Source organism: Globicatella sp. PHS-GS-PNBC-21-1553 (assembly GCF_033564055.1).
In the GTDB taxonomy this organism is placed as follows: Bacteria; Bacillota; Bacilli; order Lactobacillales; family Aerococcaceae; genus Globicatella; species Globicatella sulfidifaciens.
The window spans coordinates 1,787,813-1,845,483 of the sequence record NZ_CP085470.1 but is presented as its reverse complement, the minus strand read 5'-3'; the positions used below and the strand labels follow the sequence as shown (position 1 = coordinate 1,845,483).

The window sequence follows — 57,671 nt, the reverse complement described above, 5'->3', positions numbered from 1 at the left end:
AATCGTCGCAATCCATCCTCCTTGGGTTTGAGAGATACCTAGGGTTGAGACAATACTGGACATTGAAAAGGCTAAAAACATCACGTTTAAATCATCTAATCCTGAACCGACAATCGATGTAACTAAGGCTCTTTTATCATTTTTACTCATTTTTTCCATTTTTTAGCTCCTTAATGAATGATCTCGTCATTCTTTATTAATTTTGTTGTGCTTCGCTCCATGCTACTGGATCTTGATACCAATCTTCTAATGATGTTTTATATTCAGCTAACCCTCCTTCTGTTGTCGCGATTTCTAATAGTGTGGTGTAATCCGTTAAGGATTGAAATGCCAAACCTGCTTCTTTAAATGCTTGTTGGCCACTATTGAGTTGATAATTAAAAATGCTAACCACGCCTAATACTTCAGCGCCTTCAGCTTGGATTTGTTTTGCAGCGTTTAAAACACTACGTCCAGTCGAAATTAAATCTTCAATTAAAACCACTTTAGCTTGTTTATCCAACGCACCTTCAATCGCACGACCCTTGCCATGGTCTTTAGCAGATGAACGCACATAAATCATCGGTAAGTCTAATTCTGCTGCAACAAAAGCAGCATGGGGAATACCAGCCGTAGCGGTTCCGGCAATAACCGTGACCTCTGGATAATGCTCTTTTATCGTTTTAGCTAATAAATACTCAATTACTTTTCGTTCACGAGGATAAGACATGATCAAACGATTATCCGTGTAAATCGGTGCTTTTAAGCCACTAGCCCATGTAAACGGGGCTTGTGGGCTTAGACAAACGGCTTCGATGTCTAATAATATTTGGGCGGCTTGTTTTGCTGATGTCGTCATATAATATTCCTCCTAAAATGATGCTTTTTCAGCCAAACCTTTTTGCCACTCGGCTTTAATGGCTTGGTAGGCTGCCACAGGGTCTTCGGCTTGAGTAATTGGACGTCCCACCACAATATAATCACAGCCATTTAATGCGGCCTCATTAGGTGTCGCCGTCCGTTTTTGGTCATCTTGACCTTTCGTTAGTCGAATACCCGGTGTGACCGTTAAAAAGTCCTCGCCAAATTTTTCTTTGATAGCTTTTGCTTCTAGTGGTGAACAAACGACGCCATCTAATTGCGCTTGTTGGGTAAGCTTGGCCAAGTGGTTAACACTTTCTGCCATCGTTGCTTCAACTAATTGTTCATTTTTAAGTTGTTCTGGGCTAGTGGACGTTAATTGGGTCACCGCTAGTAAAACCGGACGTTTCGCCCCTTCACCAGTCCCTTTTTCAATTCCTTGACGGGCCGCTTCCATCATGGCTTGTCCGCCCATTGCGTGAACATTTAACATTGCTACGCCTTGCTTAGCTAAGGTTTTCATCGCCCATTTTACAGTGTTAGGAATATCATGTAATTTTAAATCTAAGAAAATATCATGACCACGCTGTTGTAATACTTCAACCATCTGCGTACCAGTCGTATAATATAATTCCATCCCTATTTTTACATTTAAAGGCTCGGAAAATTGATTTAAAAACTCATTTAATTGGTCTATTTCTTGAAAATCGAGTGCAATAATTGGTTTACTCTCGTCCATTTTCATCATCCTTTCACTCTTTCGTGATAAAAAGAAAAACCTACACACGTGTGTAGGCTCATAAAAGTACATAAAGATAGTGCTATTAGACGGATTTAGCGCAATCCTCCAATGGCAAATATGGTTATGGTAACTTTCATGTTTCTCGAACACGTTTAAAGATCCCTAAATTTCTTTCTAAAGTATACTTATCATTAGACTAATTGTCAAATGAAAATGAAAATAATGGTTAGCTCTTTCGCATCATTCGGTTTGTTCCCCATAAAAAACGCTAGGCATATGCTTTTAACTGATACCGCAATGGGTTTTAGGCCAGATTGGGTGAGGCTAACAGCTATTTTAACTCAACCAAGAGCAGTTTTAGGCCAGATTAGATGAGATCGATAGCGATTTAACTCAATAAAAGTACAGCTATTTTAACTCAATGAGGTGAACAGCGTTTTAAAACATTGAGACAAGTAGCGATTTTAACACATTGAGTTGAACTACAATTTAAAACATTGAGAGCAAGCAACTCAATTCGCCATAATATTTAAATGGTTACTGATAAACCCTCCTTGTCAAGATGACTCAATTATTCATCTTCACCGAACAATCCCGCTAACCCTAATCCGGCGAATGGATTATTGGTTACCACTTCTTGTTGATCTAAATAACTTTCATTGGCTTTCAATTCTAGTAAACCTTGATAAACTTCTGCCGTCATCTTGGCATCTTCTAAACTGTTATGTGCTTGCCCTTTTAAGCCAATATATTCTGCTACGGCTTTTAGACTCAATCCCTTTGAACCTGATAAATAGGTCGGTTTCATTGCTTGTGCTATTTCATAGACATCAATTTGATATTGCGCTTCTAAATCTAAGCCATGACTTTGTAGCACTGGAATATCACTTTTTCTGCCATTATACCCCATCAATGGAAAGTCACCGACAAAGGCTTTAAAATCCCTTAATACTTCCACTAAAGGAGGCGCATTTTTAATTTTATCTTGAGTAATACCCGTTAATCCTGTAATAAAACTTCTAATATGAACAGTCGTATGAACATAAGTGTCAAAGCGTTCAATTTCTTGATGATTGACGTACTTTATCGCCGATACTTGTAATAAATGTTGAATGCCCTCTACCTCGTTAAATTCTAAGTCGAAAGACACATAATCTTTAAATTCTTCCACATCTTCCCTCCTTGAAATTCCCTATAATGATATTGTAAACGATAAAAGCGAAATTGTCTCGGTTAGGATGATGGTTGCCGGGTTAAGGTTTAGCTTCTATTACGAAATACCAATCGTATCGGGACCGGCAATCAAAATTTTATTTCATTAACTCCACACTTCATCAGCAATTTCTTTAATCAATTGTAGCTTTTTCCATTGATCTTCTTGCGTTAATTTATTCCCTTCTTCGGTAGATGCAAAGCCACATTGAGGGGACAAGCTTAAGCGTTCTAATGGAATGTATTGCGCGGCTTCATGGATACGGGCGATAATTCTGTCTTTATCTTCTAATTCTGGTCGTTTAGAGGTTATCAATCCTAGTACTACATTCTTATCACCGGTAACTTTACGCAGTGGTTCAAAACCACCTGATCGTTCATCATCAAATTCTAGGAAATAACCATCTACCTCTTCTTTGGCAAAAAGAAACTCCGCAATTTCTTCATAAGAACCGCTAACCGCATAAGTCGATTTAAAATTACCACGACAAACATGAGTCGTCACTACTAAATCTTCTGGACGTTGACTAATCGCTCGATTATTAGTCTCTAAAAATAATTGCTTGATTGCTTCAAGCCCTGCTTGGTCAGTACCAAAAAAGTCTTCAGCACGCTTATCCACTAATAACCCCCATGAACAATCATCTAACTGAAGATGACGCAAACCTAACTGGTATGCCTTCTGGATAAATTGTTGGTAAATCGAAACTAAATCCTCTACCAACTCCTCTTGACTATCATAGAACTTAAGCGTATTGTCAATGGCAAAAGGCATAATTAATTGTTCAAGAAACTGCGCAGGTGCTGGAATGGTCAATTTTGCTTGATGCCCTTTTTCTTCAAACTGTTTTACAAATTTAAAATGTTCAAAGAAAGGATGATCCTCATTAAATCCTAAACGTCCTACTAGATAAGTGTCATCGATTAGTGCCACTTCATCTGCAAAAGGTAGTCCTGTTTCTGTTGGACGATGTTCAATGCCGTCAAATCCCCACATAAAATCTAAATGCCACGTAGAGCGTCTAAACTCTCCATCGGTAATAAATTCATAGCCTAATTCTTTTTGCTTATTAATTAATTCCTCAATCACTTGATCTTCTACAATTTTTAACGCTTGTGCATCAATTTTACCTTCCTTAAACGCTTGTCGAGCAGTGACTAATCTTTCAGGTCTTAAAAAACTCCCCACAAAATCATGTTTACTACAATTATGACACATATTATTTCCCCCTTAGAAATTATTAGTCGATTTCATTAACAAAAAAAGATCCCATCCTCAAAAAGGACGAGATCACTCGTGTTACCACCTTAATTTATATTAACCTCACGATTAATACCTCTATGAGTACTATCATACTCGCTCGCTTTAACGGGCGAACCCGGACTCACCTAAATATCGAAGAGCCAACTCGAAGACCATTTTCAATGAATTGCCATTTAACTGCTTGCACCAACGACAGTCTCTCTGTAAAACTTTCATCCATCTACTTTTCTTGTCAATGTTTTTATGACTATATTCACACTATAAATTAATCTGTTCCTAATGTCAAGCTAATAATTAAAACTTTAAATCAGTTTAGTCTTTTTCACGATGAGTTGTTTGAGAATTCACTGTGGAATAACGGACACTTTCATCACGACGGAGATTTTCACCACAAACCGCATAGGTTCAATGAGTTGGCATAATATCCCGCAAACCTTCATCGATATTTAATAAAAGGTGCTTTAAACACAATCATTAATTCATTATATTTTGTGGTTTCCCTTCGATAAAACTAATCACATTTTGAAAGGCGATTTCTGCTCGTTTTACCATTGCTTCATCACTAAGAAACGCAATATGTGGCGTTAAAATGGTATTTTTAGCTCCCAATAATGGATAGTCGCTCTCTAATGGTGGCTCTGTATCAAACACATCTATACCTGCTCCTGCAATGCGCCCTTCATTTAAGGCTTCGGCTAGTGCCTCATTGTCGACCACCGGGCCTCTAGCGGTATTGATTAATATCGCCTCTTGCTTCATCAAGGCCAATTTTTCTTTTGATATTAGTCCTTTAGTGTGATCATTTAATGGTAAATGTAAGGAAACTATATCACTATTTTTTAGTACGTCCTCTAATGATTGATAGGTCAAACCTAGTTCTTTTGCCTGCTCATTTTCACTGCGACTATAGCCGATTAACTCAGCGCCAAATGCTTTGAACAATTTTGCTGTTTCAATCCCAATATTACCTGTCCCAATGACGCCCACTGTCTTTCCTTTAATTTCCATCCCTTGAAATGGCCCTGGAAAATCAGCCGCTAGTCGTGTATCTGCATCACTTTTCGGTATTTGACGATAGAGAGCTAATACCAATCCTAAAACTAATTCACTAACAGAAGTCGTCGCATAGCCAGAAGCATTCGCAATTTGAATTCCTAATTCATTAGCAGCCTCTTGAGCGACATGATCGATTCCAGTAAAAGCGACATCAATTAACTTCAATTGTGGGTTAGCTTTTATCACTTTAGCCGGATAAGGATTGTTGGCAATCATCACAATATCCGCTCCTTTTGAACGTTCAATCAGTTCCTGAACATCGGTCGTTTTAGTGTCAAAATAGGTGAACTCATGGCCCGCCTTAACTAAAGGCTCAGCTAGTTCAGTAATTTTTTCTTTTGTTACTCGTAAGGGTTCTAATAAATGTATCTTCATCTTCACTCATCCTTTTAGTCTATTCTAACTATCATTATAACACGGCAATGATGATAGCTATAAAATAATCGATTACTGATGTATGTCGTTGCCTGGTACTTATTAGAGTATTTTATAAAAACATGGTATAATAATGTTGTACATAAGGAGGAGAATTTATGAAAAATTTATTAATTACCACCGTCGTAACCATCGTGATGAGTTATATTCTTCCTGGAGTGACTGTTAACAGTTTTATGGGAGCTTTAATTTTTGCTATTATTCTTGGTATTACCAACGGAATTATTGGAAAAATTCTTAAGACAGTCGGATGTTTATTGACAATTATTAGTTTAGGGCTATTTAACTTAGTTGTAAACGGTGCTATGGTTTTATTAGCGGATAATTTCGTTAGCGATGTTCATATTGAAGGACTATTCACTGCCATTATTTTATCAATTGTAATCAGTATTTTTACTACCACTGAAAACAAAATGGAACTCGATCAACGATAATAGGACTTAAAGAAACCAGACTCAACAAAATTGAGTCTGGTTTTTGGTTTGAGGTTCGATGGTTGATTTGATAATAAAGTACTACTCAATGTTTTTTGCTAATTAAAAAATTATAAAATAATAAAACTCCCAATTTTGACACGAAGCCGAAAGCCAATCCTTGCTATCTTGTTTTGTCCATTAATTATTGGTTTCGCTCGGCCATAAATAACTCATCTTTTTATCAAATTTTCCGTTTGAAAAATCCACAATCTCAATTGCTCCCATTGCGGAATAGACTGTCCCATTACCACCCACTCCATGTATAATAAAAATATCATGGTTTTCTGGATGTGGTCCTATATATGGTAATCCATCCGAAGACTCACCAAAGATAGCTTCATAAAAGTATTCAGATTTTAATTCGATCGAATTAGTTTGATAAGATTGAACTTGTTTAATTAATTTTTCAGAAATTATCTTAGCTTTATTCTCAGATAAAGTTATATTTTCTTCATCCTCTCCACCGATGATTAAACGGTTATCCGGACTTTTTCTAAAGTAAAGGTAGCTACTTGAACTTTCCCAAAACATCGTGTCAGTAATCTTTTGATTGCTAATCGGTTCTGTTACAACAACAAATGAGGTCACTAAATCAATTTTCGGTAAATATTTTGAAAAACTTGGGAACACGTCATAGCCTGTCGCAATCACCAATTTATCATACTGAACACTTAAATCATCCACTACCAATTTATTTTCATCAAATGAAAAATTATGCTCGTTCACTTGAGTTTGTTCCGAGATAAGCAAACCAAAATTTTCTGTTGCTCTGGTCGCCATTGCAGAAACAAAGGCCATCGGATTCAGCTCCACGTCATTTTTTGAAAGCAATCCTCCTAGAGCGTCGATACCATATTCTTTTTTTAATCTCTGTTGATCTAAAAACTCTGTTTCAAAATTTAATTCATTTTGCCTAGCAACTTCTCTTTTTATTTTCAAAATTTCCTCTTCATTATTTGAAACATAGAGACTATTGTTTCTTCTAAATGAAATTGTGGGGTCGTTTAACTCATTAACAATTTCTTCAATGTAATCTAACGCTTTTTGTGATCTTAAATAAAAATCATTTGATACCTTTTTATTCTTAACTTCATCAATATCTACCATTACAACATCACTCATATATTGAATCAAACCAGTATTTAATGAACTGGATCCATTTGCTATTGTATCCTTTTCAACTAAAAATACTTTCTTCCCCGCTCTTGCTAAACTATAAGCCGACAATAAACCACTCATGCCGCCACCAATTATTAAAACATCCACTTTATGCGTGCCTTTTTGTTTTGAAAATGATACTTCTTTCGTTAACGTTGGCCAAAATCTTTTTCCTTTGTATAAATCCATATAACCCCTCCATCTTACTATTTATAATTCAAAGAATAATGTGAATCTCGTATTTGAAAATTAATTTAATCCACTATAAAAAAAGCCACTTGATATTTTGCGATTAACCAATGAGATAAAAGCTACCAAAATACCAACTGACAAATATTACTTATTATTTTCTAGTATAATTTATTTTATGATTGAAAGGTAGTAAGACGATTTAGAAACTCATAATAAATTATTGCTCAAAATTATATTCGTTAAAACTCTATTTTTAATCAAAATTTTTGGCGGTTTCTCAATAAGAAGCCCCTGCTGCTTGCTTATAGTCTAATACATTAAGTTTAAAATTTTAAAGAATACTTTGTTTTTACTTCTTTAGTTTTAAGTTATTCTGCCCATAAATCTTATAGTTATTACCCCATCGCTCTACTAGACTTCTAGTAGAAATCCCATATCAATTCGCTAGTGCTATATTACTTAATGTTCCTTCAAAATAATCTTCAACGACACGAAGTTTAAATTCGTAACTATATTTTTTAGACATAAAACGACCCCCATAAAGTTAGTTTTTTTACTCAAACTTTCGGGGATCACATCATCGTCTTGATTTTAAGACACCACTCTTTTACTAATATTTCTAATCACTTTCGCACTAGCGAATACAGTCAGTTTTTATCCAATCCACTTTCAACTGAATCGCTATTTCACCACATAATTGAAGTTTGTGACTGTTCTTAACTTTGTGATACTGCACTTCTTTCGTGTGAGTGCGATTGATTGAAAAATTTATAATCTTGAGGCAAGAAGTCGGCTATTTTTTCTGGTTCCATCCATACTTTATGTGTTGCTGTTAAATGATGCTCAACTCCTTTTGTGTAATCAAAACCACTGGTCGCATAATCATAATGCTCAGCTACCCGCCCTTTTTCTACGATTGGATTCGCTAATGGGATGGCCGATAATAACGACTTTGTATAAGGGTGAATAGGATTGTTAAATATTTCTTCAGTGGTGCCTGTTTCTAATAAATGCCCTAAATGCAAGACACCAATCCTATTTGAAATATATTTTACCATCGATAAATCATGGGCAATAAATAATATCGAAACATTCGTTTCCTTTTGAATATCTTTTAATAGATTGACAATCTGAGCTTGAATTGAAACATCTAAAGCACTGATCGATTCATCAGAAATGATTAGTTGAGGATTCATCACCAATGCGCGGGCAATCCCAACCCGTTGACGTTGACCGCCGGAAAATTGATGGGGGTATCGATTAGCAAATTCGCGTGATAAACCGACTCTTTCGAGAATTTCTAATCCTCTTTGTTCGCGTTCTGCCGCTGTACCGATGCCTTGAATTTCAAGTCCTTGTGTAATAATATCAATAATTTTCTTTCGTGGATTTAAACTAACCATCGGATCTTGGAAAATCATTTGCATTTTAGTTCGTAACATATTTTGGGTTGACTTCGACATTTTCCCTGAAATATCCTCCCCATTAAAGTGAATGTTACCTGAAGTAGGATCGTATAAACGGATTAAAGAGCGGCCGATGGTCGATTTACCGGAACCTGATTCTCCTACTAATCCATAGGTTTCACCCGGATAAATTTTAAAACTGACTCCGTCAACTGCTTTTACCGAATAATTACGACCAGCAGGAAAATGTTGCTTTAAATTATCCACTACTAATATTGGACTTTTTTCACTCATGGATTCCTGCCTCCCTTCTCATATTTTCCAATTTTTGCTTCAATACTTCTGGCATCGTTACTTTTGGCGCTTTTTCATGCATTAACCAGCTAGCCACAAAATGAGTCTCACTTAATTCAAACATTGGCGGTTCAACCCTTTTATCAATATTTAAGGCAAATTCGTTTCGATTGTAGAATGGATCCCCTTGTTTATAATGCGCTAAATTAGGTGGGTTACCAGGAATGGTATACAATCTTTCAGAATCCATACTTAAATCAGGCATCGCTGACAGTAAGCCCCAAGTATAGGGATGCTTAGGATTATAAAATATATCGTTTACCGTCCCTTTTTCGATAATCCGGCCGGCGTACATGACGTTAACATAATCAGCCACTTTAGCCACTACCCCTAAATCATGCGTAATATAAATAACGGCAATACCCGTCTTTTTTTGAATATCGGCAATTAACTCTAAAATCTTTGCTTGAATCGTAACATCTAATGCGGTGGTTGGTTCATCACAAATGAGTACTTCTGGATCACATGCTAAAGCAATCGCAATGACAATTCGTTGTCTCATCCCTCCTGAAAGTTGATGGGGATATAACTTAAGGCGTTGTTTGCCATCGCTAATGCCGACTAATTCAAGCAATTCAATCGCACGTTCAGTCGCCTTTTTCTTACTCATTTTATAATGAATAAACATCCCTTCCATGATTTGTTCGCCAATCGTCATTGTAGGATTAAGAGAGGTCATCGGATCTTGGAAGACCATGGCGATTCGCTTGCCATTAATATGTTTACGCATTTCTTTTTTGGTAAGTTTTAATAAATCGACGGTTTTCTCTTCGCCATCGCGATCATAAGTAAAGATTATTTCACCAGAATCAACGGTTTGATTTTTACTGGCAATCCCCATAATCGTTTTGACGGTGACGGATTTACCAGAACCTGATTCTCCTACGATAGCTAAAGTTTCACCTTTAAACAAATCGATATCCACACTGCGAATGACCTGAACCGTACCTTGTGTGGTTGAAAAAGATACGTTTAAATTTCTCATTTCTAATATTTTTTGACGGCTCATGTTACACCTCTTTCATTGTTGGATCTAACGAATCTCGTAGTCCATCAGCCAATAAATTAAAGCTTAACATTGTCAAAGCTAAAACCAATACCGGCGGAATAATCATATAAGGGGCTGTTAAAAATGATTTAAAAGCATCACTGATTAACGAACCTAAAGAAGCTAATGGCATTGGGATGCCGATTCCAATAAAAGCTAAAAAGGCCTCAGTAAAAATCGCATTGGGAATACTAAACATTGACATAATAATTAATTGGGCGAAAATATTCGGTAATATTTCTTTAAAAATTAGTTGCCATGGAGAGGCTCCTAATGTTTTAGCAGCTAATACAAATTCCTGATTTTTCAATTTGAGCATCTGTGCCCTTGCGACCCGACTCATTCCAATCCATCCGGTTAACGCAATGGCTATCGTAATACTTAATAATCCAGGTTTTAGGACAATAATTAATAACGTCACGATGACTAGATTAGGAATACCATTGATGATCTCCAATATACGTTGCATCACCATATCGACTTTCCCACCGAAATACCCAGATATTAAGCCATAGGACATACCAAAAATGATGTCCACCACCACAGCCACTAACGCAATATATAAGGAAATTCTTGTTCCTTCCCAAGTTCGTGTAAAAATATCTCGTCCTAATACATCTGAGCCAAACCAATAGTAAACATTTTGGTTACTCGGATTTTGTTCGTATTTATTAATTTCAATTCTGGCCGTAGAGGTTTCCATCACTTGCGTTCCATCAAAAATACCTAATTTTTCTAAACCAGGTATACGCGGTGCCATCAATTCATGTCCTATCGTTTGGTCATTATACCCATATTCATTTAAATGAGGACCAATTAAAGCCATTATAATAATCACAATAATACAAATTAAGCCAAATATTGAACCCTTATTCTTTTTAAATTTATTGAGAAATTGACTAAAATTTGACAGTTTAACATAGACTTCCTGTTCATCCTGCTTTGATGCACTGTCCACAAATTCAAAATCATTCGGAAAAAATTCGATTGATAATTCATTGATATTTTGATTCATTTTTTATTCTCCCTTCACCAAACGAATACGTGGGTCGAGAATACCATATAATATATCGACGACAAACATGACAAAAATAAATAAAGCTGAGTAAATAAAGGCGATGGCTAAAATAATATTATAATCATTCGATTGAATCGCGTTAACCAATAATTGTCCAATGCCAGGAACAGAGAATATCTTCTCAACGACTAGAGAGCCTGTCATCAACCCTACTACCAATGGGGCTAATACCGTTAAAATTGGGATACTAGCATTTCTAAGCACATGTTTAAATAATAATCTCGCTCCACTAACGCCTTTACTTTCAGCTAGCATAATATAGTCCGATTGCAATACTTCAACCATTTCTGTACGAGTAAAACGGGCAATGGAGGCCATGGTAAATAAACTCAATGAAATGGCCGGCATCACCATACTGAGTTGTTTATTAGTTGCATCAAACAATATTGGAAACCACATAAGTTTAAAGCCGAAATAATAAGATAAACCTAAAGCAAAAACATAAGACGGTACACTCACTCCGACAACCGAAAGTATCGTAGAAAAAGTGTCCCAAATCGTATTTTGATTAAAAGCGGCGATAGTACCAAAGACAAAACCAACGATGGTACCAATCAAAATTGCCCATAATCCTAATTCAGCTGATAACACTAAACGTGATTTAAGCAATTCAGCTACCGGTACATTTTTGGAAATATTATAAGAAACCCCAAAATCGCCTGATAACATATTTTTGAGATAATTAAAAAATTGTACTAATGGTGGACGGTCTAATCCGTATTTAGCCGCAAGTATTTGACGTTGCTCCATTGATAATTTCTCATCATTGAAAGGAGAACCAGGTAATAATTGTAATAACATGAATAAAATAAATAAGATCACCATCAATGTTGCGATTGAAATAAGTGTTCTTCTCAGAATGTATCTTTTCATTTTTTCCTCCAACTGAGCTATAAGTGTAAATAGAGTATTCTCTACCTCAAAATGGGAGAATACTCTATTATTTGAGATTCAACTAGTCTTTCGTAGCACGAACAAAAATTCGATTAGTTCCTACTGTCATGAAATCAACACCTTTAACATTACTTTTTACTAAAACAGCACTTCCTTTTTGATAAATAGGGAAAATAGCTGCCTCACTTAAGGCAATATTTTCTGCTTCAATCATCGCTGCCCAACGTTCTTCAGGTTTATCTACTAAATCACCAACGGTCACTGCTTCGTATAAAGCATCGAAATCAGCATTTGACCAATTCATTGTATTGTAGTTACTATTTGTTTCTAATAATTGTAAGTTGGTCGTTGGATCACGGTAATCCGGTCCCCAACGGTGAAGTGCTAACTCAAAATCGCCATCTTGCATCCTTTGTAAACGCGTCTTCTTAGGCATTTGCTCTAACACAATATCGACGCCCGGTAAATTCGCTTCAATTTGTGCTTCTAGAGATTGAGCGACATTAATCGCTGATTCCGTATCTTCCACTAATAATGAATAAGTAAACGTATCTTGTCCTAGCGCTTCTTTGGCTTTTTCAAAATGTTCTTGAGCTTTCGCTACATCGGTTACTAACGGTCCGTCTCCGGCAGTTTCACGGAAATCTTTACCATCAGGTCCATTCGCTAAATCGGTTGGAATGAAGTATGACGCTGCATTGGAACCATCTTTTAAGACATTATTTGCAATGACTTCACGGTCAAAGGCTAAAGCAAGTGCTAAACGTAAATCCGCATTTTCTAACCCGGCAACCTCATTGTTTGGAGAAACAAACCAGACATATCCTGCAGGAACAGTTTTAAATTCAGGATCCGCTTTAAATAACTCAACTTGTTCACCTGTTAAAGATACCACATCTACTTGACCCGTTTGGTAAGCGAGTACTGCTTGTTGCGAATCTTTAATGACTTGATATTTTAAGCCACCTAAATGCACATTATCAGCATCATAATATTTATCATTTTTCTTCAACTCGAAAGCGGAAGCAGCTGGTTCATAGCTTGCTAAAACAAATGCCCCGTTAGAAAGAATTTTATCTGGTGCTGTGGCATATTGATCACCAACAGAATTGTAAAATTCTTCGTTTAAAGGATATAGTGGTGAGAAAGCTAACAAATCAATAAAGAAAGCAACTGGACGTGCTAATGTCACTTCTAATGTTTTATCATCAAGTGCTTTAACCCCCAATTCCTCTAGCGCTTTATCGCCACTTGCGACTTCACTCGCATTTAAAACACCTGCTGCTTCTAAAATAAACGAATACTCGCTCGCTGTATCTGGATTAGCAAGACGTTGCCAACTAAACACAAAATCGTTAGCCGTAACAGGCGCATCATTTGACCAAACAGCCTCTCTTAATTTAAATGTATAAACCGTCCCATCTTCACTGACTTCATACGATTCGGCGATTCCAGGGATAGCATTACCATCTGGATCTAAAGTCATCAACCCTTGAATCAAAGACCCAATCACTTCAAATGACGTACCATCCGTAGCAATATTATGATCAAGTGTCGCCACTTCAACATCAATATGCACATTTACGACAGCACCTTCCTCAGCTTGAATCGTCGCTGGTAGGATTCCTGTAAACACCAACACGGCAACCATCACCTTTTTAAAATACCTCAAAAAAGCACTCATCTCATTTCTACCTCCGTAAATTAAATTTTAATTAGAATTATTAATAAATATAAAACAAACTCTAATGTTTGTCAACATAAAATAGAAAATAACTTAGATATTAGTTTTTATTGATCAGATTTTGTTTTTGCTAGAGGAAGAATATACGGATGATGTGGTGTGTGAAGATATGATATACTCCTATTCCTTAGAGTGATTGAACGGTTTAAAGCCAGACTCGATGCTGCGTATAGCTGGCCTTGAGAGCGCGGAATAAACAATATAAAACCGACGCACATATTTACGTAGGTTTTGCATCGATTAAATCGGTTTTGATTAATACGGCTCCATGATAACAGTTCTTTAGTTAGTTAAACTGGAATTTTACTGATAAATATAATATGCGTTTCTGTAATTTGCTATTCGATAAAATTTAGTAAGACACTTTACTTATCAGCCTGAAATAGATTAATCAATTAAAAGGACTGCCATAAAAAAAGTGCTACCACGCTCAACTGATATGAAGCTTCGATAGCACTTTTTTTCAACAAAATATTTTATATAGTTTCAGGGGCTGGGCATAAATTTGAAAAATTCAATCAGATTAGTGCAGGTAATAAAAAGCGCAGTGGTTGAGTCGTCTCAAATGGCGTCTTAACGAGGTTGAACATACTCTTGAAAAATTCAGTCAAGTGATTGCTCGATAATTAAAAGCGCAGTGATTGAGTGACATCAAACTGCGTCTTAAGGAGATTAGTCCTCAACTTGGTAAATTCATTCAACTTATTGCTCGGTAATTAAAAGCGCAGTGGTTGAGTGGCATCAAACTGCGTCTTTCGACTTGTTTGAGGCCTACTCAACTGTGCGGGGGTAGGCCAACGAAGCGAAAATCATTCGATTTTCTACTTCTGGTCTACTCCCAACTGTGCGGGGGTAAACCGACGAAGCGAAAAATATTCAATTTTCTACTTCTGGTCTACTCCCAACTGTGCGGGGGGATGAACAGACAAAGCGAAAATCATTCGATTTTCTACTTCTGGTCCACTCCCAACTGTGCAGGGGTGGACAGACAAAGCAAAAATTATTTAATTTTCCATATTTGGATTCACCCGGTAGTGCTTGATAGACTTCCAATAACACTAAAGCAATCGGTACATTTAAAGAAGCTCTTGCAGTAGTAGATGATACAAAAATGCTAACAAGAGAATCACAATAACAAAAACGGCTAAAGTTCTAATTTTGTTTTTTCCAAATTTGGTAACGAGTGTTAACGCTACAGCCTTACCTAAATTTATTTCTGAAATTGCTGAAGTTAAGACAAACGTAGCAACCATTAACCAGATAATATCAAAACCTAAAGTGCCAAAAGCCACTTTTGATTTTCAACTGCTCCTACTAAAGGTAATAATAAAATAGCAATAATAGACGTTTGATAAATGGAAATTGGTTTCGTTACCCACATAATTAACGCAGAGACAAATATCGCAAGGCTTTTTTGACCTTCAATTGTCATTCAATTGGGTAATGGAATAAAAAATAAAATAAAAAAGGTGATGATTGAAAGAACGATTCCGATAATAGGCGAATAATTTTTATAATTCTTGATGGCATCAGACATATTTTCTCCTCATTTCAATTGTGTTTAATGATCATTATGGTATTACTATACAAGAGAAAACGGATACTTTCTAATTCCGTTTTACACGTCAACAATAACATTTTGTAATAGTTAAATCAGATTGTGAGTAGAGGTGCCACACATGGTTTTTGAAAAAATATACACTTTTAATACCTTATGCAAATTCAAAAACTTTTCAACAACAGCAGAACATTTATATATTAGTCAACCGAGTGTTACGAAGCAAATCAAGCGTTTAGAAAAGGAATTAGATACTGAACTGATCCTCAGAACGTCAAAAACTTTTGAACTCACTAAAGCTGGCGAAACATTTTTTGACTTTTCAGAAAGATTAATCGAAGAATATGAACAATTCAATCATCGACTCGCCATCATTAAACAAGAAGGTGATCAACTAAGACTAGGTACAACTAATTTAATCGGAAACAGCATTCTGCCTAATATCTTAGAGTTCACCCAAGAATTTCCTAATTTAAGACTTAATTTACAAGTTGAACGCTCTAAGCAAATTGTTAACTTGCTGGTTAACGGAAAAATCGATTCAGCACTTCTTTCATCATATATTAACGTGCCTAATAAGCATTATAATCAACAAACGATTTTTAAAGATAAATTAGTCTTAATTGTCCCACCAGATCATCGCTTAGCTCATCTATCTTACTGTCAACTAAACGACTTAAATGATGAGCCCTTTATTACAAAAGAGGACAGTGCTTCGCTCGTCAAATTTTTAAAAGAATAATTAAATAATCTTACATTCTTAAATCAACCAACAATTAACATCATCACACAAACTAGTATTAAACACGCCCTAACGAAAGGTCTAGGCATTGCCATTGTATCTGAACTATTAATTGAAAATGATATTAAGTTAAACAAACTTTGTAAACTGGAAATAGAAGGTTACCCACTTTCACGCGACATTCAAATGATATATCACTCAGATATTAAATTGCCGATAGTCGCTAGTTTATTCAAACAACACCTCGAAAAAATTGCGAAAGAGATTTAAAATCAACATAACAGTTTAAAATGAAGTGGTATTCATTCGCTAGGTGCAACACCTTTATCCAATCGAACTGTTCTTGGTCTAAATTTTTTGCTGAGTTGTATATTAATATATGAGTCAAACTGAATTTACAGTTTTTGCCCAATGACTATAACAAATACAGTGTGAGGTCCTTATAAACACAACTTTTAGGCCTATAATTTTATTTACACCACATTTATATCATATTTTGTGGTAAAATAGAGAAAACAGATTGGAGGTTTAGCAATGGAACAATTACCTAATTGCCCGCAGTGTCAGTCAACCTATACTTATGAAGATCAATTGATGTATGTCTGTCCAGAATGTGGACATGAATGGAGCCAAGTTGAATCATCAGAAGAAAATGAAAAATTTTCAATTAAAGATTCAAATGGCAATCCATTAATTGAAGGTGATGATGTTATTGTTATCAAAGATTTGAAAGTAAAAGGTTTTAAGCAGGCAATCAAACAAGGAACAAAAGTTAAAAACATTCGTTTGATTGATAATCCTGCAGATGGTCATGACATTGATTGTACAATAGATGGCTTTGGACAAATGAAGTTAAAATCTGAGTTTGTGAAGAAGGCATAATAAACTGAGTTATATACTTTTAAATATATTGTCTTAAATTAAAAGAGACTGGGCAAAAACTTTCTAAATTCTGTTCAGTCATATCTATTTAATTCAAAGCGCAGTGGTTGAGTGGCCTCAAACGGCGTCTTAAAGACTTGTTTGAGGCCTACTCAACTGTGCGGGGGTAGGCCAACGAAGCGAAAATCATTCGATTTTCTACTTCTGGTCTACTCCCAACTGTGCGGGGGTAAACCGACGATGCGAAAAATATTCAATTTTCTACTTCTGGTCTACTCCCAATCCATTCCTTGAGGACGGCTTATCAGGAAGGAACACTCGAACGAAAAATAAAATTATTCTTCAATTATAAGTTACTTGTGATTGATGAAGTAGGATTTAATGAAATAAGTCCCCTTGAAGCCAAATTATTCTTTCAATTGATCGATATGCGATATACAAAACGCTCCACAATCTCCACGAGTAACTTAACATTCGATAAATGGCATACCATTATGGGGCAAGACGAGATATTAACAAAAGCGATTATCGATCGTATTTTTCATCATTCTTATCTCATTAATATAGCAGGCCCTTCTTATCGAATTAAAGATTAACTTTCCCCACAAAAAGGTGGGCAATCTTAAGTGAGACAAATCGGGGTTTTTAAGTTGACTTTTATATACCAATCCCACTTATCCTTACTTTCTTAATAGGTGCCTGGCTAGATATTTAATAATTAGTGAAGTTAATAGATACCCAAAAACCCGCTAGCACAAATCTGCTGGCGGGTTTCTTCATTATATTTAATTAAATTCGACTGCTACTCCAAAGTGATCGCTCACGATGGGTTCTTTTTTGCCATCAAAAACAACTCGGTAATTTTTAACTTCTCCCGGGTAATCCGTAAAGATATAATCGATTCTTTTTTCATCCGTATGGCCTTCCCATCCGTCTATATCACTCAAAACGGTTGCAGATCCAATCTTTTCTTCTGCCTGAACATAGGCATCTTTTAATTGAGGAGCCGTATTTTTTATGTAGTCATAGCCCCCGTCTCTAAGCTCTGCCTCATTGTTGAAATCACCCATAAAAAGATGAATCTTCTGACTCTCTTTTTCAATATGAGGAAGTGTATTATCCCATTCATACTTGAATAAATGATTACCTGATGGATCTAACCACCAAGAGTAGTGGCATGAAAAGACTACCCATTCTTTACCTTCAAGGCTTACATTACCTTTTAGAACTCTTCTGGTGTAGTGATTCGCATAATCCGATATTTCAGACACTAAGAAACTTTCTGGACTGAAAGGTGTTTTGGATAAAATAGCCACACCTTCATCGTACACATCATAGCCAATATGATTGGCTGTCCAACTCCAATAGTAATGAAGTCCACGCTCTTTTAGCAACTGAACGATGAGATATGCAAAGTTATCTTCCTTTATAGCAACAGGATACATTTCTCCAGAAGCTTGGATAAATAAATCGTCCACAATATCTTTCGCTTCCATCGTTTGATTAATTTCCTGAAGAGCGATAATTTGAAAATCTTCTTTGGCAATATAATCAACGATTTGTCTTAATTTTAATTCTGGATCGTCTTCCATCCATGAATGAGTATTCAGTGTTAAAACATTCAATTTATTTCTCCATTCTAACCAATGTTTCTTTAATTCACTCGACCAATCTCTGTATCTTCGGAGATATCATGCGTTTGAATGAACTCAAAGTCTTGATTTTCTGTCAAGTTCGTAAAAACAACCATGATTGTGGTATCTTTTCCTGCTTTTTTAATCGAAGCCAAGTCCATTTCTGCTATTTTATCTCCAGCAATTACTTCTTGACCTTCTTCAACAAAGGTTTCAAAACCTTCACCTTCTAATTCAACTGTATCTATTCCTAAATGAATAAGTACTTCAATTCCACTTGCTGTTTTAATACCAATTGCATGTTTGGTTGGGAAGACGCTTTGAATTGTACCATCTACTGGAGAGACTACTGTATTTGTTGAAGGGTTTACTGCATAACCATCACCCATCATTTTCTGAGAAAATACTTCATCATTTACTTCAGTAATCGGAAGCACTTCACCTTTTGCTACAGGGAAAATTACTGTTGCGAGTCCTTTTGAATCTGTAGCCACTACTTTCTTTTCATCCATTTCAGTTGTTTCATCAAGTTTTGGTTCTGGAATAGCTGCATTAGAGCTCAATACATCCATAATATCAGATTTTAAGACATCTGCTTTCGGTCCATAAACTGCTTGAACTCCTTTATCTTTTTTCACAAGCCCCATTGCGCCTGCTTTTTTCCAAGCGTTTTCGTCTCCAACAGAATCAATATCCTTAACAGAAACACGTAAGCGAGTCATACAAGCATCTACATCTGTAATGTTTTCTTTACCACCTAATAAGTGAATAATATCATACACTTGTTGTGTAGCATCTACAGGCGCCCCATTTTCAGATGCTACTTCTCCACCTTCGTAATTTCCATTACGTCCTGGTGTTGCATAATTGAATTTCTTAATTAAGAAGTTTGCAATAAAGTAAGTCAATATTCCGAATAGAAGGGTTACCCAAACAAAGTTAATCAAATCCATACCTAGTCCCGCACGAATCGCTAATGGCGTACGTGTAAGCAATTCAATGTTACCAAACGAGTGAACACGTAAGTTTACGATATCAGCCATCGCAAATGCTGCTCCTTGGATTACCGCATAAACGATATACAAAGGCATAGCTGCGAACATAAACATAAACTCAAGTGGTTCTGTAACACCTGTTAAAAATACAGCTAAAGCAGCTGATACATACATTGATTTATGTGTTTTTCGTTTGTCTTTATCGACATTTTTATACATGGCATAAGATAGACCCATTAAGATACCTGATGATCCAATCATTTGTCCGACTTTAAAACGAGCAGGAACTACGTTATTTAATAACGTTTGGTACGTAGCAGTATCACCAGCAGCGTCTAAGTTAATTAAATCTCTTACCCATGCTAACCATAGCGGGTCTTGACCGTACACCATAGAACCCTGTTGTGCACCAGTTAATACTTCATAGGTTCCTCCAAGAGGTGTGTAGTTAATTGGAATAGTTAACATGTGGTGTAAACCAAATGGTAATAATAAACGCTCTAATGTACCAAATAAGAATGGAGCTAAGACTGGAGCTGATTCTTGTGATTCAGCAATCCATACACCGAAACTATTAATACCACTTTGAATAAATGGCCAAACAATAGCTAATACAATTGAAGCAATTAAAGACCATAAGATAACAACAAACGGTACAAATCGTTTTCCGTTAAAGAAAGATAAGGCATCGGGTAGTTTTCTAAAATTATAATATTTATTGTAAGCATTCGCTCCCATAAATCCTGCAATAATACCGACGAAAACCCCCATATTTAAAGCTGGTGCCTCTAAAACACTAACAAAATAACCATCAATTGGTATTTCTGCTCCAAATAATGTTTGTGTTACCGCATTTGGGTCAGCTAACATTTCACTGGTTACGCCAAAAATCGCTCCTGTAATTCGGTTAATTAGAATAAAACTGATCCCAGCAGCGAAGGCACCCCCAGCTCTATCTTTTGCCCAACTTCCACCGATTGCTAATGCAAATAAGATATGTAAATTTCCAATAATTGCCCAACCAATATTCTCAATCACACTACCAATCGAAATCAAAGCTTGCATATCTGGATTAATTAGAGGAAGTGATCCACCAATACTAATCATTAATCCTGCAGCTGGCATAACGGCAATAACGCCCATTAAGGCTTTCCCGAATTTTTGCCAAAATTCAAAATTAAATATTTTTTTCATTTTTCTTCTCCTTGTCTTCTTTTGTTCTTTATATTTCTAAAAAAATTGTGAATCTGGTATTGTCACCTCCCATCTTATTCATTTATTCCCATCATAATGACTACTACACTATAAACAGTAAAAATGAATTCAATTTATTATACTTTTTTAGACAACCACTTTCATAAAATAGTTCATTTTAGTAGTAATGTATATAGCTTATAGCGTAAGATAAATGATGGGTTATTCTTAGATCTATTCAGGATACTAATAATTCTATTCTACTTTATAACCACAATGTTGTAAAGAATGATACCATCTTATAAACGTTTAGAAACACTCTTTATGTCTTTGAAATATAACATCAATAACATAAATATTCTACAAAAAATAAGTTAATTTAAAAATACTGAGAGTGTAAAATATTTTGTGTAAATAAAAAAAGGAAGTCCCTTCTGTAAAATAGAGTTACCACAACACATTCACAGAAAAGTGGACTTCCATAGGAACGATTTTACTACAGAAATTCTAAAGACTCTAGCGAACAAAGGCGATTTGAATGAATTATTCCGTGTCCATTTGGAAAATGCTGTCAATACGCTTCTCAAAACGGCGTTAACGGCTTTTCTTGATTACGAAAAGTACGATCGCATTGGTTTTAACACGGGTAATTCTCGTAACGACTCCTATGACCGTACGGTCAAGACCGAGTACGGGGAACTTCATCTCCAGATTCCGCGCGACCGCAACGGCGAGTTCAAGCAACAGACTGTTCCTGCTTATAGACGGACGAATGATACCTTAGAGGAGACCGTCATTCACCTCTTCCGAAAAGGTATTACCATGTCGGAAATCGCAGACTTGATTGAGAAAATGTATGGGCATCACTACACGCGCCAAACCATGTCCAATATGACTAAAGTGCTGACTGAAGAAGTAAATGCATTTAAAGTTAGAACTCGAAATGATAAGTATGTCGCTATTTTCATGGATGCTACTTATATTCCTTTAAAACAGCAAACCGTCTCCAAAGAAGCAATCTATATTGCCATTGGTATACGAGAAGACGGCACTAAAGAAGTACTAAGTTATGCGATTGCTCCGACTGAATCGACCTACGTTTGGAATGAGTTGTTACAGGACATTTACTCCAGAGGGGTTCATGATGTCTTACTGTTTATTATCGATGGCTTAAAAGGCATGAAAGATACGATTCACCAGATTTATCCTAAAGCTAAATACCAACATTGATGTGTTCACGTTTCCCGTAATATTGCTCATATAGTACGGTCAAAGATCGAAAAGAAATCTGTGATGATTTTAAGGCTGTTTATCAAGCTAGCTCATAGAAAGAGGCAAATACCTTTTTAGGAAGTATGATTGAGAAGTGGCAGAAAACTTATCCTAAAGTGACGCAGTCACTGATAAAAAATCAAGATTTATTGACTTTTTATGAGTTTCCGCCTGGTATCCGCCGAAGCATTTACTCAACTAATTTAATCGAATCTTTCAATAAACAAATCAAGAAATACAGCCGCAGAAAAGAGCAGCTTCAAAATGAAGAATCACTAGAGCGTTTCCTAGTATCCATCTTTGATACATACAATCAAAAATTCTTAAATAGAAGCCATAAAGGCTTCCAACAAGTGACGGATACATTAGCTTCAATGTTTACTGAGTAACCCATTATTTTGCAGAAGGACGAGTATTTACACAAAATTATTGACGCTCCCAAGTGATTCAAATAGACGGAAATATAATACGGTTCAGATAAAAAGAAACAAACAAAAAGCACACTCTTAATTGACTGTGCTTTTTATTTGCTTAAAAGAATGTTGAAATAAGTGCTAAAATAGCTAAACCACCTTGGGTTAGAATAATTTTTTTATCACTTGTAATACTGCCATATAATGCCACTAAAATAATATAAATTAATAGTAATCTACTAATTTCGATTGGATTACTTGAAAGAAAAACACTATATAATAACCCAACACCAATCAAACCATTATAAATACCCTGATTTTTAAAAAGTGTGTTTAAAGCTTTGCTTTTTAACTCTTCTTTTGTCATGTTAAATACTCGACTTGTAGCATCTGAAGTTGTAGCAAATGTTTCTAAATATAGGATATAGAAAAATTCCAAAGCTACTAAAACAATCAATACTGTTGATAATATTGACATTCTTTCTCCTTTCTTAACTATTTATTTTGATTACTATCCAACTATACATTAATTTAAGTGAGTTGTAAAATATCTTGTAACCACCAATTTAATCTAAGGGATTGAACTTATCCAAGCTAGCTCGTATTTCTTCTTCTAATCCAACGATTACCTGCTCACTTTCTATGATTCCCCATTAGCCATACGCAAGACTATTTACTCTACGAACTTGATTGAATCCTTTAATAAGCAAATCAAGAAATACAGCCACCGCAAGGAACAGTTCCAAAATGAAGAGTCGATGGAACGTTTTTTAGTCTCGTCTTTTGATACTTACAACCAAAAATTCCTAGGTCGCAGTCATAAAGGTTTCCAACAGGCCAAAGGCGAGCTCGAACAAATGCTGAGTCAACCGATGGAGAATTAGAAACAATCTACAGTAGGGAAGAACCATTTACACAAAATTATTGACGCTCCCGTCTTCTTTTTAAAAACCGCTCTCTTTTTATTTCTTTTTCTAAATAATGATGATATCTTATTAGTTTTTCTTCAGATAATTTACCACTTTTTATAGCTTTCCTTACTGCACATCCAGGTTCTTTCATATGTTTACAGTCATTAAATTTACACTTAGTTGAGTAATCAATGATATCATCAAAAAGATTTTCGTATTGCAGTTCTTTATGTGAATTTATCCCTTTAAAACCAGGTGTATCAATGAAATAGCTATCTGTTTCCTTAAGATAAATAAGGCATATATCCGTCGTTGTGTGCTTACCTTTTCCGTCATCCCTTACTTCATTCGTTAATAATTGAAACTCTTTGGAAAGATGGTTAATCAAAGTTGATTTTCCAGATCCTGAAGATCCTAAAATAATTGATGTGGATTCAGGGAAAATCGATTTTCTAAATTGGTCAATAGAATTATCAAAAATCGATAATAATTGTATTTTAATTAGTGGATAATATTTTTTAATCTCTTTTTGAATCCGTTGTGCCTTTTCAAAATAATCTGATTTTGTGATAATGACTTCGAAATTAACTTTTTGTTGATTAAATACAAGTAAGTATCGTTCAAACTTACCTATGGTAAAACGTTGATCTGCAGCAATTGCAATATAGACATTATCTACGTTTGTTGCGAGAACTTTTTCTTCACCTGAATAATTATAACTTTTACTTGTTTGATTGCGTGCTTTAGAAACTTGATTGAACCTTTTGAATAACTTTGTAATATAACTCTGATTATCAATTAACGTTAAGTGAACATAGTCTCCCACAAAATATTCTTGTTGTTCAGGTCTTTTGTATACTTTATAATCCTCTTCTGTAGACTTGACAATATAAAAAAGTCGGGTTTCTCCAACAATTCTTCCAATCATTTCACTTTCTATTTCATTTTTCTCTAAATACTTTTTTAAATGATGTTTCATATTTTCTCCTTTTGCTCAAAAGAAAAAGGATGAGACTATTTAATCTCATCCTTTATGAAAATATCATTCTTACTTTTCACTAAACTAATACATTAAACTGATGTGTGAAATTAGAAGATGAATCGATAAATTTATTTTCAATAAACTTTTGAGATGTCATATAATTTTTCATCTTTCACACACCCTTTCATGTTCGATAATTAAAGTTTAGCAAAAAAACATTATTAAATCAACTAGTAAATATCTAATAAAAACATATAATCTATTTAGATGATTTGAAGATATATTTTGTCACACTTTTGTTCTTGATATGCAGATGGCCCGTCAACAACTCTGCTTTCGCTTATCAGATTAGCATTCGTTGGATGAACGTAGAATTAATCACAAGTGATTAATTCTACTCCCATTCAATCGTTGCGGGTGATCACACCATTATGCACTAAATAGAATCTCTCACTATTTGATAGATGGGGATGTGCGTTAGCTATACTTGGTTCTCGATGAGTTGCCCAACGCGTATGTCCGATGCCAACTATGCATTTATCATCTCTTTGTAATGAAGATGCCAATTCATCAACGCGCCCTTCAACTTTACAAAGGATTTTATTATTCTCATTATCCATTGTGAAAATTCCAGCCGAATCATAACCTCGATATTCTAACTGATTTAACCCATTAAGAAGTCCCTCTTGAATATTTGCCTGCCCAACAATTCCTACAATTCCACACATATTCTCGCTCCTTCATTTATAAATTCGCTTTTAGGTGCGTGAATAATCCTCTGTCGAAAAGCTTACACTTTAATTTTAATATTATTCTGTAGACTACACTCCCTTGACTCACCCGCCGAAAGTTCGATAAACTCAATCCTCGTCACCTATACATAGGTCTGGCGCTAACCTAAAAAAATATTTTCTAAAAACTTACTTATTTTATAGAAAAAAATATGCCTGTCAAAATTGAGATTGAATAGAGTGTCGAATGTCTATAAAAAACGCTTCCTTCAAAAATCTATCCCTTATATTCCTGTAACCATTGATGTTGCTTTGCTATATTGACGGCCTCAACTCGTGATTGAGCGGCAGTTTTACTGAGGATCGAGGAGATATAATTTCTTACCGTTCCTTGAGAAAGGTGGACTGTTTCTGCAATCATTTGAGTCGTTAATCCTTGGTTAATATAGTCTAAGATTTCAAGTTCGCGGTCGGTCAGCGGATTCTTGGCTGTCCGTAAGACACTCTTAACTAATTCAGGAGAATAAATAGTAGCCCCTTCATTAATCTGTTTGATTGCTTCTATTAATGTTTCAGTCGGATTATCCTTAAGAAGATAACCATCAACTTCTAAGACAACTGCTTTTTCAAAAAAGTCTTGACGGGCGAAGGTGGTTAAAATAATAATTTTTCCCTCAAAGTGTTTTTTTCTGAGTTGGCTGGCTACTTCCAAGCCCGTCATTTTGGGCATCTCAATATCTAAAATGACCACGTCAGGATTTCGCAAAGTAATCTCTGAAAGGGCTGTTTGACCATTTGTCGCGGCTCCGATAATTTCTAAGTCTTCTTCCATATTAAGAATAGTAATTAAAGCTGTCTGAAGCATTTCTTGATCTTCCGCTAAATAGAGATGAATCATGGCTTATCCTCCTTTCGGGATTTCTATAGAAATTTTTGTCCCAAAATCATTCGATATGGTAAATTTCCCGTGAACTTCTTGAATCCGTTGGTTCATTCCCTGCAAACCAAAAGTTGCTTGGCTGAGGTTTGTCTCACTAATGCCAATACCATTGTCATGAATCTCAACGTTTAGCGTATTTTTTGTCTGAGAGAAATTAAATTTTGCGCGACTAGCCTGACTATGTCTTAAGATATTGGTTGTTGCTTCCTTGATCACTGCTGAAATCACATATTGCTGTTCAATGGGCCAATCTTCGGTAATTTCCTCCCCATACGATAATAAAAAAATACCGCGATCATTCAGCGTTTCGCTGACTTCAACCATAGCTTGAGCAATCGTCTGCTCTCTTAAATCACTAACAATTTGCCGAACTAGGTTTAAGTTCTGACGTGACATGTTGGCAATTTCTTTCAGTTCTTTACGGGCGGCTGTCATATCCTTGGACATTAGTTTTTCAGCTAATTCCGCCTTAATAGTCATGGTTGAGTATGTTTGACCGAGATTATCATGTAAATCTCTGGCAATCCGATCACGTTCACTCTGCCGCACTATCATTTCAAGTCGGGTATGGTTTGCAGATAATTCTTGAATCCGAAAGGTTTCTTTAGCAATGACTTTGGCAATGATCGGTGAAAATAGGACAAATAACATGCCAATCCCTATCCACTCCCAGGTATCATTTGGCACATCCTCCCATGATAACCATAAAGACAATACCGTAGAGAAAATTGCTGATAAGTAATACCATCGGAAGTACTTACTCCGCGTCTGATCATTAATAATCCAAAAATTAAAGGCAAAAGCAAAGAAAATAAAGACACTCGCATAGCCCGTATAGAAAGTAATAACAGCCGATATCAACATTTGCAATAAGAATAGCCGGTCATTTTGGTATTGCTCAATATAGCCTCGACGATATAAAGCGTAGAAAATTATTAAAAGCATCAGTGTTATCCCATCACTTATGGAATCTACCGGCAATGCACTCACCAAAAGCGGCACCATATATAACAAATAGATATAGGCGATGGCAGAGTTATTAGGGATGAGAATATGCTTTCTAATAAAATTCATCATATCAATTGGGGCTCCCTCCGTTTTAGAATTAATCTTATTATAACGAGGACCAAGATTAAGGACAACGACCAAATAATTAGTCCAAGAATTGAATATCCGTCAACAAGCCCTTCATGCACCCATTTTCTACCTAAATTTGCCGCAAAATATGAAGGTAACATTCGGCCAATAACTTGCAACCATTCTGGCATGGTCTCAATGGGCCACCACAAGCCACCAAGGATTGCTAAAGGAAAACTAATCAGATTAGACAAAATATTTACTCCTGTAGTATTCCCAACAAAGGAAATAATAATTCCGAATAAACTAAAGGGTATTAGACTTCCGATGATGATGACAACCAAACCCAACCATTGCCCCATACCTAACTGCACATTATTAATAAAGAAAGCTACCCCTCCTAACATAATCATTAAAAATAAATAGAAGGGAAAATATATTAAGATCATTGAAAGGTAATATTGCCACTTTGGCGCCGGACTTAAGTCCACAAATAAATCAAAATGATTGAGATGGTCTTCTAATAGCGCACCTGCTGTATTGCTAATCGCAGTAATTAATACTCCGTAAATAATCATGGCTAGCAAATAGTCGATATTCCAAATTTTTAAGGCTGCTTCTGGTAAGGGAAAAGTGAAAATTTTGGTGTATAAAATATAGAAAAACACTGGAAAAATTAAGGCAAAAATAACCGATAAAGGTTTCCGAATAAGTTGACGCAGCATGTTCATCTTGGATTGGAATAAAAATTTATTCATGGCCTTTCTCCTTCCTAAAATGACTGAATAGAGTCTCAAGAGTGGTCTGCCTTACAGATAGGTTTGTGATATCATCAAAATAATCAACTAATTGCTTAATAATTTCGGTCACGTCTTGAGTAATTAAAGTGTAATGATTGCCTTGCTTGGTCAACTGTATCAAGGGTTGAATTCCTGAAAAATCTTCTTGTGTCCGTTGAGAATCGAACTCAATTGTTCCCTGTCCTTGAGTAGCTCTTAATTCCTGAATACTCCCATCAAAGGCAATGACGCCATCTTGTAAAATTAATAATCGACTGGCGATATCTTCAAGTTCTTCTAGATGATGACTGGTGACAATAATTGTCTTGCCTTGGTCTTTTAATTTTCCTACTTCTTGCCATAAGTTCTGACGTGATCTTGCATCCATATTGGCGGTAGGTTCATCTAAAAAGAGGAGGTCTGGATTTCCAGCGATAGCTGTCGCAAAGCTTAAGCGACGTTGTTGTCCTCCCGATAACTTGGTCATCTCTTGGTATTCTAATTCGTTTAAGTTAGCGATTTCAACAAGTTCTTTATAGGGTAATGCCGCTCCATAATATGACCTCGTAAGTTCAAGGACCTCGCTTACATTGAGTTTTTTTAGGAGGATATTATTCTGTAACATGATTCCCGTTTTTTCTTTCACTAATTGATGTTTTATTTTTCCACCAAACAAAGTGACTTCCCCCTGATTTGCTGATATCAATTGATTAATAATATTGATTAGTGTTGATTTCCCAGCCCCATTTTCGCCCAACAGCGCAATTATTTCGCCAGGATACACTTCAAAAGTGACATCCTTCAATACTTGCTTTTTCTTATAATGTTTGGCAACATTCTTTACTTCAACAATTGCTTGTCCCATTCTTATCCCTCCTTATACTTTTATTTTATGCCATTATTTATAAAGAAATAAGTCATAAGTATCATGACATCGTATGATACTTGTCATGTAAAAATACCTCGATATCATATTATTATTCAATTATGTGTCTAAATTTTCAGAATAATATAACAAAGCCCTTTGATATCCTTTAATTTCAATGTTATTTCCATTCTTCTTCTCAAGGTCGTATTATAGTTGACTATAGTTTGATGCAAAGTGTTGCGATGTAGTCATTTCCATATTGTGATAACCTGTTTCTTTTATCACAGGATTCATAGAAATCTATCATAGCAAGACCATTTTTAAGTTGCCCTCTAATCTGAGCTTCTAAAGTATGACTAAATTCATATCCATATTCCGAATCTATTTGTATTTTACCTTCTTGCTCAAGTTTTCTTGAATTAAATGGTAATGAGTATTTTAAGAGTAATTTTTCATCTGGTTTATCCCATACAATGTCAGCATCATACATGTAAATCCAAGGATTCATAAAACCTACCATTAACAATCCACCCTTTTTTAACACCCTAGCGGCTTCCTTATACATATTTTCTAAATCTTCAATGTATGCGTTTGAAACTGGATTAAATACTATATCAAAGGTCTCATTTTCAAAAGGAAATGGTTTTGTCATATCTCCTTGAACAGTACTGATTTTTATACCCTCTCTTTTAGCAACCATCTCATCTTTTTCTAACTGTGATTTAGAAAAATCCATAATGGTTACATCATAATCTTTAGATGCAAAAGCCGGTCCTTGTTGACCACCACCACAAGCCAAACCTAGTATCTTTTTACCATTGGCTTTGTCAAACCACTCTTTTGGAACTGTTTTACCAACTGTCAATCCTACAGATAGTGGATTAATTTTTACTTTCTCAAATTCTTCATGTGACAAAGGTTCTGTATAGTCATTTGTTACATTGTTCCATCTATCTTCATTAAATTTTATATAATCATTCATCTTATAATCTCCTATAATTTTATTTTAAGTTACGATTAAAGCTGAATATGTTCCCATTACATTTTTCTCACCTCGACAAATTAATATTTATTATAATATTTTAACATCATATAAATCAAAGTCTACTTATCAGCAAAATTAAAATCTAAGATTTATATATTAGATTTTGAAAATAGTAGGTATTCTCTTAAAGCTCTTGCTTAATCCTACTCCCACTCAAACGTTACTAATTATATAAACCTCTGCTCAACAATCCCTTTTCCATCAAAATATTCAACTATTGCAAATGCTCCATTAATAAAAGTGAGTTGTGGTGGTTGATGTCCACAGTCGATATCGTAAATTACTGGTATTTTTAAATCATCAGCAATATCTTGATATACATCTTCGACTGTGTATCCTTGAGAATCATATGAGATAGGTGTTCTTCCAAATAGAATACCATTACAGTCATCAAACCATCCCGCAAATTTCATTTGTACTAAACTTCTTCTCAGGTCCAATGGCGATAATTCACAATTTTCTAGATACCAAATGATGGGTTCATTATTGATGTATTCTTTCCTGAAACCTTTTACATTCCCAAAGGGAGTCCCTACCAAATGGCGAATTACATCAATACACCCTCCTAATAATCTTCCTTCTATTCGCATATTATTACCAGATAAAGATTTCCATTCCGTTTTTTTGTCAAAGTTAAATACATAATCGGTAATTTTATTATGATCCCATTTACTTTGATACTGTTTTGATGAATATTGAGTATTTGATTCACCTGGCGATGTTTTTAATACATTCTCCCAATTTTTTGTTGTTTCGTCAGAATATTTACCACGCATATCCACTAAATTGGTACCATGAGCCGTCGCTATTCCTGTTTTTAATGTAATAGGAAGCAATATCACGCTTATATCTGAATATCCGAGTATCCATTTATTACGGATACCTTCAAAATCAATTTTATCTAATATCTCAATCGCAAGCTCTCCACCCCATGGTGGAATAACTATATCGATCTCTTCTGACTGTAAAAATGTATTTAACTCCTTAGCCCTAATTTCAGATGGTGCTGACTTTGCCTTATCCTGAGTATAAGTAGAATCACCTATTATTAATTGATGATTAGACTCAAACTTTCTTTTAACTTCTTGTAGGATATAGTGTAACTGTATCTCAATACCTGAAGATGGAGCTGTAATTCCAATACAATAATTCTCTGGCAGTTTTGGGTATCGAATCATAAATGTTTCCTTCCTTTGTATTAATTATTTATATTCTTATTCTGAAAAAAATGATATTAATTTCGTAATATTGTTGTTGTATAACAAGCGCTGAAGGCGGTTCACTAGATAAGATTTTAATAATGGATGTTATCTACGCACTAATTGGTCCTAATAATCCGAAGATTTCTCCTTTAAAAACACAAAAATTTATTCCTTTTAAAGCAGCAATAGGTTCTTGAGACCCTTTTTTAAATTCCCTATACAAATATTCCACATTAATTTGATTCAATATTATTCAAATTCCTATCGTTTTTTTCAATTACATGCCAATCATAAAATTCGGACTTATCAAATTCAATCCTTCCTTCATATTCTTTTTTTAATTTTAAAAGAAGTGGTGAAGAATTTGTTTCATTTATATTTTCAAATGCAACCCAAACAATACCATCAGAATCGTTTAATCCATCTAATAAGCAACAAGGCAAATCTTTCTTTTCGATATTACTATCTAACTCAACATCATAGAAAACCATAATGTGATGAACAACATTAAAATTTCCCTTTTCTCGAACAAATGAATCGTAAACTCTCGGATTTGAATAATTTCTAATTGTATAACCCGTTTCTTCAACAAATTCTCGAGATAATGTTTCTGTTAATCCTTCCCAATTTTCTGGACTTCCCCCTGGAACATCATATCTATTCTTATAAGGTCCAGCATTTTTATTTACACATAAAATTTTTCCGTTAACCGTAACAACTCCATATACTCCAAAATGATTACTTACCGAATATTTGTTTTCCATTTTTTAAATCTCCTTAAAATTTCTGTTACCAAATAATTATGTATCAATTCTTGTATTGCTCCGATTTCTTTTATTGTTTATTTGAATACTGTTCAAAAGATTTATTATTACTTTTTACTGTTATATTTGCAATATTTAAAATATTTTACCTTTTTCCTTTGAATTTGTATTAATTTTAAATCGATTTTTTTATTAATTTTAACGCACAAATTCATAAATGTTTCATTAGTAGTTCCTGTTCCAATAGGCTTAATTTCTTATCTCATTAATCTACATAATATATTCAATTAAAGCTCTTATGCTTTTTATTATCATTCCAAAGTCAATATCTTTTACATAAGGAAGTTTCTTTTGATATGATTTCCATCTTTTTTGCATATTTTTATCTTTCTCGATAGTCATTAGCAATTCAAGAATCTGATCAGGATGATATTCTGTATTTCTATGATTAAAAGTATTTATACCGGCTTTTTCTAATCGAGTTTTATTTATACTATTCTTCTTAAATTGAAACAAAATATATAAAGGAGGATTTTATAATGAGGTTAGCCACCTCTAAAAATCCATAAAAAAACGCCACGTGAATTTCATGTTATATTGAAGTTACCACTAACTCTCAATAGACAAGGATGAATTCACATGACGCAAGACCAGTTTAACACAGTCTCACGAAAAGGGACACACTTATCTTATCAAGAACGTTGTCACATTCAGATTCTCAAGAAAGAAGCCTATTCTCACCGCGCCATTGCTAAGTTATTAGGGCGATCCCCTCAAACCATTCATAATGAAGTGAAAAGAGGCACCATCACGCAACTGAAACGCCAAAAACAAAACGGTAAAACCTACGACTATTCCTACACACTATATGATGCCGATGCCGGACAAGCTAATTATGAGCGTCATGTGACTGCTAAACTGTATTATGCAGTTACTGCTAGATAATAATGTGCACTTTTATCCCATACTTTCGTTCTATTTGATAAACTAGAAGAGTTAGTTTTTCAAATGGAAGGAGAAGAAAAAGGTGGATTTTAAAAAAGTGAATAGAATTGCAAAAGTACATCATTACAAAAAGAAAGGATTTTCAAATGCAAAAATAAGTCGAATGCTTGGTATACATCGAAATACCGTTAGGAGTGATTTAGAAAAAAGACCAGATGAAGCAATCGCTTGGGTGGAAAACCTTAATACTCGGTCAAAAAAGCTTGATCCCTTTAAAGAGACAATTTTAAATTGGCTAAATGATGAGCCGGAGCTTTCCGCGGCTCAAGTCGAAGATTGGTTAGATGAACAGTTCGGTTACACCGAAGCAGCTCCAAGCACGATCCGTTCATACGTAAAAGAGCTCAGGGAAACCTACGGTATTCCAAAGGTTTTGACCTATCGAAATTACGAAGCGGTGCCTGAATTACCACCCGGTAAGCAAATACAGGTGGACTTTGGGGAAATAACAGTAAAACGAGGCTTAACTGATAGTCGAGTAAAGCTTTATTGTATTGGCTTTGTTCTTTCCCACTCCCGTTATAAATACGCTGAGTGGCAAGAGAAGCCCTTTACGACAAACGACGTGATTCGGACACATGAGAATACTTTTGACTACTTCGGAGGACGAACAGAAGAAATCGTGTATGATCAGGATAAGCTGATGATTGTCAGTGAAAATCATGGAGATATTTTATTTACTAAACAGTTTCAGGCTTATGTACTGGAAAGACAGTTTATTGTTCATGTCTGTCGTGCCGCTGATCCAGAATCTAACGGAAAAGTCGAAGCCGTCATTAAATTCGTAAAGTACAACTTCGCCCGTGGTCGTCGCTTCTATTCCATTGAGTCATGGCAGGAGCAATGTGAGTCCTGGTTAACTCGCAGAGGCAATTATAAAAAACATGAAAAAATAAAAAAGAGACCGATAGACGTGTTCACTCTGGAAAAGTCACACCTCATCTCGATCTCTGATAGACCTATTCTCTCGAATAATGAAAGTATAACAAAGACCGTTCTGAAAGACAATACGATTCAATTTAAGTCTAATTACTACTCGGTTCCAATCGGAACCTATCGACCAAGAAAAACAACTAAAGTCCGTGTAGTAATAAGCAATAATCGTTTGTCTGTGTTCGAACTGAAAAGCAGTCATCAACTCGCCGATCATCCCCTGGCTAAAGGGAAAGGCAAGCTGACTAAAGACCCTAATCATGGACGAGAAGCAGAAAGAAAACAGAAACTTGAGCAGCATATTAGTAAGGTACTTAGTCATTTCCATAATAAAGAGGAAGCGACCATTTTTATCAACCAGCTCAAAATTAGGTATCCAAGGCATATGAGAGATCAGTTACGTGTTATAGAAACCGTTATAGAACAAAATAATAACGTACTAGACAAGGCGTTGAATGAATGTATCATATTAAATTTATTTCAGTGCAAATGTCTTAAGAGATGTGGCTAGCGAATTAGCTCGTCGGCAACTTCAGACAAATCTCCACGATATAGAGAGTGATAGTTTGTCCGAAAGGTATCAATCGATTACCGCTGTAGAACGTTCTGTTGAGTCATATCTACAAGTGTTAGGAGGGAAAGAATCATAGGTACTACAGAAAGCCTTCAATCTCAATTCAAACAGTTCCGCATGACAGAAACGGCTCAGGCTCTCCCAGGTTTTCTGCGTGAAGCAGAACAGCAATCTTGGACTTATCAAGAGCTACTTGTGGCACTATGTAATCACGAAGAACATCGTCGAGAAGAAAAGACACGACAGAAGTATTTAAAATGGGCACAGTTTCCTTTTGAAAGGTCCTTGGAGGACTTCGATACTATCGAATCAATGTCACTCAGTAAACGACAAATCGATCAACTTCGAGAATGCGATTGGTTAGACCAACTTTTCAATCTCGTTCTCTTAGGTCCACATGGAGTGGGAAAAACACATATAGCCATTGGTTTAGGGTTGGAAGCAATTGAGCGAGGTAAACAAGTCGCTTTTGTATCAATGGGTGAGTTGATTTCTTTGCTCAAAACCGAAGGTTATGTTCGAAAGTCGGCAATTCGCCTCAAACGTGTGAGACAAGCTGACTTAGTCATTCTTGATGATATAATGTTCATGGCTATGGAGACAAACGAAGCGAATCTCTTTTTCCAGTTGATTAGCGATTTATACGAGAAGAGTTCAATCATTTTAACATCTGATAAAGGCCCTGACAGCTGGGGTAAGATGCTTGGAGATCAAGGAATCGCAACAGCGATTCTTGATCGGCTTCTTCATAGATGTGAAGTCATTCATATGGATGGCGAGAGTCATCGAATGAAACATCGAGAAACAATTTTTGAATAAAAAAGTGCACAAAGTTATCTAGCAAAAAGTGCACAATTGTCCTTGACAGTTACAGCGTCAACGTCTTCACTGCGGTAGGCGACCTAAATGGGCGGATTCCAACGCCTTTATTGACTGGGCAGACGAAAAGATGCTTCAAGATAAATGGTCCCCCGATGTTGTCGTGGGTTTTGCTCGTGAACATCAGTTGTTTGACGCTGCGATTGTTCCTTGTACAACGACGTTATACCATTGGATCGATAGCGGTGTGATGAAAACTCGCAACTTGGATTTGTTCGAAAAGCTGTCGCGTAATACCAAGAAACGAACGACTAAAGCGCGTCGAAACAAACGTGTCTTAGGACCATCGATTGAAGATCGCCCGAAAGCAATCGAAACCAGAGAGCACTTTGGACACTGGGAAATTGATACAGTGATTGGCAGTCAAGCGGCCTGTGACCCTGTATTGTTGACATTAGTCGAACGTAAGACGCGCTATGAAGTCATTCTGAAACTCAAGAAAAAAACGGCTCAGGCTGTGGATGAAGCGATGGACTCTCTGCGTCAACGCGCAGGTGATGCTTTCAACCAACTATTTAAAACGATCACATCAGATAATGGCTCAGAGTTTTCGGGCCTGCATACCGCTTTACAGGATACACTCGACGTCTATTTTACGCACCCTTATGCTTCTTGGGAACGTGGAACGAGTGAGAATCAACATAAAATCATTCGTCGCTTTCTTCCTAAAGGACAACCACTCCAAGTATTATGTGAGGTAAAGTGCCTAAGAATTCAAAACTGGATGAACGATTATCCACGCAAGCTATTAGGCTATCAAACGCCTTATGACTGTTTCATGAGAGAATTTCACAAAGAACGCCAAGTGCAACAGACGAAAAAACCGGTTAGTGCTTGATACCGAGTCTCACTCGACATGACTTGATTGCTAAGAAGTTGACAAGTGCACGATTGACCAAGAGACTACCCTACCTCAGCTTGTTATCAAGCACTGACGGGTAATAAAATAAGTTAAGTTAGTTGGTAACACACTTAAAAATAAAGTGGCTAACTTAAACTTGAAATTTTCGCAAAATATATAAATCATAAAAATCTTTATTTCTACTGTTAAATATTCCTCTTTGATAAAGTGTTTGTATTTTTTCGGCCAAGATTGTTTCTATATTATAGGCTGAGATTTGAAAAGTTTTATTTCCAAAGATACTTTGATATTCGTACTCAATGTCTTTTGGTGTTATCGGATCCCCAGTAAAAATATCAATAGGAATCACTTGCCTAATATTGTTTAATTTACATAAAATACTTAATCTAAATCCTCCATACTCATCTTGATTTCGGATAGCTTCGATTTTCTGGATTTCATACTCAATCACAGATTTTCATCAGGTTCTAAAATTTTGAGAAATCTCTCTTTTATATTTGCTTCACTGAGTAAAAAATTTCGTATTAAAAAATCCATATCTACAGTACTTCTTTGTCTTATCGCTACTATATTGGAGAGCAAGAACCCTCCTTGTATAATGAACACATAGTAATTAGTGTTCTTATTTACTTTTTACTATATGATAATCATAGGCTTGTGGATTGGTTGTTCCTCCTATAGCTTAGACTATTTTATTAAGGCTCCAACCACATTTCTATGTTTATTTGTTTATGAGTTAGATAACGCTAGACGTTTTATCTCGTGCAAGGATACGATACATAGTTTTTGTGGATAACCACAGCCAATTCATTTTGAAGGATGTGTTTTTATGTTTCTTGTTGGTATCGATGTTGCTAAGGATAAGCATGATTGTTTTATTTGTGATTCTGATGGGAATGTGATTAGAGATGTCTTTACCTTTTCCAATGATAGGGAAGGCTTCAATCTTCTTTTATCTTTTATGCCAACATCTTCTGAAAATGTAAAAGTGGGGCTTGAAGCTACTGGTCATTACAGCTTAAACTTAATCAATTTTTTGATTGATAATGGCTACTCCCCAGTAGTTTTCAATCCTTTGCAAATTAATCTTTTCAGAAAAGCTCATACGCTTAGAAAGACTAAAACTGATAAAATTGATGCTAAGTTAATTGCTCTTATGCTTTCTTCTAGTGTTGCTAAACCCCACTTGGACTTATCTTATCATGTTACGGAGCTTAAGTCACTGACTAGATATCGTTCTAGGCTTAAAGAGCAATTAGCTAGGCTCAAAATCTCTCTTGCTAGAATCATTGAGATTGTGTTTCCAGAGCTTGAGAATTGCGTTTACTCGATTAATCAAAAATCTACTATGGCTCTTCTCTATGAGTTCCCTTCAAAGGAATTAATCGCAAATGCTCATCTTACTAGACTTACTAATCGCCTTAAAGATAATTCTAGAGGAAAATATTCTAAGGATAAGGCTTTAGAAATTAGAAATATTGCGATCATTCTATTGGAACTAGTTCTGATGCAAGTAGTTTTGATCTTGTTCAAACGATTGATATGATTAATTTCTATTCTTCTAAAATTGATGAACTAGATACTAAGATAGAAGATATTATGATTGAATTAAAATCTCCTATTTTATCTATTCCTGGTATTTCTTACAATCTGGGTTCTATTATTTTAGCTGAGATTGTTGATATCAATCGATTTGATACTCCTGCTCAGTTGCAAGCTTTTGCTGGCCTTGATCCAACCACTCATCAGTCTGGTAAATTTATCGCTACGGGTGTTTCTATGGTTAAACGTGGCTATCCTTATCTTAGATGGGCTATCCTCAATGCGCTATGAGGGATCCTTGCTTTAAAGATTATTATCAGAGAAAGAGAAAGGAAGGTAAACACCATTTCGTTGCTCTTACACACGTTGCTAAAAAGCTAATCAGAGTTATATTTAAATTACTTAAAACAAACACTCAGTTTGTTCCTCAAGCTTAACTTCATTTTTTTAATTGGCCTTTTATTAAGGCTTATTTGCCATGCTCATTTTTATTAAATTGTCTTTTGCTATCTTTCATAAAATTCTTTTATGTTCTACTTGACTTCATATAGTTAGTCTATATGATTTATTCACTATTATATTATGCCATTTTAACTTCTTTAGGAGCATCAAATATTAATTTTAACTTCTAATATTTGAAAGATATTTTCTATTATTTAAGTATTTTTATGAAATTACTTGTATGATTCAGTCTTGGATAGCAGTACATACTTACAAACTAAAAAAACCGTTAATACAAAGAAAAGGATTTTGTATTAATTAAGTTTGTTGAATATTTTCCTTAAAGACTTTTACAATTGAGTAAAAGTGGAAATAAATTAAGATTTATTGCCTTTTACTTTCATATAGAAAATTTTTCATATTTTACTCAGTAACCATATTATTTTTCTCGTATTATCAAAGATTTACCATTAATATCTTTTATCATTATTGCAACACTAAGCAAGTTATCCGATTTAGAGATAATTTTCTCCTCATTTTTCTTTATCCATGAATTTGCTCCTTCACAGACTAAATCTGAAAAAAATGCAATATCAAAAAAAGGGTAGGATATTCGAACCCATCATCTGCTAGAAATACCTTTATTTCAGAGTTAACGTTTGCAATCGGTACAATATCTCTAACCCTTTTCTTCCCCCATTCTTGGTATTGAAGGTTAGAATTTGGATTTGAAGATCCCTCATGTAACAATGCGTTTCTTAAAAACCAAAAATTAATAGGTTCCAAATAATTTGTTAAACCTTTTTCTTTAATTAACGGCACTAGAAATTCTTTAACCCATTTTTTATAGCGTTTTGAAGGTCCATATCTCTTTAAAGAATACTCAATAGATGCACAAACATCGATCAAAACAACTGTTGAAGTTAATATAGCAAAATAATTCTTTTGCCTCTTAGAGTCGTATATCGACTCAATAATTTTATTTAATTTATCCATCTATTCTGCACCTTCTTAATAGTAATGTAGAATCACAATTGATCAGTCTTCACATTCAAAAATTATCATACCTCTATTTACCTTTTTCCTTCACAATTATAAAAAATTTAATTTATGTCTTTAGAATAGTTTTCAGTTTCATATCTCATAATAATCCAATTAGATAATATTTCTAAATCTTCTTTAGTACGACAGAAAGTATCCTTAATATTTTTATAGCTTCTATTCTTTGTTAATTGAGAAAGTATATTTTTCTCTTTTATGTCAAAATATAACCAATCCATTTCTGGTATAAGCCCAATATGATCATTGGTTACTCCCGTCTGTTTTACATCGATCTTAGTAAAATAATCTTTCGCGTACAAATTATATATATGACTTAAAAAAATGGTATACTTTACATTTGGATATATTCTAACTCCCTCTATTACTTTATTTTTCTTAGGTTTAGACTTCAAATAGTCAATAATAATATCTTTCTTCTCATAAATATAATCAGAGTGTATCATTAAGGAAATTAGAAATTCTAGATCTGATTCTGTTCCTCTTTGTTCGATTTTTGTTACCAATTGTTTTAAGACCCCTTTAGTCTTTTCATTAAACATACTATAAAAAAGATAAACGATTTCTTTGTATTGAGTAAAATCATCTAATTCTTCTTCAGCATTAAATCTGATAAATTCCATATATAATTTATCAATCTTGAGATTATTAAATTCTAAAACAATCAAAATATTTTCTATTATTATTAATATAGATCTACAAAAATAAAAATTATCAAGCTTATGTTTAGAAAAATCTCATTTACTAGCTTTTCCATTTCACTAGCTATCTTATCTTTAATCTCTTGGTTTAATTCTTTAGTTTCGATATAATTTAAAAGTCTATTAAGTAATAACTTTATTTCATAGTTAAAGATGTGTAAATAATTTAGCGGAATATTTTGAATAATACAAATGAGCTTCTCAAGATTTTGCTCTTTAGAATAAGAAAGCGTAATCAAACTTCTTTTTAAGTTGTTCTCCGTTTCAATCATGAAATTTTTGTTCAATTTGATAAGATTTATTTCAATTTGATCTGTAATATAGTTATAGCCCTCTTCAGTATAAGGTATCCATTTATTCTCAAATTTCTTGAGTAAAATTCTTAAATCTTCATTTTCAATATAGGGAACAATGTTCATCAATATATTGCCATCCAATTTAGTAATAACGGAAGAGGCGAAAGCATCTTCATCCAATTCTAATTTACCTATTTCAAAAGCAGTTAAATATGCTTCAAAATATTTAGTCACCATTTTTTTAAATTCCTTGTAATGCGATATACACAAACAATTTATATCAATAAAATTTTTTAGTGTTTGAAATTCACCTTCAAGTTGAAGCAATATGGAATTCCAAGTTGAACCTCCTCCTTCTATTAACATTTTTTCTTTAATTATTTTGTCACACAAATTGCTTATACGATAATAATTATGATAAAGAATATTAAAATTAAACACTTCATCTTTTAAATAATTAATAATTTTCTTATCATTACTTTTTGTTGACTCTAATAATTTTACTACAATTTCATCAAATTCCTCTCCATCAAATTTACCATTGGAAATTTCAATTTTTTCTTTACCTCTAAGTAATCTATAAATATTAAACTCAGCTATTAAAAAAGTAATATAATCATTCCGATCAAATGCAGCATTTGCTTCTAGTCGAAATTTTTCAGTAGCTAAGTCCCATTTACTTTCCAGATAATATTGATAAGCTTCTGATAAATATGGATTTGCTTTAAAATGTCCTTGAAATATATGCTCCTCGCTCAAATTCAAAAAATCCTTAAACATTGTTTTTTCTTTTAAAAATGTCACCAATTGTAGGTTTTTACTTATGTTAAAATTACAATTATTTCCTATATCTTTTGCAGATGAAAAATCAACTAACATCTTGAGTCCCGAATATTTTTGTAAGGCACTATAAGGGACAAAATATAATAAATCTAAAAAAGAAACATTATTATATAACTGGTTTTCATTAGTAATACTCTCACATTTATTATCAATTAAAGACTCTAAAAATTTCGAGGTAATAACAAATTTATCACTCGATATGTTGGCTTCAGATGAATTTACAACATTGAATCCTTTATTCATATAATAGCTTTTTTCAGCCTGGGAGATATCATTTGTTAAAAACAAGTATGATTTTCTAGCATGATTCCCTAAAGTTTTTTGAATATATCTGTATATTTCATGAAAATTTGGATCGCTAAGCGAGTATCCAATAAACAAAACCGTATTATTACTGATAATTGACTTAATGATTGATGAAATCATCCTGTAATTTTCTTCGTAATTTAAATAATCTTCTTCCTTAAAAACAAAATCAGTCGATAAATCACCATGCATTTTAATTATATAGTTATTTCCAAGTGAATATGGAATATCTTTATCTTCAATAATAACTTCATATTTTTTTATACCACTATTAAGAGACCTTTCAAGAAGTGAATCATAATTTGTTGTAATAACATGCTTTGGATTAATCTTAGCAATTAAATTATGATAGTGATTAGGAATTGCATTTTTATGTATGGAAAAAATCTCATTTATTCGCTCTAGATATTGTTGTGAACCGTATTCATCGTTATACATCTGTGCAATTTTTAGGTAATCTAAATTCCTACTATCTTTATCTATATTTAGTTCATTTAAAAATACGCCAATAATATCGTTCCATGATGGTAGACCAGACTCCATAGATATACCCGCTCCAACAAAAAGGACTAACTTATCATCTTTAATTGCTTTTTTTATATTTTCAATATAATGTTGATTATACTCGCTCATGTAAACACTTCCTTTCTACAACATTAATTATAACATGATATTTTTTTATATTATTACTCTTTTTTAAATAAATGCAATAAATTTCAATTCTTAATTTAAACTATCAAATAGAACTATAATAAATTTTTAATCTTTATTCATCTTTATTTCTAAAAGTCTTCCTTCCAATATAAGAGTACTAATTACATTTGAAAAATTTAAAGAGAATTATCTTTTTCCTACACAATACTCTTGCAACTTAATTCTAATAACATTTCAAGTTAAACTTCGCAAAATGAAGTGAATTATAACAGAAACTTAATACATTACGTCATTACATTTTTTACTAAAGGAATTTGTAACTACATAGTATTTGAATCTCCTAGTTTGTTATTCTTGTTTGTTATTCTTGTTTGTTATAATAACAACTTTTCCAGAAGATTAGGGCCTCTACGACTTTTAGAGGGAGAAAACCCAACTCAATAGGTTTGTTGAATCTATAAACAATTCAAAAAAACTCCTAAACTGATAAATATCGAATATGAGTATATCAGGAGAAGGTTAAAATATTTGGAGAATTTTGAAAACTCTAAATTTGTCATCTCTAAATTGTTGAATTTGCCTTTTCAAGATTTTACGAAATTATTCCTATCGATTCAGCAAATTTTTCATCATATATAAAAATTTTAGACCTTTTGAAATCATATTATTTTGTCCATTACTCAAGTAATGAGTGTGCTTCCATTTCATTAACGTAATCAAACTCAACTTTTCACCTATAGTATAAAAGTTGCTATTTATATTTGTTCTAAATATGTAAAAAAATGGAGTTGTCATATTAAATAATTAAAAAATTAGTTCGTAAGCTTCTTCTTTGTTGTATACTCAGAAAGTGTTTATTTTCATTCAATTGTGGCCGAATATCACCTACAAATCATAGAACCATATTCTATATCAAATTAGATAGTGCTAATTCTAATACGAAAATCAGACTATAAACCTTATTGAATAAAGGTTTATAGCCTTTTTAGATACTACCACTCTAGCTCTCAAGTCACGAAATATTCTTTCTCATCACGTTTCTGCTCTTGATACGCAGATGGGCCGTCAACAACTCTGCTTTCGCCTTACGGCTCGGCAATCGTTGGACGGACGTAGAAATAAATTAACCTCCGCCTCCGCACTTTATTTGCTTAATACTGACCTCTAGCATTCTGGCAGTAGTTATCAGCTACTCATTTCGTCACATCAGTTCCTCATTCGCGGGATAACCTTGCCCGAGTACTCCCATTCAATAGGCCATATTTTATATGTTGGATAGAGTTTATATTTGCTTATATTTTCACGTTTTTTATTCATATTCTACCCACTTTTTTGTTCTACCAAAACTTTTTGGGTCAAAATTGGTCAAAAAATAATAAAATTTTTTAGTAAACTTAGATTTACAACAATTTGCTTGATTTCTTGTGGTATCCTGCAATTGGGTATACAACGTTTGGGTCTGGAATTTCCTCATTATTCATACTCTAAAACTTTACATTTTCAAATTTGATTTTATCTGTTTTAAAATTTTTAAACTAATGAGTAATAGTTGTTTACTGATAAAGGTTTAACTTAATCTCACCATTAACCATTGAATAAGTACTTGAATTTAGTGCTACAAATTCACTATTTCCTCTTTTTGCAGTCACTGAATAAATAAGTGTAGCAACATTATCATTTATATTAAGTAATCTTGGATCCTTAATTTCATATGAATCCCATGGTTCTGCATTGTTTAAAGATTGAACAATGGTTCTACATTCTAATATCATTCCATTTACCAATATCATTAAAGCATTATTTGTCATTAGTGCACCATAAAAATCTGCTCCTTTAGATTTTGTAAGGCAATCCCAACCTTGTTTTTCTAACTTCAATAAATTTTATAAATCTAACTTTTTCATTTTATCCTCCCCAGTTTAATTTTATTTTTTATAAATCTTAACGTAGAATCTTATATTACAAGCGGTTCTTAAATACTCTAACTGAATAGCTTTTTTACATCATACCCATTCAAATGTTGTTGGATTAGGCGAAGAGAATCATCTTTAACATCATACGCGGATGATGGCCTGGACGAACTGTGGAGGTGGGTTTAGGAAATTGATTATCAGGATTGAATCAGCGAATAAGCTAATGAAACGTACATCGTGATTTTTTGGAATATCGAAGTCTAAATTTAATACTAAAGAACAATTAGATGTGTTATATTGTTTATACATGAAAGCCACACCCTTAATTGTATTTATAGTTATTTACATTACATAATGCGAACGCTTTCAAGTTTACTAAAACGACAAAATAAGGTCATTATCACGATTACGATAATGACCTTGTCTTTTTATGGACTGGACTTTTTGCCCAGCCTCTATCTATATTATAAAGTTCAGAAAAGCCTCTATCGTGCCACTTTCATACATGATGTATAGTCCAAGTGGAATGAATACTAAAGGCACAATGATTCGCTCGTATTTTTCAATTGTCTCGGATATTAACGGAATAGAGGATAGCACCCGACTAAGCTCGCAAAAGATAATTATGCCGATTGCAAACACAAGCAACGCCACGAGGGTCTGTGACCAATCTAACGAAGCAAAATAAGGTATATAGATACCTAAATTATCTCCGCCAGACGCAATTGTCAGCAATGTAACTGTCCAAAACAGTTGATTTGCCTTGCTTTGTTCTAATCTTTCAATAATTTCTTCCTCTTCTTCTTCCTCACCTTCTCCAACAATTGCAAAGCGAATCCCTAAATAGATAGGGATTAAACCAAGCAATCCAACCATCCATGCTTCAGGCACGAAATTGACGACATAAGCAGCAACTAAACTCGCCCCTACAAGTAAGCCAGTGCCCAGATATTGCCCCGCATAAATATGCCATTTCTGTTTATTCTGTGATAGCTGTGCAAATAAAATAATTAAAATAATTAAATAATCGATACTGGTGGAAATATAAACACCAATAGCAGATATGATTGTCTGTCCCATAAAAAAACCTCCTGTATTAGTCAGTAATAAATCAGCAGATTTTAGGAGAGCACAGACACATTAATTTAGCTATCGCTAATGGGTAATGTCGAACGTAGGAAAGCATTTTACTCCTCCTCAAAACGTAGTTACAAAGTAATTTCTAACTGGAATTCGGTGACTACTTCCTTGTAAAGTATAACCCACTATACTTTACTAAGCAATCAAAATGTACGGTGAAATGACTTTCGTGATTTCTGGAAACCTTCTTTCCAGTTCTCTACGGCTGAGCTGTGAGAAAACGATGTACTTTTCCTTGCCGGTCCATCCCGGATACTCGTCTTCGCATTTCTCAAAGCTGCATACAGTACGAAACTCTGCATAGCCAGGCAGATTTCTTATAAATTCTTTTTTCAAATTGTAGTCCTCCGTTTTTCTGAAATTTGGCTAAAATCCAAATTCCAGGGGAGGACCCCTGCAGCGTACTACACAGTCGCTGCAATAAGAAAAGAGCACCCGCATTTGCATGACGCAAAAACGGATGCTCGGTCAAGGTGTCTTCGGTTCAAAATGAAACCTCTGTGGGCTAAAGTCAAGGCAACTGGCTCTTGCCTTATTAAATTAGCCCACAGAGGTTATGCAGAAATTCTTGATTGTTATATGAACGCTATATAGCCCCCTGTTACGATATATCAGTATTATACAGGTGTTATACAAAAGGTATATGGCTTAAAATCGCGTTATTTCAAAGTTATACAGGCCATTAGATTGACCAAAACCTCTTGTCAAACGGTAGTTTCTTCTTTCCTTCAATCTTGACGTTTTATTGATTCGTATAAACTATAATTTTTTTCCTTTTATGTTCACTTGCCTTATGCATATGCTCAACGATTTCTTTTTTGTCTGCAGGAATATCTTCGCCGGAAAGATATGTGTCAAGCTCTGCATATGTTACGCCCATTTCCGTCTCATCTGTCTGTCCGTCAAAGAGTGCCGCAGATGGAGCTTTTTCTATAACGCACTTCGGAGCATCAAGATAACGCAAAAATTCATATATCTCTGTAACGGTGAGATCTGCAATAGGATTAAAATCGTGAGCACCGTCGCCCCACTTGGTAAAGTAACCTACATAAGCTTCGCTTTTATTGCCTGTGCCGGCAACCAGTCGGTTTTCAGCTGCAGCAACCGCATACAAGGTGAGCATACGAAGTCTCGGTGCTATATTGGAAAGTGCCGCCGCATTTATGGTAGCAACGCCGTCAAGGGCTTTTAGCTCGGCTTCTTTTACAGGTGTCAGATCGACGGTACGAGTTTCGATATTATATCTTGCAGCGACCTCTTTGGCGTCTGCTGTATCTTCATCGTAATTTCTCCTTGAGGTACACGGCAGAATAATCCCCACCGTGTTATCGCAAGCCGCTTTACAAAGAATACCGACTAAAGCGGAATCCTTGCCTCCACTGTTGCCGTAAACAATACCTTTTACTCCGCTCTCAGCAAGAACGGACTTTATAAAATTAACTCTCTTTTCAAATTCAACCTTATAGTCACGCATGGAATAAACCTCTTTTCAGTATAGCTTCGGGCGTCTGTCACGGAACACAGGTATGCTGCCGCGAATACCAGAAAGAATCTGCATATCACAGGCTGCGGATATGATTTCTTCATTTTCCCCGGCAAGTGCAAGCGTTTTTCCGAAAGGATCGATAACGGAGGAATTCCCTCCATATACGTTTTTACCGGCTGTACCGCAGGAATCACAGCATACTACAAACATCTGATTTTCAATCGCTCTGGCAGTAGTCAGAGTGCGCAGCTGGAAGATGCGTTCCTTTGGCCACTGAGACACTATAAAAAGCATATCAAGTCCCTGCAAAGCAAGGCTACGGGTCAGCTCGGGAAAACGCACATCGTAGCAGATGATAACACCGCACCTTACACCGTCGAGAGTAAAGCGACATAGGTGGTCGCCACAAGTATAGTAGTCATCTTCTCCCATAGGCGTAAACAGATGCGTCTTATCATATTCAGCAATACACTTGCCGTCTCGATCAAAGACCATAGCAGTATTGAACACTTTCCCATCCCGAACATTTGATACCGAGCCTGCTACGATATTGACACCGTACTGCTTTGCTAGAGCGCCGATATGAGATTTTACTTCATCCCCGTCCTTACAGGATAACTCGGCAAGGTTTTCTTTCGGAAAAAATCCGGTGTTCCACGTTTCGGGCAATACCAAAACGTCGGGGTTATCCTTCATCGCATTGCAAATTAACTGTTCTGCGTGTGCAAAATTCTCCTCCGGACAACCGAGTTTCATATTCATTTGCAAACACGAAACCTTCATACAAATCACTCCTTTGTAAGCAGCTTGCAGAGTCTGTTTGCCGCTTCCTTGGTTTCTTCGGGTTTTCCGAACGTGGAGAAACGGAAATAGCCTTTTCCGCACTCACCAAAGCCATCACCGGGAATACCTACGACTTGAATTTCTTTGAGCAGATAATCAAAGAACTCCCAACCACTCATACCGTCGGGGCATTTCATCCAGATATAAGGTGAGTTCTTGCCGCCCGTGTACCAAATGCCTGCAGCGTCCAGCGCCTCAATAAAGCAGGAGGCGTTTTCTTTATATACACGAAGATTATCGTGAATCTGCTGCTGTCCCTCCGGAGTAAATACCGCCAAGGCACCTTTTTGAAGGATATAGGAAACACCGTTTGTTCTGGTCTCACGGTTACGCGACCACATTTCATTCAGGTTCATACCGCCGCGCACAAGATTACGAGGAACAACGGTATAACCAAGACGCGTGCCGGTAAATCCCGCTGTTTTGGAAAGTGAGCAGATTTCGATAGCACACTTGTCGGCACCGTCCAGCTCATAGATGCTGTGCGGAATATTCTCTTCCTCAATAAAGATCTCATATGCCGCATCAAACAGGATAACGGCACCGATCTCATTGGCAAAATCCACCCAAGCCTGAAGCTGATTACGATTAAACACAGCACCGGTAGGATTATTCGGTGAGCAGATATAGAGGATATCCGCTTCTGCTTCTTCGTTCGGTTCGGGCAAAAAGCCGTTTTCTTCGCCGGACGCTAAGTGAATAATTTTTCTTCCTGCAAGGATATTGGTATCCACATATTCGGGATATGCCGGTTCAATTACCATAACGGTATTATCCTGATCGAACAGCTCCAGTATATCGCCTAAGTCGTCGCAGGCCCCGCTTGAAACGAAGATCTCGTTTTCGGTAATGGTCGTACCCATTTTCTTATAATAGCCCTCAATGGCACGGCGGAGAGAACCATCACCAATTTCGGGCATATAACCGTGAAATGTGGCGGCGTTTGCCTGATCATCAACAGCTTTGTGCAAAGCTTTGATAACTGCATCACACAGCGGCAGGGATACATCTCCAACACCCATTCTGAGCACGTTTTTGCCGGGGTTGGCCGCCAGATATTCGTTTGTCTTGCGGTAAATCGTGTTGAATAAATAGGTGTCTTTCAGTTCCTTATATCTCGTGTTTGGTTTTAACATATCTCTGTTTCTCCTTCATATATTGTCTCTGCCGGACCGGTCATTTGAACGGTGTTATCCGATGCAATTTGAATTTTCAGTATTCCTCCGTCAAGCACTACGGAAACAGTCTCATCATAGTGGCAATGCTTTGTAGCAATCGCCGCCATGACAGAGGCACAGGCACCAGTTCCACACGCCATTGTAACACCGCTGCCGCGTTCCCATACCCGCATGCGCAGTTTATCGGATCCCAGCACTTCCACGAACTCCACATTCACACCGTCAGGAAAATTGGGATGATGCTCGATCTTAGGACCAAGAGTTGTAAGGGGCGCTGTTTCAATTTCATCTACAAAAATGACCGCATGGGGATTGCCGACTGATACGGGAATAAGCGATACCGTTTCACCGTTGACAGTGAGATCCATAGGCTTTTCTGCTTTTGCTTGCCCCATATCCACAGTAACAGTTTTAACTTTTCCGCCTATGACCTGCAGTGTCAGATGTTTAACGCCCGATAATGTTTCAATGCTGAGAAACTTTTTATCGGTGTAGCCCTTGTCGTAAACGAATTTTCCGACACAGCGGATGCCGTTACCGCACATTTTGGCTTCACTTCCGTCTGCATTGAAGATTCGCATCTTAAAATCGGCAATGTTCGATTTTGAAATATAGATCATCCCATCCGAGCCTGCACCGAAATGCCTTTCGGATAGTTTTTGTGACAGCTCTGCTATATTACCGGGGACTTCGCCGTAAACATACAAATAGTCATTCCCGAGGCCGTGCATTTTTGTAAATTTCATTTGATTCACCTCATTTTGCATCATATGATACTCTTTATTAGTAAGCGTCTGTGAAGGACAAACTACGATGGCGTCGTGGGAACAAACACACCATCGTCATTGACGACAATACCGCAGCTTTCCTGACCTTTGTGTTGGAGCGCATACAATCCATAATAGGAAATGAACGCTGCATCACATGGTTCAGGTGCGATAACACCAAATACATCACATTCTTCGTGAAGACTCATGATTTACCTCCGGTTGTTCGTTCAAATGCTGCGCCGATAAAGCCCTTAAACAAGGGATGTGCTTTATTGGGTCTGCTCTTAAATTCAGGGTGATACTGAACACCTACATGAAATGGTCTCTCAGTAAGCTCTACTGTTTCAATCAGTCTTCCGTCAGGAGAAGTGCCACTGAGCGTAAGGCCTGCTTTCTCGAAGGCTTCACGATAATCGTTATTGAATTCATAGCGGTGTCTGTGTCGTTCGCTAATATTTACAGAGCCATAGCAGCGCTCCATTGTCGTACCTTCTCTGATATTGCAGGGATAAGCACCAAGTCGAAGCGTACCGCCTTTGTCAATATCATCGCTCTGACCAGGCATAAAGTCGATAACCTTGTGCTTACACAACTCGTCAAACTCACCGGAATTTGCGTCCTTGATGCCAAGAACATTTCTAGCGTATTCGATCACCGCAATTTGCATACCGAGGCAGATGCCAAAATACGGGATATTCTTTTCTCTTGCATATTTTGCCGCCAGAATCATACCTTCGATTCCACGACCGCCAAATCCTCCGGGGACGAGAATACCGTCAAGACCAGCCAGTATTTCATCGGTATTTTCAGCCGTGATTTCTTCAGAATCGATCCAATGAATACGTATATGGGTGTTATGATAATATCCGGCGTGACGAAGAGCCTCCGCTACCGAAAGATATGCATCATGCAGTCCTACGTACTTGCCCACAAGACCGATATCGACATAATGAAGTCTTGCTTTGATACGTTCTACCATTGCAGTCCATTCTTCAAGGTCGGGATCAGGAGCCTTTATCCCAAGTTCACGGCAAACAACCGAAGAAAAATTCGATTTTTCCAGCATAATCGGTGCTTCGTAAAGGTTCGGCAGGGTAATGTTCTCAATAACGCAGTCCGGCTTTACATTGCAGAACATCGAAATCTTCTTGAATATGGATTCTTCCAACGGTTCATCACAACGGAGAACGATGATATCCGGCTTCACGCCCATGCCTTGCAATTCTTTTACCGAGTGCTGAGTAGGCTTGGATTTATGCTCATCCGAGCCTTTAAGAAATGGAACCAATGTCACGTGGATAAAGAGACTATTTTCTCTGCCGACTTCAAGAGAGATCTGGCGTACCGCTTCAATGAACGGCTGTGATTCGATATCACCGATGGTGCCGCCGATTTCGGTGATAACCACATCGGCATTTGTTTTCTTGCCCACACTGTAAACAAATTCTTTGATTTCGTTTGTGATATGCGGAATGACCTGTACAGTGGAGCCGAGATATTCGCCACGTCGTTCCTTATTGAGCACATTCCAGTAGACCTTACCGGTGGTGAGGTTGGAATATTTGTTGAGGTCTTCATCAATAAAGCGTTCGTAATGTCCGAGGTCAAGGTCGGTTTCGGCACCGTCCTCGGTAACATACACTTCACCGTGCTGATAGGGGCTCATGGTACCGGGATCAACGTTGATATACGGATCCAGCTTCTGTGCTGCAACCTTGAGTCCGCGTGCTTTTAATAATCTACCTAAAGAGGCAGCGGTGATGCCCTTACCAAGACCGGATACAACGCCGCCCGTAACAAATATATACTTCGTCATTCTTTACTCCTTTCAACCGATCACTCAACCGTAACCGATTTTGCCAGATTCTTCGGTTTGTCGATATCACAGCCGTTTTCCTTGGCAACGTAATATGCAAGAAGCTGCAACAGGACAATTTCTACCACCGCCGTGAAAAGCGTTTCTATCTTCCACTCTGCCTTGCAATCGCAGACCGCAAAGATAAAGTTATGAAGCATTTGCTTGCCGTAAACGGTATGCGTAACCTCGGGATGAAACTGCACACCGTATAGCTTACGGCGCTCGTCGCACATGGCAGCACAAGGGCATTCCGCGGTATGGGCAATGGTAGTAAAGCCCTTCGGCGGTGTTTTCACATAATCGGTATGGCTCATCCAGCAAATGCTTTCGCTTGGAAGTCCTTCAAACATAACATTATCTGCAGTGAACACAGTGGTCTTTCCGTATTCGCTGCTGTTTTCTGCAGAGGTAATCTCACCGCCCGCCATATACGCCATTAACTGAAAAACATAGCATATACCGAGAATCGGGATGCCTAAATCCAAGATAGCGGAATCGTAATGAGGCGAAGCCACATCATATACGCTGTTCGGTCCACCGGTAAAGATGATGCCGGTTTCTTGGATTTCCTCGGGCATAATTTTGTTGTAGGGCTTGATTTCAGCATACACCTGCTGTTCCCGGACACGCCGTGTGATAAGCTGGTTATACTGACCGCCAAAATCCAAAACAAGAATCTTATCCACTGTGTTCACCTCCTTTTCTTATAAGTAAATCTCTGCTGATTTTCCGTCAGCGTTTGCCAGAAGCGGCTCGACCTTCTCTACAAATGCCGTCACCTGCTCGGGGCATCTGCCGATATACAAAGCGGGGTTAAGCAACTCCGTCATTTCCGCTTCAGTAAGACCGAACTCCTTCTCTGCTACAAGTCGTGCAAGCAAGTCGCATTCTTCACCGTTTTTCATCTTTGCAGTCGCTTCCATAGAGCATCTGCGAATGATTTCGTGAATTTCCTGACGGTCGCCGCCGCGCTTGACTGCTTCCATCATTAGATTTTCGGTTGCGATAAAGGGCAGATATTCCTTTACGGTCTTTTCGATGATCTTCTCATTTACATGAAGTCCATCGGTAACATTCTGCGCCAGTCTCAGAATCGCATCGGCACAGAGGAAACCTTCGGGCAGAGAAATACGGCGGTTCGCCGAGTCATCCAAGGTTCTTTCAAGCCACTGTGTGGACGCAGTCATCGGTGCATTCATCGCATCCGCCATAAGGTATCTCGCCAGGGAACAGATACGCTCACTGCGCATCGGGTTACGCTTATATGCCATTGCTGAGGAGCCAATCTGATTCTTTTCAAAGGGTTCTTCTACTTGACGGTCATGTTGCAAAAGGCGGATGTCGTTTGCCATACGGTAACAGCTCTGTGCCACAGAGGAAAGTGCGTTCAAGATACGGCTGTCCACCTTGCGGGGATAGGTTTGACCTGCCACATCGAAGCATTCGTCAAAACCGAAGTCTGCGGCGATCATATGGTTCATTTCATCTATTTTTTCCGTATTGCCCTCAAACAGATCCACAAAGCTGGCTTCGGTTCCGGTGGTGCCACGGCAACCGAGGAATTTGATGTTTTCGATGGCAAAATCAATTTCTTTCAGGTCGGAAAGAAAGTCCTGCATCCAAAGTGACGCACGTTTACCGACCGTAACAAGCTGTGCCGGTTGATAATGAGTATAGCCGAGAGTAGGCATATCCTTGTATTTTTCGGCGAATTCCGAAAGGTTCGCTAAAACGCCCAAAAGCTCTGAGCGTAAATACGTCAGAGCATCTCGAAAAATTACAAGATCAGCATTGTCAGTAACATAGCAGCTGGTAGCACCCAAGTGGATGATTCCTGCGGCGGTAGGGGCAACTTTTCCGTAGGCATAAACATGTGCCATAACATCGTGGCGTACTTCTTTTTCACGCTGCCTTACACACTCGTAGTCTATATCTGTGATATGTGCTGACAGTTCATCTACCTGTGCCTGTGTAATAGGAAGTCCGAGAGACATTTCTGCCTTTGCAAGAGCTACCCAAAGCTTGCGCCAGGTCTGATATCGAGTATCGGAGGAAAAGAGTCCAAGCATATATTCTGACGCATATCTTGAAGATAATGGGGATTCATATCTGTTAGTCATAAGCTATCTCCTTATTTTTATCTGATAACGATGCTGTCTCTTTCGGGTCCAACCGAAACATACTTGATGGGACAGCCGATTTGTTTTTCTATAAAGGTCACATATTTCTGTGCCGCTTTGGGAAGGTCATCCCAATTACGTGCACCGGAGATGTCACATTTCCAGCCGTCAAAATATTCGATAACCGGTTTTGCATTTTTTAGCGCGGAAGGGAACGGGAAACGATCAGTTTGCTCACCGTTCAGCAGATAATGGGTGCAAACGGGAATCTTATCCATATAGCTGAGCACATCCAGCTTTGTAAGAGCAATCGCCGTTGCCGCCTGAACCTCAACACCGTACCGTGTCGCCACGATATCAATGGGACCGACTCTGCGGGGTCTGCCGGTTTTTGCTCCATACTCAAATCCGTTTTTGCGGAGCTCCTCGGCTTCATCACCGAACATTTCGCACACAAACGGTCCTTCGCCGACACAGGTGGAATAGGCTTTTACCACACCAATCACATCGTCTATCTTTGCACTCGGCAGTCCAGAACCGATGGGAGCGTAGGCTGCCGTTGTGTTAGAGGAGGTAGTGTAAGGATAAATGCCGTAATCCAGATCCCTGAGAGAGCCGAGCTGAGCTTCAAAAAGAATATTCTTGCCGCTTGCATGCGCTTCCTTCAAAAATGCACCGATATCGCAGATATAGGGCTTGATCTTCTCGCAGTAGGTTTCAAGCCATTCTTCCAGCATTGCCATAGTATAGGGCTTTGCACCGTAAACCTTCGTCAAAGTAAGGTTTTTCCATTCCATCAGGTCTGCAAGATGGGATTTCAGTTCCTCGGGATAAAAGAGTTCGCCCGCAAGAATGGTTTTCTTCTGATATTTGTCCGAATAAAATGGTGCGATGCCTTGTTTGGTGGAACCGTATTTTTTATCCGCAAGGCGCATTTCCTCAAGCTCATCCATATCCCTGTGCCAAGGAAGCAAAAGAGAGGCACGATCGCTGATTTTGAGGTTGTCTGGAGTAATTTCAATCCCTTTTGCCATTACATCTTGCATTTCCGTCCAGAGATTTTTGGGATCGAGAGCAACACCGTTGCCAAGGATGTTGACGACACCGTCTCTGAAAATGCCCGAGGGCAGTAGATGAAGTGCAAACTTTCCTTTTTCATTGATTACGGTATGTCCCGCGTTGCCGCCGCCCTGAAAACGAACGACCACATCATAATCTTCGGTGAGCAGATCGACCATACGGCCTTTTCCTTCGTCACCCCAGTTGATTCCTACGATTGCACAGTTTGCCATTTTACGTTCCTCCGTTACATATGCTCTGTCAGACGCTTCATTACTTCGGCATAAGCATCTTCAACTCCGCCAAGATTCCGACGAAAACGGTCTTTGTCAAGTTTCTCCCGGTTTTGCTATCCCACAGTCTGCAGGTGTCGGGGCTGATCTCATCAGCAAGCACAATAGTGCCATCCGAAAGCCTACCAAACTCTAATTTGAAATCCACCAGGGTTACACCGCATTCAGCCCAGAACGCTTTTAACTGCTCGTTCACACCAAAAGCATATTTCTTGATGGTCTCAATTTCTTCTTTGGTTGCCAGCTTCATCGCAATGGCGTGGTATTCATCCATCAGAGAATCGCCGAGTTCATCGTTTTTATAGGAAAACTCGATGGTAGGAGCTTCAAACACAAAGCCTTCCTCCACACCATAGCGCTTTGAAAAGGAGCCGGCAGCGATGTTACGGACAATGACTTCCAGAGTTACAATGGATACTTTCTCAAAGACGCCTTTGCTTTTTTACCTAAGTATTATACTTTTTTTCAGCGCGATTTGTCAATCATGAAGAAAAAGCTTTTGAAGATAGTTCTGGATTCGTGCTTACTTACCGCTGTCTCCGTAGTTTGAAAGCACACGGGCTGAAGGATCGTTTACATCGCAGCCCTCCCAGGACTTGTTCGGCATCCAGAAGTCAACGATCATTTCTGCCTGACCGGGATAATACTTTTCAAAGATTCCGCGATAAAGCAGAGATTCCTTTGTACACGGTGTGGCATAGGTGTATTTCTTGCGGGCTGCTTCAAATTTCTCATCCGAATACTGCTGTTCAGCGTATTCTTTAAGATAATCCACCATAGAATGTCCTACCGCGTCGGAGAAAACTGCTTTTTCACGCCACAAAATCTCATTGGGGAGATATCCACCGCCTTCAGAGGCGTGGCGCAGCAGATACTTTCCCTTGCCGTATTTGTTCAGCTTCATTTCCGAATCGAGAGCGCCGACTTCCATACCGGACAATTCGATGTTTGATGGGAGCAGGTCCACACCTTCCGGATGACGAATAACACCGTCCTGCGGTGCAATGGTTTGATCGTCGATTACCTTTTGCATGATCGTAGCCAAAGATACAGGAAGCTCGTCCGGGTTCTTGATACCCAAACTGATTGTTAAACTGCCCTGTGGGTCAGCATCTACCAAAAGAACTTTGTTTCCTGCTTGCGCAAGTCCGACACCTAGATTCACCGTTGTTGTAGTTTTTCCAACGCCGCATTCCTGGTTCGTGATAGCGATCACTTTGCATTTGTCCATTGCGATTTCCTCCTTTCCGAAAAATTGACCGCATTTTACGGCCACATATAATAGAAATGAATCTTTATATGTAGAAGCACATTATTTGTCCTCGACACCCCATGTGCACGGGAAATCAATAGGCGCTCGGCTGCTACCGAACTCATAGGAATTGCACCTCTGCCAGGTATTCCGCCAACTCCGTGGAGAAGTATCATTGTCCCGCACATAAGACTTCGCCTTGCCAGAAACAACCCGACAGTTGCAGTGAGGCTTCTCGCTGTCTGCTTGTGCAGAGTTGTGGCGTACCCGCTACGCGGCTCGTTATGTGGTAACCTACCTGCTGATCTGTTTATTCAATTTTCAAGGTGCCAGGTAAAGTTCTTTTCGCTTTTGAATTGAGCCTTACACCAGTATCGAGTGGGAGAGGCCATTTATTAACCCTCCCACAAAAAATTTTTTGAAAACTTTACGCAGAAACAAAAAAATGAGCCAGCCACACCTTGTAGGCATGACTGGCTCTCAAAATTAAAACATTAGCAACCTGATAACCGTTTTCCACTATTCAAATTGGTAAAAAAGAGCGTATTTATGACGACGCGTTGCAAAAGTGTTGCAGAGAGGGGTTGCGCAAAATAGAAAAGCCCGAAATTCCTTATAAAACAAGGGTTTTCTGGACTTGTTAGCCAGGGTAAATCACTCCCACTCAGCAGTCCGTACTTAGCAAAAAACCTTTCCGCCAACGGAAGGGTTTTTGAGTACTATTGCAGAGGGGCTACCGCTGTTCTGACTTCGTCTTCGACTCGTCAATCTCAGGGTAGAAATAATTTAACTTCCGCCTCCGCACTTTAATTTACTTAATACTGACCTTAAGGATTCTGGCAGTCGTTATCAGCCACTTATTTCGTCACATCAGTTCCTCATTCGTGGGATAACCTTGCCGGGGTAGTCCCAACAGCTCTTTCTTCGGCTTCGTCTTGAAAATCGCTGGGGCCTACTCCCTACTCCCACTCTTCTTTTGCAAAAGTACGAATGGTATGAAACCATTCAAAATACAGACTTTTAATTTTTTGTATCTCATTAAATTCGTTTAATTATAGGACATTTTTAAACTTTTTGTCCCGTTCCAGTCCCAGTACCGGAATTAAAATTTATTTTTTACACAGTAATTTCTAACTTCATTAACCCAATTTTCATACCAATACCATTGTCCTGAAACCCAGACACCAAAATTATATTTAGGATTTCTTCCATCACGTGATTTCCATAATTGTGTATGATAATGCATAGAGAATTTTGAAAAACCTTCATCTTTCATTTTATTTACTATTTCGCTAGGACGATATTTCTTTTTTTCTACACTTTTTAATAATACTCGTTCAACGTCTTTTGCATCAACACTACTTGCTGGTACAAACTCAATAGCTCTATCTGCCTGATTAGCTCTATTTACAGAAACAGGTACGTATACTATTTTATAGGAATATGATAAAGATTTTAATTCCTCATCGTCTAAATCAGATTCGAACTCTGTAATAAAATTTCTAACATTAATAGGAATATTAATATTAGCTTCATCTCTTAATAATTCTTCTTGTTCTGGTGAAAGAGGTGAAAATTGTATTGCTAGGCTTAAGTTATCTCTTATACTATGCTTTTTGCCAAACATTTTAGTTAATTCTTTATTATAATTTAAAGCACAAGCTTGTAATTTAGCTCCAATGTATTCATCAATATTGTCTGTCTTCTGATGTTCAATCTCATGTCTTATTCCTATTAAAAACTTTAGATTATTTGCAGTTCCTTTATCAAGTGGAG

The 57,671-nt window shown here is 36.7% G+C and carries 50 protein-coding genes, 5 pseudogenes and 1 other annotated feature (2 of these 56 running past the window's edge); of the genes and pseudogenes, 12 read left to right on the top strand and 43 right to left on the bottom strand.

The window, feature by feature from the left end; genetic code table 11:
* From LB888_RS08910 to LB888_RS08885, 6 genes are all read right to left on the bottom strand, one after another.
* Positions 1 to 159: the 5' portion of an MFS transporter gene (locus LB888_RS08910; protein WP_318752661.1), read on the bottom strand. It extends 1,104 nt beyond the left edge of the window; the window shows 159 of its 1,263 coding nt (coding positions 1–159); its start codon is at positions 157 to 159; its stop codon lies beyond the left edge, outside the window.
* A gap of 37 nt (positions 160 to 196) precedes the next feature.
* Complete coding sequence (gene pyrE / locus LB888_RS08905; RefSeq protein ID WP_318752660.1) at positions 197 to 838, bottom strand: orotate phosphoribosyltransferase; 642 nt, start codon at positions 836 to 838, stop codon at positions 197 to 199.
* Positions 839 to 850: 12 nt separating this feature from the next.
* Positions 851 to 1,579 (bottom strand): orotidine-5'-phosphate decarboxylase, encoded by a 729-nt coding sequence (gene pyrF, locus LB888_RS08900; RefSeq protein ID WP_318752659.1) that lies wholly within the window; start codon positions 1,577 to 1,579, stop codon positions 851 to 853.
* A 574-nt stretch (positions 1,580 to 2,153) separates the two neighbouring features.
* Entirely contained in the window at positions 2,154 to 2,753 is a 600-nt protein-coding gene (locus LB888_RS08895) for a 3'-5' exonuclease (protein ID WP_318752658.1), read from the bottom strand.
* A 147-nt stretch (positions 2,754 to 2,900) separates the two neighbouring features.
* Entirely contained in the window at positions 2,901 to 4,013 is a 1,113-nt protein-coding gene (locus LB888_RS08890) for a 5-methyltetrahydropteroyltriglutamate--homocysteine S-methyltransferase (protein WP_318752657.1), read from the bottom strand.
* A 59-nt stretch (positions 4,014 to 4,072) separates the two neighbouring features.
* Positions 4,073 to 4,303 (bottom strand) — a binding site (T-box leader).
* A gap of 229 nt (positions 4,304 to 4,532) precedes the next feature.
* A complete protein-coding gene (locus tag LB888_RS08885; protein WP_318752656.1) occupies positions 4,533 to 5,489 on the bottom strand; it encodes a 2-hydroxyacid dehydrogenase in 957 nt (318 codons plus the stop codon).
* Between the two features lie 158 nt (positions 5,490 to 5,647).
* Here LB888_RS08885 and LB888_RS08880 point away from each other — a divergent pair, with 158 nt between their 5' ends.
* Positions 5,648 to 5,983 (top strand): phage holin family protein, encoded by a 336-nt coding sequence (locus tag LB888_RS08880; protein WP_318752655.1) that lies wholly within the window; start codon positions 5,648 to 5,650, stop codon positions 5,981 to 5,983.
* A gap of 180 nt (positions 5,984 to 6,163) precedes the next feature.
* Here the strand turns inward: LB888_RS08880 and LB888_RS08875 are convergent, their stop codons facing one another.
* The 7 genes from LB888_RS08875 to LB888_RS08845 all read right to left on the bottom strand — a co-directional run bounded on the left by LB888_RS08875 (position 6,164) and on the right by LB888_RS08845 (position 15,191).
* A complete protein-coding gene (locus LB888_RS08875; protein WP_318752654.1) occupies positions 6,164 to 7,372 on the bottom strand; it encodes an FAD-dependent oxidoreductase in 1,209 nt (402 codons plus the stop codon).
* Between the two features lie 719 nt (positions 7,373 to 8,091).
* Positions 8,092 to 9,075: an ABC transporter ATP-binding protein gene (locus tag LB888_RS08870; RefSeq protein WP_318752653.1), complete on the bottom strand. Its 984-nt coding sequence runs from the start codon at positions 9,073 to 9,075 to the stop codon at positions 8,092 to 8,094.
* Positions 9,068 to 10,144 (bottom strand): ABC transporter ATP-binding protein, encoded by a 1,077-nt coding sequence (locus tag LB888_RS08865; protein ID WP_318752652.1) that lies wholly within the window; start codon positions 10,142 to 10,144, stop codon positions 9,068 to 9,070. The genes LB888_RS08870 and LB888_RS08865 overlap by 8 nt, the downstream gene beginning before the upstream one ends.
* Before the next feature lies 1 nt (position 10,145).
* Entirely contained in the window at positions 10,146 to 11,198 is a 1,053-nt protein-coding gene (locus LB888_RS08860) for an ABC transporter permease (RefSeq protein ID WP_318752651.1), read from the bottom strand.
* Between the two features lie 3 nt (positions 11,199 to 11,201).
* On the bottom strand, positions 11,202 to 12,134 hold the full coding sequence (locus LB888_RS08855) for an ABC transporter permease (protein ID WP_318752650.1): 933 nt from the start codon (positions 12,132 to 12,134) through the stop codon (positions 11,202 to 11,204).
* Positions 12,135 to 12,216: 82 nt separating this feature from the next.
* Positions 12,217 to 13,839, bottom strand: coding sequence for a peptide ABC transporter substrate-binding protein (locus LB888_RS08850; protein ID WP_318752649.1), 1,623 nt, complete (start codon positions 13,837 to 13,839; stop codon positions 12,217 to 12,219).
* 1,136 nt (positions 13,840 to 14,975) lie between these two features.
* A complete protein-coding gene (locus LB888_RS08845) occupies positions 14,976 to 15,191 on the bottom strand; it encodes a hypothetical protein (RefSeq protein ID WP_318752648.1) in 216 nt (71 codons plus the stop codon).
* Between the two features lie 387 nt (positions 15,192 to 15,578).
* Between LB888_RS08845 and LB888_RS08840 the strand changes: the two are divergent.
* From LB888_RS08840 to LB888_RS08830, 3 genes and pseudogenes are all read left to right on the top strand, one after another.
* Positions 15,579 to 16,469, top strand: a pseudogene (locus LB888_RS08840) (LysR substrate-binding domain-containing protein).
* A 264-nt stretch (positions 16,470 to 16,733) separates the two neighbouring features.
* Entirely contained in the window at positions 16,734 to 17,081 is a 348-nt protein-coding gene (locus LB888_RS08835; protein ID WP_318752647.1) for a zinc ribbon domain-containing protein YjdM, read from the top strand.
* A 290-nt stretch (positions 17,082 to 17,371) separates the two neighbouring features.
* The gene (locus tag LB888_RS08830) at positions 17,372 to 17,677 is read left to right on the top strand and encodes an ATP-binding protein (RefSeq protein WP_318752646.1); all 306 of its coding nucleotides are present in this window, start codon (positions 17,372 to 17,374) and stop codon (positions 17,675 to 17,677) included.
* Between the two features lie 189 nt (positions 17,678 to 17,866).
* On the opposite strand, the gene LB888_RS08825 is transcribed toward LB888_RS08830, so the two are convergent.
* Entirely contained in the window at positions 17,867 to 18,706 is an 840-nt protein-coding gene (locus LB888_RS08825; RefSeq protein ID WP_318752645.1) for an endonuclease/exonuclease/phosphatase family protein, read from the bottom strand.
* A gap of 29 nt (positions 18,707 to 18,735) precedes the next feature.
* On the bottom strand, positions 18,736 to 20,904 hold the full coding sequence (locus LB888_RS08820; RefSeq protein ID WP_318752644.1) for a PTS transporter subunit IIBC: 2,169 nt from the start codon (positions 20,902 to 20,904) through the stop codon (positions 18,736 to 18,738).
* A 471-nt stretch (positions 20,905 to 21,375) separates the two neighbouring features.
* Between LB888_RS08820 and LB888_RS08815 the strand changes: the two are divergent.
* Positions 21,376 to 22,565: pseudogene (locus tag LB888_RS08815) on the top strand (IS256 family transposase).
* 142 nt (positions 22,566 to 22,707) lie between these two features.
* On the opposite strand, the gene LB888_RS08810 reads toward LB888_RS08815, so the two are convergent.
* Positions 22,708 to 23,067: a DUF1304 domain-containing protein gene (locus tag LB888_RS08810; protein WP_033918653.1), complete on the bottom strand. Its 360-nt coding sequence runs from the start codon at positions 23,065 to 23,067 to the stop codon at positions 22,708 to 22,710.
* Between the two features lie 142 nt (positions 23,068 to 23,209).
* On the opposite strand from LB888_RS08810, the pseudogene LB888_RS08805 reads away from it, so the two are divergent.
* Positions 23,210 to 23,473: pseudogene (locus LB888_RS08805) on the top strand (transposase); the annotation flags it as partial.
* Positions 23,474 to 23,510: 37 nt separating this feature from the next.
* On the opposite strand, the gene rsgA reads toward LB888_RS08805, so the two are convergent.
* The 9 genes from rsgA to LB888_RS08760 form a co-directional block, all read right to left on the bottom strand.
* Complete coding sequence (gene rsgA / locus LB888_RS08800) at positions 23,511 to 24,479, bottom strand: ribosome small subunit-dependent GTPase A (protein ID WP_318752643.1); 969 nt, start codon at positions 24,477 to 24,479, stop codon at positions 23,511 to 23,513.
* Positions 24,480 to 24,886: 407 nt separating this feature from the next.
* Complete coding sequence (locus LB888_RS08795) at positions 24,887 to 25,210, bottom strand: hypothetical protein (RefSeq protein ID WP_412927922.1); 324 nt, start codon at positions 25,208 to 25,210, stop codon at positions 24,887 to 24,889.
* 280 nt (positions 25,211 to 25,490) lie between these two features.
* Positions 25,491 to 26,111: a DNA-binding response regulator gene (locus tag LB888_RS08790; RefSeq protein ID WP_078755717.1), complete on the bottom strand. Its 621-nt coding sequence runs from the start codon at positions 26,109 to 26,111 to the stop codon at positions 25,491 to 25,493.
* 3 nt (positions 26,112 to 26,114) lie between these two features.
* Positions 26,115 to 27,230 carry a sensor histidine kinase gene (locus LB888_RS08785; protein WP_318752642.1) on the bottom strand — a complete coding sequence of 372 codons (1,116 nt, stop codon included), beginning with the start codon at positions 27,228 to 27,230 and terminating at the stop codon, positions 26,115 to 26,117.
* Entirely contained in the window at positions 27,227 to 27,988 is a 762-nt protein-coding gene (locus LB888_RS08780; RefSeq protein WP_078755715.1) for an ABC transporter permease, read from the bottom strand. Before LB888_RS08780 ends, LB888_RS08785 begins: the two co-directional genes overlap by 4 nt.
* Positions 27,981 to 28,874, bottom strand: coding sequence for an ABC transporter ATP-binding protein (locus LB888_RS08775; RefSeq protein WP_318752641.1), 894 nt, complete (start codon positions 28,872 to 28,874; stop codon positions 27,981 to 27,983). Before LB888_RS08775 ends, LB888_RS08780 begins: the two co-directional genes overlap by 8 nt.
* A 220-nt stretch (positions 28,875 to 29,094) precedes the next feature.
* Positions 29,095 to 29,859 (bottom strand): class I SAM-dependent methyltransferase, encoded by a 765-nt coding sequence (locus LB888_RS08770; RefSeq protein ID WP_318752640.1) that lies wholly within the window; start codon positions 29,857 to 29,859, stop codon positions 29,095 to 29,097.
* A gap of 230 nt (positions 29,860 to 30,089) precedes the next feature.
* Complete coding sequence (locus tag LB888_RS08765) at positions 30,090 to 31,100, bottom strand: LD-carboxypeptidase (protein WP_318752639.1); 1,011 nt, start codon at positions 31,098 to 31,100, stop codon at positions 30,090 to 30,092.
* Positions 31,101 to 31,357: 257 nt separating this feature from the next.
* Positions 31,358 to 31,888: an NUDIX hydrolase gene (locus LB888_RS08760; protein WP_318752638.1), complete on the bottom strand. Its 531-nt coding sequence runs from the start codon at positions 31,886 to 31,888 to the stop codon at positions 31,358 to 31,360.
* Positions 31,889 to 32,527: 639 nt separating this feature from the next.
* Between LB888_RS08760 and LB888_RS12215 the strand changes: the two genes are divergently transcribed.
* The 4 genes and pseudogenes from LB888_RS12215 to LB888_RS08740 form a co-directional block, all read left to right on the top strand.
* A complete protein-coding gene (locus LB888_RS12215) occupies positions 32,528 to 32,833 on the top strand; it encodes a helix-turn-helix domain-containing protein (RefSeq protein ID WP_412927918.1) in 306 nt (101 codons plus the stop codon).
* A gap of 82 nt (positions 32,834 to 32,915) precedes the next feature.
* Positions 32,916 to 34,337 carry an IS21 family transposase gene (gene istA, locus LB888_RS08750; RefSeq protein ID WP_318752637.1) on the top strand — a complete coding sequence of 474 codons (1,422 nt, stop codon included), beginning with the start codon at positions 32,916 to 32,918 and terminating at the stop codon, positions 34,335 to 34,337.
* 105 nt (positions 34,338 to 34,442) lie between these two features.
* The gene (gene istB, locus LB888_RS08745; protein WP_318753973.1) at positions 34,443 to 35,219 is read left to right on the top strand and encodes an IS21-like element helper ATPase IstB; all 777 of its coding nucleotides are present in this window, start codon (positions 34,443 to 34,445) and stop codon (positions 35,217 to 35,219) included.
* Positions 35,220 to 35,283: 64 nt separating this feature from the next.
* Positions 35,284 to 36,117 (top strand): annotated as a pseudogene (locus LB888_RS08740) (IS30 family transposase); the annotation flags it as partial.
* Positions 36,118 to 36,271: 154 nt separating this feature from the next.
* Here the strand turns inward: LB888_RS08740 and LB888_RS08735 are convergent.
* Positions 36,272 to 36,592, bottom strand: coding sequence for a nucleotidyl transferase AbiEii/AbiGii toxin family protein (locus LB888_RS08735; RefSeq protein WP_318752636.1), 321 nt, complete (start codon positions 36,590 to 36,592; stop codon positions 36,272 to 36,274).
* Positions 36,593 to 36,970: 378 nt separating this feature from the next.
* Between LB888_RS08735 and LB888_RS08730 the strand changes: the two genes are divergently transcribed.
* Positions 36,971 to 37,687: an IS110 family transposase gene (locus tag LB888_RS08730; protein WP_318752635.1), complete on the top strand. Its 717-nt coding sequence runs from the start codon at positions 36,971 to 36,973 to the stop codon at positions 37,685 to 37,687.
* A 53-nt stretch (positions 37,688 to 37,740) separates the two neighbouring features.
* Positions 37,741 to 37,974, top strand: coding sequence for an IS110 family transposase (locus LB888_RS08725; RefSeq protein WP_318752634.1), 234 nt, complete (start codon positions 37,741 to 37,743; stop codon positions 37,972 to 37,974).
* A gap of 720 nt (positions 37,975 to 38,694) precedes the next feature.
* Here the strand turns inward: LB888_RS08725 and LB888_RS08720 are convergent.
* The 17 genes and pseudogenes from LB888_RS08720 to LB888_RS08640 form a co-directional block, all read right to left on the bottom strand.
* On the bottom strand, positions 38,695 to 39,120 hold the full coding sequence (locus LB888_RS08720) for a hypothetical protein (protein WP_318752633.1): 426 nt from the start codon (positions 39,118 to 39,120) through the stop codon (positions 38,695 to 38,697).
* Positions 39,121 to 39,227: 107 nt separating this feature from the next.
* Complete coding sequence (locus tag LB888_RS08715; RefSeq protein WP_318752632.1) at positions 39,228 to 39,851, bottom strand: hypothetical protein; 624 nt, start codon at positions 39,849 to 39,851, stop codon at positions 39,228 to 39,230.
* 17 nt (positions 39,852 to 39,868) lie between these two features.
* Positions 39,869 to 41,962, bottom strand: a complete 2,094-nt coding sequence (locus LB888_RS08710) for an SIR2 family protein (RefSeq protein ID WP_318752631.1) — start codon at positions 41,960 to 41,962, stop codon at positions 39,869 to 39,871.
* Between the two features lie 1,574 nt (positions 41,963 to 43,536).
* Entirely contained in the window at positions 43,537 to 43,860 is a 324-nt protein-coding gene (locus tag LB888_RS08705; protein ID WP_318752630.1) for a DUF4440 domain-containing protein, read from the bottom strand.
* Between the two features lie 495 nt (positions 43,861 to 44,355).
* Positions 44,356 to 44,976: a CadD family cadmium resistance transporter gene (locus LB888_RS08700; protein ID WP_318752629.1), complete on the bottom strand. Its 621-nt coding sequence runs from the start codon at positions 44,974 to 44,976 to the stop codon at positions 44,356 to 44,358.
* Between the two features lie 195 nt (positions 44,977 to 45,171).
* Complete coding sequence (locus tag LB888_RS08695; protein ID WP_318752628.1) at positions 45,172 to 45,372, bottom strand: hypothetical protein; 201 nt, start codon at positions 45,370 to 45,372, stop codon at positions 45,172 to 45,174.
* A 406-nt stretch (positions 45,373 to 45,778) separates the two neighbouring features.
* Positions 45,779 to 46,510: an NAD(+) synthase gene (nadE, locus tag LB888_RS08690; protein ID WP_318752627.1), complete on the bottom strand. Its 732-nt coding sequence runs from the start codon at positions 46,508 to 46,510 to the stop codon at positions 45,779 to 45,781.
* Positions 46,511 to 46,525: 15 nt separating this feature from the next.
* Positions 46,526 to 47,305 carry a carbon-nitrogen family hydrolase gene (locus LB888_RS08685; protein ID WP_318752626.1) on the bottom strand — a complete coding sequence of 260 codons (780 nt, stop codon included), beginning with the start codon at positions 47,303 to 47,305 and terminating at the stop codon, positions 46,526 to 46,528.
* A 5-nt stretch (positions 47,306 to 47,310) separates the two neighbouring features.
* Positions 47,311 to 48,501: an LL-diaminopimelate aminotransferase gene (locus tag LB888_RS08680; RefSeq protein WP_318752625.1), complete on the bottom strand. Its 1,191-nt coding sequence runs from the start codon at positions 48,499 to 48,501 to the stop codon at positions 47,311 to 47,313.
* Entirely contained in the window at positions 48,495 to 49,289 is a 795-nt protein-coding gene (dapF, locus tag LB888_RS08675) for a diaminopimelate epimerase (protein WP_318752624.1), read from the bottom strand. Before dapF ends, LB888_RS08680 begins: the two co-directional genes overlap by 7 nt.
* 226 nt (positions 49,290 to 49,515) lie before the next feature.
* Positions 49,516 to 51,129 (bottom strand): CTP synthase, encoded by a 1,614-nt coding sequence (locus LB888_RS08670; RefSeq protein ID WP_318752623.1) that lies wholly within the window; start codon positions 51,127 to 51,129, stop codon positions 49,516 to 49,518.
* Between the two features lie 20 nt (positions 51,130 to 51,149).
* Positions 51,150 to 51,857 (bottom strand): glutamine-hydrolyzing GMP synthase, encoded by a 708-nt coding sequence (guaA, locus tag LB888_RS08665; RefSeq protein ID WP_318752622.1) that lies wholly within the window; start codon positions 51,855 to 51,857, stop codon positions 51,150 to 51,152.
* A gap of 18 nt (positions 51,858 to 51,875) precedes the next feature.
* Positions 51,876 to 53,291, bottom strand: coding sequence for an adenylosuccinate lyase (gene purB / locus LB888_RS08660; RefSeq protein WP_318752621.1), 1,416 nt, complete (start codon positions 53,289 to 53,291; stop codon positions 51,876 to 51,878).
* Between the two features lie 17 nt (positions 53,292 to 53,308).
* Positions 53,309 to 54,583, bottom strand: coding sequence for an adenylosuccinate synthase (locus tag LB888_RS08655; RefSeq protein ID WP_318752620.1), 1,275 nt, complete (start codon positions 54,581 to 54,583; stop codon positions 53,309 to 53,311).
* Between the two features lie 14 nt (positions 54,584 to 54,597).
* A pseudogene (locus LB888_RS08650) lies at positions 54,598 to 55,025 on the bottom strand (phosphoribosylaminoimidazolesuccinocarboxamide synthase).
* A 141-nt stretch (positions 55,026 to 55,166) separates the two neighbouring features.
* Positions 55,167 to 55,874, bottom strand: coding sequence for an AAA family ATPase (locus LB888_RS08645; protein WP_412927914.1), 708 nt, complete (start codon positions 55,872 to 55,874; stop codon positions 55,167 to 55,169).
* Between the two features lie 1,123 nt (positions 55,875 to 56,997).
* A protein-coding gene (locus LB888_RS08640; RefSeq protein WP_293557477.1) for a DUF3644 domain-containing protein crosses the window boundary here: on the bottom strand, positions 56,998 to 57,671 show its 3' portion. It continues 277 nt past the right edge of the window; only the last 674 of its 951 coding nucleotides appear in the window; its start codon lies beyond the right edge, outside the window; its stop codon occupies positions 56,998 to 57,000.

What these genes read in the sequence shown, in the direction of transcription:
- LB888_RS08720 (WP_318752633.1), bottom strand. Translation starts at nt 39,120, where the DNA reads ATGGATAAATTAAATAAAATTATTGAGTCGATATACGACTCTAAGAGG.
- LB888_RS08670 (WP_318752623.1), bottom strand. Translation starts at nt 51,129, where the DNA reads ATGACGAAGTATATATTTGTTACGGGCGGCGTTGTATCCGGTCTTGGT.
- LB888_RS08725 (WP_318752634.1), top strand. Translation starts at nt 37,741, where the DNA reads ATGATTGAATTAAAATCTCCTATTTTATCTATTCCTGGTATTTCTTAC.
- LB888_RS08685 (WP_318752626.1), bottom strand. Translation starts at nt 47,305, where the DNA reads ATGAAGGTTTCGTGTTTGCAAATGAATATGAAACTCGGTTGTCCGGAG.
- dapF (WP_318752624.1), bottom strand. Translation starts at nt 49,289, where the DNA reads ATGAAATTTACAAAAATGCACGGCCTCGGGAATGACTATTTGTATGTT.
- LB888_RS08730 (WP_318752635.1), top strand. Translation starts at nt 36,971, where the DNA reads ATGTTTCTTGTTGGTATCGATGTTGCTAAGGATAAGCATGATTGTTTT.
- pyrF (WP_318752659.1), bottom strand. Translation starts at nt 1,579, where the DNA reads ATGGACGAGAGTAAACCAATTATTGCACTCGATTTTCAAGAAATAGAC.
- LB888_RS08785 (WP_318752642.1), bottom strand. Translation starts at nt 27,230, where the DNA reads ATGATGAATTTTATTAGAAAGCATATTCTCATCCCTAATAACTCTGCC.
- purB (WP_318752621.1), bottom strand. Translation starts at nt 53,291, where the DNA reads ATGACTAACAGATATGAATCCCCATTATCTTCAAGATATGCGTCAGAA.
- LB888_RS08655 (WP_318752620.1), bottom strand. Translation starts at nt 54,583, where the DNA reads ATGGCAAACTGTGCAATCGTAGGAATCAACTGGGGTGACGAAGGAAAA.
- LB888_RS08875 (WP_318752654.1), bottom strand. Translation starts at nt 7,372, where the DNA reads ATGGATTTATACAAAGGAAAAAGATTTTGGCCAACGTTAACGAAAGAA.
- LB888_RS12215 (WP_412927918.1), top strand. Translation starts at nt 32,528, where the DNA reads ATGACGCAAGACCAGTTTAACACAGTCTCACGAAAAGGGACACACTTA.
- nadE (WP_318752627.1), bottom strand. Translation starts at nt 46,510, where the DNA reads ATGCGTGACTATAAGGTTGAATTTGAAAAGAGAGTTAATTTTATAAAG.
- LB888_RS08765 (WP_318752639.1), bottom strand. Translation starts at nt 31,100, where the DNA reads ATGATTCGATACCCAAAACTGCCAGAGAATTATTGTATTGGAATTACA.
- pyrE (WP_318752660.1), bottom strand. Translation starts at nt 838, where the DNA reads ATGACGACATCAGCAAAACAAGCCGCCCAAATATTATTAGACATCGAA.
- LB888_RS08820 (WP_318752644.1), bottom strand. Translation starts at nt 20,904, where the DNA reads ATGAAAAAAATATTTAATTTTGAATTTTGGCAAAAATTCGGGAAAGCC.
- LB888_RS08775 (WP_318752641.1), bottom strand. Translation starts at nt 28,874, where the DNA reads ATGGGACAAGCAATTGTTGAAGTAAAGAATGTTGCCAAACATTATAAG.
- LB888_RS08760 (WP_318752638.1), bottom strand. Translation starts at nt 31,888, where the DNA reads ATGGAAAACAAATATTCGGTAAGTAATCATTTTGGAGTATATGGAGTT.
- LB888_RS08700 (WP_318752629.1), bottom strand. Translation starts at nt 44,976, where the DNA reads ATGGGACAGACAATCATATCTGCTATTGGTGTTTATATTTCCACCAGT.
- LB888_RS08770 (WP_318752640.1), bottom strand. Translation starts at nt 29,859, where the DNA reads ATGAATGATTATATAAAATTTAATGAAGATAGATGGAACAATGTAACA.
- LB888_RS08850 (WP_318752649.1), bottom strand. Translation starts at nt 13,839, where the DNA reads ATGAGTGCTTTTTTGAGGTATTTTAAAAAGGTGATGGTTGCCGTGTTG.
- LB888_RS08855 (WP_318752650.1), bottom strand. Translation starts at nt 12,134, where the DNA reads ATGAAAAGATACATTCTGAGAAGAACACTTATTTCAATCGCAACATTG.
- LB888_RS08795 (WP_412927922.1), bottom strand. Translation starts at nt 25,210, where the DNA reads ATGTGTGGAATTGTAGGAATTGTTGGGCAGGCAAATATTCAAGAGGGA.
- LB888_RS08870 (WP_318752653.1), bottom strand. Translation starts at nt 9,075, where the DNA reads ATGAGTGAAAAAAGTCCAATATTAGTAGTGGATAATTTAAAGCAACAT.
- LB888_RS08835 (WP_318752647.1), top strand. Translation starts at nt 16,734, where the DNA reads ATGGAACAATTACCTAATTGCCCGCAGTGTCAGTCAACCTATACTTAT.
- LB888_RS08645 (WP_412927914.1), bottom strand. Translation starts at nt 55,874, where the DNA reads ATGGACAAATGCAAAGTGATCGCTATCACGAACCAGGAATGCGGCGTT.
- LB888_RS08865 (WP_318752652.1), bottom strand. Translation starts at nt 10,144, where the DNA reads ATGAGCCGTCAAAAAATATTAGAAATGAGAAATTTAAACGTATCTTTT.
- LB888_RS08680 (WP_318752625.1), bottom strand. Translation starts at nt 48,501, where the DNA reads ATGTTAAAACCAAACACGAGATATAAGGAACTGAAAGACACCTATTTA.
- LB888_RS08885 (WP_318752656.1), bottom strand. Translation starts at nt 5,489, where the DNA reads ATGAAGATACATTTATTAGAACCCTTACGAGTAACAAAAGAAAAAATT.
- LB888_RS08780 (WP_078755715.1), bottom strand. Translation starts at nt 27,988, where the DNA reads ATGAATAAATTTTTATTCCAATCCAAGATGAACATGCTGCGTCAACTT.
- LB888_RS08880 (WP_318752655.1), top strand. Translation starts at nt 5,648, where the DNA reads ATGAAAAATTTATTAATTACCACCGTCGTAACCATCGTGATGAGTTAT.
- LB888_RS08860 (WP_318752651.1), bottom strand. Translation starts at nt 11,198, where the DNA reads ATGAATCAAAATATCAATGAATTATCAATCGAATTTTTTCCGAATGAT.
- LB888_RS08710 (WP_318752631.1), bottom strand. Translation starts at nt 41,962, where the DNA reads ATGAGCGAGTATAATCAACATTATATTGAAAATATAAAAAAAGCAATT.
- LB888_RS08810 (WP_033918653.1), bottom strand. Translation starts at nt 23,067, where the DNA reads ATGTCAATATTATCAACAGTATTGATTGTTTTAGTAGCTTTGGAATTT.
- rsgA (WP_318752643.1), bottom strand. Translation starts at nt 24,479, where the DNA reads ATGAAACATCATTTAAAAAAGTATTTAGAGAAAAATGAAATAGAAAGT.
- LB888_RS08790 (WP_078755717.1), bottom strand. Translation starts at nt 26,111, where the DNA reads ATGATTCATCTCTATTTAGCGGAAGATCAAGAAATGCTTCAGACAGCT.
- LB888_RS08890 (WP_318752657.1), bottom strand. Translation starts at nt 4,013, where the DNA reads ATGTGTCATAATTGTAGTAAACATGATTTTGTGGGGAGTTTTTTAAGA.